At 41.6% G+C, this 57,671-nt stretch carries 55 protein-coding genes and 2 pseudogenes (2 of these 57 cut by a window edge); 29 read left to right on the top strand and 28 right to left on the bottom strand.

What is annotated here, in order from left to right; translation table 11 throughout:
• Window positions 1-1,189, top strand: partial view of an aminopeptidase P family protein gene (locus H5164_RS00550; protein ID WP_182754209.1) — the 3' portion only. It extends 599 nt beyond the left edge of the window; the window shows 1,189 of its 1,788 coding nt (coding positions 600-1,788); its start codon lies beyond the left edge, outside the window; the stop codon is at window positions 1,187-1,189.
• Between the two features lie 184 nt (window positions 1,190-1,373).
• Here the strand turns inward: H5164_RS00550 and H5164_RS19975 are convergent, their stop codons facing one another.
• Window positions 1,374-1,502 carry a hypothetical protein gene (locus tag H5164_RS19975; RefSeq protein WP_259396705.1) on the bottom strand — a complete coding sequence of 43 codons (129 nt, stop codon included), beginning with the start codon at window positions 1,500-1,502 and terminating at the stop codon, window positions 1,374-1,376.
• 434 nt (window positions 1,503-1,936) lie between these two features.
• Here H5164_RS19975 and H5164_RS00545 point away from each other — a divergent pair, with 434 nt between their 5' ends.
• On the top strand, window positions 1,937-3,295 hold the full coding sequence (locus H5164_RS00545; RefSeq protein ID WP_182754205.1) for an NCS2 family permease: 1,359 nt from the start codon (window positions 1,937-1,939) through the stop codon (window positions 3,293-3,295).
• 72 nt (window positions 3,296-3,367) lie between these two features.
• On the opposite strand, the pseudogene H5164_RS19970 reads toward H5164_RS00545, so the two are convergent.
• Window positions 3,368-4,010, bottom strand: a pseudogene (locus H5164_RS19970) (IS4 family transposase); the annotation flags it as partial.
• 616 nt (window positions 4,011-4,626) lie between these two features.
• On the opposite strand from H5164_RS19970, the gene H5164_RS19920 reads away from it, so the two are divergent.
• The 5 genes and pseudogenes from H5164_RS19920 to purT all read left to right on the top strand — a co-directional run bounded on the left by H5164_RS19920 (window position 4,627) and on the right by purT (window position 8,829).
• Window positions 4,627-4,914, top strand: coding sequence for a type VI secretion system amidase effector protein Tae4 (locus H5164_RS19920; RefSeq protein WP_220492624.1), 288 nt, complete (start codon window positions 4,627-4,629; stop codon window positions 4,912-4,914).
• 47 nt (window positions 4,915-4,961) lie between these two features.
• Window positions 4,962-5,120, top strand: a pseudogene (locus H5164_RS20180) (T6SS effector amidase Tae4 family protein); the annotation flags it as partial.
• Window positions 5,044-5,475, top strand: coding sequence for a hypothetical protein (locus H5164_RS00535; RefSeq protein WP_182754796.1), 432 nt, complete (start codon window positions 5,044-5,046; stop codon window positions 5,473-5,475). The pseudogene H5164_RS20180 and the gene H5164_RS00535, both read left to right, overlap by 77 nt.
• 477 nt (window positions 5,476-5,952) lie before the next feature.
• Window positions 5,953-7,254, top strand: a complete 1,302-nt coding sequence (locus tag H5164_RS00530) for a DEAD/DEAH box helicase (RefSeq protein ID WP_124017872.1) — start codon at window positions 5,953-5,955, stop codon at window positions 7,252-7,254.
• Between the two features lie 384 nt (window positions 7,255-7,638).
• On the top strand, window positions 7,639-8,829 hold the full coding sequence (purT, locus tag H5164_RS00525) for a formate-dependent phosphoribosylglycinamide formyltransferase (RefSeq protein WP_182754202.1): 1,191 nt from the start codon (window positions 7,639-7,641) through the stop codon (window positions 8,827-8,829).
• A gap of 163 nt (window positions 8,830-8,992) precedes the next feature.
• Here the strand turns inward: purT and H5164_RS00520 are convergent, their stop codons facing one another.
• The 5 genes from H5164_RS00520 to H5164_RS00500 form a co-directional block, all read right to left on the bottom strand.
• Window positions 8,993-9,439 carry a hypothetical protein gene (locus H5164_RS00520; protein ID WP_124017870.1) on the bottom strand — a complete coding sequence of 149 codons (447 nt, stop codon included), beginning with the start codon at window positions 9,437-9,439 and terminating at the stop codon, window positions 8,993-8,995.
• Window positions 9,440-9,478: 39 nt separating this feature from the next.
• Complete coding sequence (locus H5164_RS00515) at window positions 9,479-10,432, bottom strand: D-2-hydroxyacid dehydrogenase (RefSeq protein WP_182754199.1); 954 nt, start codon at window positions 10,430-10,432, stop codon at window positions 9,479-9,481.
• A 49-nt stretch (window positions 10,433-10,481) separates the two neighbouring features.
• On the bottom strand, window positions 10,482-11,255 hold the full coding sequence (gene djlA / locus H5164_RS00510) for a co-chaperone DjlA (protein ID WP_182754196.1): 774 nt from the start codon (window positions 11,253-11,255) through the stop codon (window positions 10,482-10,484).
• Window positions 11,256-11,320: 65 nt separating this feature from the next.
• Entirely contained in the window at window positions 11,321-12,004 is a 684-nt protein-coding gene (murU, locus tag H5164_RS00505; protein WP_182722473.1) for an N-acetylmuramate alpha-1-phosphate uridylyltransferase MurU, read from the bottom strand.
• Entirely contained in the window at window positions 12,001-13,029 is a 1,029-nt protein-coding gene (locus H5164_RS00500; protein ID WP_182754193.1) for an aminoglycoside phosphotransferase family protein, read from the bottom strand. Before H5164_RS00500 ends, murU begins: the two co-directional genes overlap by 4 nt.
• Window positions 13,030-13,172: 143 nt before the next feature.
• Here H5164_RS00500 and lptD point away from each other — a divergent pair, with 143 nt between their 5' ends.
• The 7 genes from lptD to H5164_RS00465 all read left to right on the top strand — a co-directional run bounded on the left by lptD (window position 13,173) and on the right by H5164_RS00465 (window position 22,156).
• Window positions 13,173-15,473: an LPS assembly protein LptD gene (gene lptD, locus H5164_RS00495; RefSeq protein WP_182754190.1), complete on the top strand. Its 2,301-nt coding sequence runs from the start codon at window positions 13,173-13,175 to the stop codon at window positions 15,471-15,473.
• A gap of 144 nt (window positions 15,474-15,617) precedes the next feature.
• Complete coding sequence (gene surA / locus H5164_RS00490; protein WP_124017864.1) at window positions 15,618-16,922, top strand: peptidylprolyl isomerase SurA; 1,305 nt, start codon at window positions 15,618-15,620, stop codon at window positions 16,920-16,922.
• A 9-nt stretch (window positions 16,923-16,931) separates the two neighbouring features.
• The gene (pdxA, locus tag H5164_RS00485) at window positions 16,932-17,915 is read left to right on the top strand and encodes a 4-hydroxythreonine-4-phosphate dehydrogenase PdxA (protein ID WP_124017863.1); all 984 of its coding nucleotides are present in this window, start codon (window positions 16,932-16,934) and stop codon (window positions 17,913-17,915) included.
• Window positions 17,916-17,924: 9 nt separating this feature from the next.
• The gene (gene rsmA, locus H5164_RS00480) at window positions 17,925-18,731 is read left to right on the top strand and encodes a 16S rRNA (adenine(1518)-N(6)/adenine(1519)-N(6))-dimethyltransferase RsmA (protein WP_124017862.1); all 807 of its coding nucleotides are present in this window, start codon (window positions 17,925-17,927) and stop codon (window positions 18,729-18,731) included.
• Window positions 18,732-18,779: 48 nt separating this feature from the next.
• Complete coding sequence (gene apaG / locus H5164_RS00475; protein WP_124017861.1) at window positions 18,780-19,160, top strand: Co2+/Mg2+ efflux protein ApaG; 381 nt, start codon at window positions 18,780-18,782, stop codon at window positions 19,158-19,160.
• 3 nt (window positions 19,161-19,163) lie between these two features.
• Entirely contained in the window at window positions 19,164-19,982 is an 819-nt protein-coding gene (locus H5164_RS00470) for a symmetrical bis(5'-nucleosyl)-tetraphosphatase (protein ID WP_182698689.1), read from the top strand.
• Window positions 19,983-20,134: 152 nt separating this feature from the next.
• A complete protein-coding gene (locus H5164_RS00465; protein WP_124017859.1) occupies window positions 20,135-22,156 on the top strand; it encodes a methyl-accepting chemotaxis protein in 2,022 nt (673 codons plus the stop codon).
• A 449-nt stretch (window positions 22,157-22,605) separates the two neighbouring features.
• Here the strand turns inward: H5164_RS00465 and H5164_RS00460 are convergent, their stop codons facing one another.
• The 7 genes from H5164_RS00460 to rplU form a co-directional block, all read right to left on the bottom strand.
• Complete coding sequence (locus H5164_RS00460; protein WP_124017858.1) at window positions 22,606-23,010, bottom strand: DUF3718 domain-containing protein; 405 nt, start codon at window positions 23,008-23,010, stop codon at window positions 22,606-22,608.
• A 95-nt stretch (window positions 23,011-23,105) separates the two neighbouring features.
• Window positions 23,106-23,588 (bottom strand): type 3 dihydrofolate reductase, encoded by a 483-nt coding sequence (folA, locus tag H5164_RS00455; RefSeq protein ID WP_124017857.1) that lies wholly within the window; start codon window positions 23,586-23,588, stop codon window positions 23,106-23,108.
• Between the two features lie 19 nt (window positions 23,589-23,607).
• Window positions 23,608-24,078: a threonine/serine exporter family protein gene (locus H5164_RS00450; protein WP_124017856.1), complete on the bottom strand. Its 471-nt coding sequence runs from the start codon at window positions 24,076-24,078 to the stop codon at window positions 23,608-23,610.
• Complete coding sequence (locus tag H5164_RS00445; RefSeq protein ID WP_124017855.1) at window positions 24,078-24,836, bottom strand: threonine/serine exporter family protein; 759 nt, start codon at window positions 24,834-24,836, stop codon at window positions 24,078-24,080. Before H5164_RS00445 ends, H5164_RS00450 begins: the two co-directional genes overlap by 1 nt.
• Before the next feature lie 20 nt (window positions 24,837-24,856).
• On the bottom strand, window positions 24,857-26,023 hold the full coding sequence (cgtA, locus tag H5164_RS00440; protein WP_124017854.1) for an Obg family GTPase CgtA: 1,167 nt from the start codon (window positions 26,021-26,023) through the stop codon (window positions 24,857-24,859).
• 201 nt (window positions 26,024-26,224) lie between these two features.
• Window positions 26,225-26,479: a 50S ribosomal protein L27 gene (gene rpmA / locus H5164_RS00435; protein WP_011638531.1), complete on the bottom strand. Its 255-nt coding sequence runs from the start codon at window positions 26,477-26,479 to the stop codon at window positions 26,225-26,227.
• A gap of 16 nt (window positions 26,480-26,495) precedes the next feature.
• Entirely contained in the window at window positions 26,496-26,807 is a 312-nt protein-coding gene (rplU, locus tag H5164_RS00430; RefSeq protein ID WP_124017917.1) for a 50S ribosomal protein L21, read from the bottom strand.
• A gap of 404 nt (window positions 26,808-27,211) precedes the next feature.
• On the opposite strand from rplU, the gene ispB reads away from it, so the two are divergent.
• On the top strand, window positions 27,212-28,183 hold the full coding sequence (gene ispB, locus H5164_RS00425) for an octaprenyl diphosphate synthase (protein WP_124017853.1): 972 nt from the start codon (window positions 27,212-27,214) through the stop codon (window positions 28,181-28,183).
• A gap of 110 nt (window positions 28,184-28,293) precedes the next feature.
• Here the strand turns inward: ispB and ung are convergent, their stop codons facing one another.
• Window positions 28,294-28,956 carry a uracil-DNA glycosylase gene (ung, locus tag H5164_RS00420; protein WP_182754187.1) on the bottom strand — a complete coding sequence of 221 codons (663 nt, stop codon included), beginning with the start codon at window positions 28,954-28,956 and terminating at the stop codon, window positions 28,294-28,296.
• A gap of 91 nt (window positions 28,957-29,047) precedes the next feature.
• On the opposite strand from ung, the gene H5164_RS00415 reads away from it, so the two are divergent.
• Together H5164_RS00415 and H5164_RS00410 are read left to right on the top strand one after the other, a co-directional pair.
• On the top strand, window positions 29,048-29,599 hold the full coding sequence (locus H5164_RS00415; protein WP_207891330.1) for a prepilin-type N-terminal cleavage/methylation domain-containing protein: 552 nt from the start codon (window positions 29,048-29,050) through the stop codon (window positions 29,597-29,599).
• A 72-nt stretch (window positions 29,600-29,671) separates the two neighbouring features.
• The gene (locus H5164_RS00410) at window positions 29,672-29,998 is read left to right on the top strand and encodes a DUF3144 domain-containing protein (RefSeq protein ID WP_124017850.1); all 327 of its coding nucleotides are present in this window, start codon (window positions 29,672-29,674) and stop codon (window positions 29,996-29,998) included.
• Between the two features lie 145 nt (window positions 29,999-30,143).
• Here H5164_RS00410 and H5164_RS00405 read toward each other — a convergent pair whose 3' ends face one another.
• Window positions 30,144-30,761 (bottom strand): LysE family translocator, encoded by a 618-nt coding sequence (locus tag H5164_RS00405; protein ID WP_182754183.1) that lies wholly within the window; start codon window positions 30,759-30,761, stop codon window positions 30,144-30,146.
• Window positions 30,762-30,859: 98 nt separating this feature from the next.
• Here H5164_RS00405 and H5164_RS00400 point away from each other — a divergent pair, with 98 nt between their 5' ends.
• Window positions 30,860-31,420, top strand: a complete 561-nt coding sequence (locus H5164_RS00400; RefSeq protein WP_404717002.1) for a thioredoxin family protein — start codon at window positions 30,860-30,862, stop codon at window positions 31,418-31,420.
• Between the two features lie 92 nt (window positions 31,421-31,512).
• On the opposite strand, the gene H5164_RS00395 is transcribed toward H5164_RS00400, so the two are convergent.
• Window positions 31,513-34,068, bottom strand: a complete 2,556-nt coding sequence (locus tag H5164_RS00395; protein ID WP_124017915.1) for a TonB-dependent siderophore receptor — start codon at window positions 34,066-34,068, stop codon at window positions 31,513-31,515.
• 476 nt (window positions 34,069-34,544) lie between these two features.
• On the opposite strand from H5164_RS00395, the gene H5164_RS00390 reads away from it, so the two are divergent.
• Window positions 34,545-36,149, top strand: a complete 1,605-nt coding sequence (locus H5164_RS00390; RefSeq protein WP_182754181.1) for an AMP-binding protein — start codon at window positions 34,545-34,547, stop codon at window positions 36,147-36,149.
• Window positions 36,150-36,296: 147 nt separating this feature from the next.
• Here the strand turns inward: H5164_RS00390 and H5164_RS00385 are convergent, their stop codons facing one another.
• Window positions 36,297-38,123 (bottom strand): ABC transporter transmembrane domain-containing protein, encoded by a 1,827-nt coding sequence (locus H5164_RS00385; RefSeq protein WP_182754178.1) that lies wholly within the window; start codon window positions 38,121-38,123, stop codon window positions 36,297-36,299.
• Window positions 38,124-38,504: 381 nt separating this feature from the next.
• Between H5164_RS00385 and H5164_RS00380 the strand changes: the two genes are divergently transcribed.
• Window positions 38,505-38,984 (top strand): type II secretion system protein, encoded by a 480-nt coding sequence (locus tag H5164_RS00380; RefSeq protein WP_182754175.1) that lies wholly within the window; start codon window positions 38,505-38,507, stop codon window positions 38,982-38,984.
• A gap of 49 nt (window positions 38,985-39,033) precedes the next feature.
• Here the strand turns inward: H5164_RS00380 and H5164_RS00375 are convergent, their stop codons facing one another.
• A complete protein-coding gene (locus tag H5164_RS00375) occupies window positions 39,034-39,444 on the bottom strand; it encodes a hypothetical protein (RefSeq protein ID WP_124017846.1) in 411 nt (136 codons plus the stop codon).
• A gap of 333 nt (window positions 39,445-39,777) precedes the next feature.
• On the opposite strand from H5164_RS00375, the gene H5164_RS00370 reads away from it, so the two are divergent.
• Both H5164_RS00370 and H5164_RS00365 read left to right on the top strand, forming a co-directional pair.
• The gene (locus H5164_RS00370) at window positions 39,778-40,941 is read left to right on the top strand and encodes a methyltransferase (RefSeq protein ID WP_182754172.1); all 1,164 of its coding nucleotides are present in this window, start codon (window positions 39,778-39,780) and stop codon (window positions 40,939-40,941) included.
• A gap of 56 nt (window positions 40,942-40,997) precedes the next feature.
• Window positions 40,998-41,786: a bifunctional 2-polyprenyl-6-hydroxyphenol methylase/3-demethylubiquinol 3-O-methyltransferase UbiG gene (locus H5164_RS00365; protein WP_182754169.1), complete on the top strand. Its 789-nt coding sequence runs from the start codon at window positions 40,998-41,000 to the stop codon at window positions 41,784-41,786.
• 27 nt (window positions 41,787-41,813) lie between these two features.
• Here the strand turns inward: H5164_RS00365 and H5164_RS00360 are convergent, their stop codons facing one another.
• Together H5164_RS00360 and H5164_RS00355 are read right to left on the bottom strand one after the other, a co-directional pair.
• Window positions 41,814-42,692 carry a sterol desaturase family protein gene (locus tag H5164_RS00360; protein WP_182698681.1) on the bottom strand — a complete coding sequence of 293 codons (879 nt, stop codon included), beginning with the start codon at window positions 42,690-42,692 and terminating at the stop codon, window positions 41,814-41,816.
• A gap of 216 nt (window positions 42,693-42,908) precedes the next feature.
• Window positions 42,909-43,976, bottom strand: coding sequence for a DUF2804 domain-containing protein (locus H5164_RS00355; protein ID WP_259396702.1), 1,068 nt, complete (start codon window positions 43,974-43,976; stop codon window positions 42,909-42,911).
• Between the two features lie 224 nt (window positions 43,977-44,200).
• Here H5164_RS00355 and H5164_RS00350 point away from each other — a divergent pair, with 224 nt between their 5' ends.
• From H5164_RS00350 to H5164_RS00335, 4 genes are all read left to right on the top strand, one after another.
• On the top strand, window positions 44,201-44,767 hold the full coding sequence (locus H5164_RS00350) for a YajG family lipoprotein (RefSeq protein ID WP_182754166.1): 567 nt from the start codon (window positions 44,201-44,203) through the stop codon (window positions 44,765-44,767).
• A gap of 58 nt (window positions 44,768-44,825) precedes the next feature.
• The gene (locus H5164_RS00345; RefSeq protein ID WP_124017840.1) at window positions 44,826-45,410 is read left to right on the top strand and encodes a peptidylprolyl isomerase; all 585 of its coding nucleotides are present in this window, start codon (window positions 44,826-44,828) and stop codon (window positions 45,408-45,410) included.
• A 368-nt stretch (window positions 45,411-45,778) separates the two neighbouring features.
• A complete protein-coding gene (locus tag H5164_RS00340) occupies window positions 45,779-46,111 on the top strand; it encodes a hypothetical protein (protein ID WP_124017839.1) in 333 nt (110 codons plus the stop codon).
• A 128-nt stretch (window positions 46,112-46,239) separates the two neighbouring features.
• A complete protein-coding gene (locus tag H5164_RS00335; RefSeq protein WP_182754163.1) occupies window positions 46,240-47,664 on the top strand; it encodes an AmpG family muropeptide MFS transporter in 1,425 nt (474 codons plus the stop codon).
• 584 nt (window positions 47,665-48,248) lie between these two features.
• Here the strand turns inward: H5164_RS00335 and H5164_RS00330 are convergent.
• Complete coding sequence (locus H5164_RS00330; RefSeq protein ID WP_182754160.1) at window positions 48,249-49,766, bottom strand: carotenoid oxygenase family protein; 1,518 nt, start codon at window positions 49,764-49,766, stop codon at window positions 48,249-48,251.
• Between the two features lie 18 nt (window positions 49,767-49,784).
• Window positions 49,785-50,255: a DUF2141 domain-containing protein gene (locus H5164_RS00325; RefSeq protein ID WP_182754157.1), complete on the bottom strand. Its 471-nt coding sequence runs from the start codon at window positions 50,253-50,255 to the stop codon at window positions 49,785-49,787.
• Between the two features lie 188 nt (window positions 50,256-50,443).
• Between H5164_RS00325 and H5164_RS00320 the strand changes: the two genes are divergently transcribed.
• A complete protein-coding gene (locus H5164_RS00320) occupies window positions 50,444-51,274 on the top strand; it encodes a LytTR family DNA-binding domain-containing protein (protein ID WP_182754154.1) in 831 nt (276 codons plus the stop codon).
• 336 nt (window positions 51,275-51,610) lie between these two features.
• Here H5164_RS00320 and H5164_RS00315 read toward each other — a convergent pair whose 3' ends face one another.
• The gene (locus H5164_RS00315; protein WP_182698676.1) at window positions 51,611-52,096 is read right to left on the bottom strand and encodes a YajQ family cyclic di-GMP-binding protein; all 486 of its coding nucleotides are present in this window, start codon (window positions 52,094-52,096) and stop codon (window positions 51,611-51,613) included.
• A gap of 338 nt (window positions 52,097-52,434) precedes the next feature.
• On the opposite strand from H5164_RS00315, the gene H5164_RS00310 reads away from it, so the two are divergent.
• Together H5164_RS00310 and H5164_RS00305 are read left to right on the top strand one after the other, a co-directional pair.
• On the top strand, window positions 52,435-52,791 hold the full coding sequence (locus tag H5164_RS00310) for a VanZ family protein (protein WP_124017833.1): 357 nt from the start codon (window positions 52,435-52,437) through the stop codon (window positions 52,789-52,791).
• Between the two features lie 5 nt (window positions 52,792-52,796).
• Window positions 52,797-53,795: a ketopantoate reductase family protein gene (locus H5164_RS00305; protein ID WP_182754151.1), complete on the top strand. Its 999-nt coding sequence runs from the start codon at window positions 52,797-52,799 to the stop codon at window positions 53,793-53,795.
• Here H5164_RS00305 and H5164_RS00300 read toward each other — a convergent pair.
• From H5164_RS00300 to H5164_RS00285, 4 genes are all read right to left on the bottom strand, one after another.
• A complete protein-coding gene (locus H5164_RS00300) occupies window positions 53,773-54,645 on the bottom strand; it encodes a DMT family transporter (protein ID WP_124017831.1) in 873 nt (290 codons plus the stop codon). The two genes, H5164_RS00305 and H5164_RS00300, sit on opposite strands and share 23 nt — an antisense overlap.
• 162 nt (window positions 54,646-54,807) lie before the next feature.
• Window positions 54,808-55,659, bottom strand: a complete 852-nt coding sequence (gene kdsA / locus H5164_RS00295; RefSeq protein ID WP_124017830.1) for a 3-deoxy-8-phosphooctulonate synthase — start codon at window positions 55,657-55,659, stop codon at window positions 54,808-54,810.
• Between the two features lie 17 nt (window positions 55,660-55,676).
• The gene (locus H5164_RS00290; protein WP_124017829.1) at window positions 55,677-56,924 is read right to left on the bottom strand and encodes a DUF819 domain-containing protein; all 1,248 of its coding nucleotides are present in this window, start codon (window positions 56,922-56,924) and stop codon (window positions 55,677-55,679) included.
• A gap of 189 nt (window positions 56,925-57,113) precedes the next feature.
• Window positions 57,114-57,671 carry the 3' portion of a tetratricopeptide repeat protein gene (locus tag H5164_RS00285; protein ID WP_124017828.1) on the bottom strand. Its footprint extends 231 nt past the window's final position, so 558 of the gene's 789 nt are visible here — the last part of the coding sequence; its start codon lies beyond the right edge, outside the window; the stop codon is at window positions 57,114-57,116.

Raw genomic sequence — 57,671 nt, 5'->3', positions numbered from 1 at the left:
ACTCAATATCCGTGGTAATGATGTACCACGCTTCCCCGTCATTCTTGGTTGTGGATTATTATCAACCAATGGCGACATGACCTTTTTTACCGATTTAGCCAAAGTGCCGCAAAATATTGCCGCGCACGTTGGTACTGGCGTGAGTTTTAAAGATGAAGCAGAGCTGGCTTCTGTGTTGGCACAAATGAAGGGGGTTAAGTTATTAGCTGACCCACATTCTGCTAACGCATACTCGCAACTACTCGCACAAAAAGCTGGCGCAAAGCTGATTGTAGGTAGTGACCCTGTTGCATTACCTAAAGCTCAAAAAAATAGCGCCGAATTAGCCGGTATGCGTGCATGTCATATCCGTGATGGCGCAGCAGTGAGCCGCTTTTTAGCCTGGTTAGACAACCAAGTTGAGCAACACATCATGCATGATGAAGCCCAACTGGCTGACAAATTAGAAAGCTTTAGATTACAAGACCCGCTGTATCGCGAACCAAGCTTTGACACCATTTCAGCTACCGGCGCCAATGCCGCTATGTGCCATTACAACCACAATAATGGCACGCCAAGCACCATGACCATGGACAGCATTTATTTGGTCGATTCTGGCGCGCAATATTTAGATGGCACCACAGACGTCACTCGCACCATCGCCATTGGCAAGGTGACCGATGAGCAGAAGAAAATGGTCACGCTGGTATTAAAAGGCCATATTGCCCTTGATACTGCCCGTTTCCCTAAAGGCACTTCTGGTCAACAACTCGATGCGTTTGCTCGTCAGTATTTATGGCAGCATGGTTTTGATTATGACCATGGTACTGGCCATGGTGTCGGTCACTTTTTAAGTGTTCATGAAGGCCCGCAGCGTATTGGCAAAAACGTCAATGGCGTGGCATTACTACCAGGAATGGTATTGTCGAATGAGCCTGGTTATTACCGCGCCGATGGTTTTGGTATTCGCATCGAAAACCTAGTCACAGTGCAACATTGCCAAGCATTGGCAGGTGCAGAGCGTGAAATGTATGAGTTTGATGTATTAACCCATATTCCAATGGATGCACGCTTAATTGATAAGTCATTGTTAACTGATGTTGAAGTCAATTGGTTTAATCAATATCAGCAAAAAGTTCGTCAAACCTTAGCGCCATTAATGCAAGGTGATGAATTAACTTGGCTCAATAAAGTAACTGCTGCGATTTAAGCGTTAACCAATACAACCTAACGCGCGAGCACTGAATATAGGGCTTTAGACGAATAACTCGTCTAAAGCCCTTTTAGTGAAATACCATTAAGTTCAAACTAGGTCATAGCACGCTAAGGCATGACATCAGCGGCAATGTTTCCCCCATCATCACAAGCATATTTATCGTCAGATTTACCATGAGTTAACCTGTATACATGTCCATTAACCCGTTTGGATCGTAAGACGTCACTGTCATCTCTACACCGATAATGCACAATAACTGCTTAATGTTGCCAACGTCGACCTTGAACTCACGTCGGTTAATTTGCATTTTTTTGGCAAACGCCACTATTACTAAATAATGGTATTAAATTGCCATACCAAGGGCGGCGATCCGTTATTAGTGATAAATGCTCAAAGGGTTATAACTGCAGCGAGTTAATTTTATTGTGAAGTATACAAAACAATCTGTTTTTAGTGCGTTTTTACCTATATAACAAAAAATGTTAGCCGCTTCCTATTTCCGCATTGTCGATTGTTGTAAACTCCGCGCCAACAAAGGCTATGTTGGTAAGAGTAAATTTTACCAGACATGTGTTTAACAAAGTTGTTTAGCACAATACTCGCAGGTCACTAACGCTATATGCGCCAAGTGGATCTCTCACCTAAGTGTTTCTTGTTTAGGGCTCTACCTGCCATAGCCGTGTCGCCAATGAATGACCATTGGTTAACTCATAATTTAAGAGATCAAAAGGTATAATCACTATGAAGTCTGAACAGACTCTCTCTAGCTCGACCGCCGCTTCTGATTCATTTTTGGATCGTTATTTCAATATATCTGCCCGAGGTAGTACCTTAAAACGTGAAGTCATTGCTGGCTTAACGACGTTTTTAGCGATGGTTTATTCGGTGATTGTGGTGCCAAACATGCTCGGCGCGGCAGGGTTTGATCCTGCTGCGGTATTTATCGCCACTTGTTTAATTGCCGCGTTTGGTTCATTACTCATGGGACTATGGGCTAATTTACCTATGGCCATAGGGTGTGCAATATCACTCACCGCATTTACTGCATTTAGCATGGTGCTGGGACAGGGAATATCGATTCCAGTGACTCTTGGCGCTATTTTCCTGATGGGTATCGTATTTACACTTGTGAGTGTCACAGGGATCCGTCAATGGGTGCTCACTAACCTGCCAACCGGTATCGCTCACGGTACGGGAATTGGTATTGGTCTGTTTTTACTCCTTATCGCAACCAATAGCGTTAAATTGATTGTATCAAACGATGCCGGTTTACCCGTAAAGCTTGGTGATATTAATAGTTTACCGGTTATCGCAACGATTATTGGTCTTGCTATGACCATAGGGCTTGAGCGCCGGGGCACACCAGGTGGCATATTATTGGTAATAGTCGGACTATCGATTTTTGGGTTAATATTTGATCCAAGCGTGACTTATCAAGGGCTATTTGCTTTGCCGGACTTAATGTCTGATACATCGCTGATTGGTCAACTCGATATTATGGGCGCATTGAATCCAGTAGTACTGCCGATTGTATTGGCATTGGTGATGACCGCCATTTTCGATGCCACAGGCACGATTCGAGCAGTTGCCGGACAAGCGGAACTTCTCGATGATAACGACAATATTATCGGCGGTGGTAAAGCACTGACATCAGACTCAGTCAGCAGTATTTTTGCTGGCGTGGTAGGCGGCGCTCCTGCAGCAGTTTATATTGAATCCGCAGCTGGAACCGCAGCAGGTGGCAAAACCGGCCTAACGGCAACCATCGTTGGCTTGTTATTTTTGATGATGATATTCTTAGCGCCGTTAAGCTTTTTGGTACCTGCTTATGCGACAGCTCCTGCGCTTATGTATGTTGGCTTACTGATGCTAAGCAACGTCACCAAGCTTGATTTTGACGATAAAGTCGATGCAATGGCGGGCCTAACCTGCGCGGTATTTATCATTTTAAGCTGTAATATCGTTACTGGGATTATGCTTGGCTTTGTTACCTTGGTTATTGGCCGCATATGTAGCGGCGAGTGGCGTAAACTGCGACTTGGGGTCATCTTAATCACCCTAGGTTTAGTCGCTTTCTACATGGGTGGCTGGGCGATTTAACCCAATTGTAAACTCAATTATAAATTCAATATTAAGGCCAGCCATAGAGGCTTAATGCTATTCGGATAAGCATTACTGTTTATATCTAAGTGGATAGCGGCTGGGTACAGAGCACCGAACGTGGATACGTTCGGTGCTTTCTTTTATCAGGAAGGATAAAGTATTTTATATCGGCTCGCATTTGTTTCAGTTTAGCCGGCGATTTTCCATCTGGTGATAAAGCAAGGCACCTAAATTGTGTGTCTATTAAGCTTGTTGCAGCGGTAAAACTGATACGGGTAGGCGCAACTTTTGCTTCTTTTGCTATCGCTGTCATTTCTAAACGAACCAAATTATAAGCACGCCCCACAATTCTTGTTTAACCCCTTCAACAAATTTACTTCGTAATGTCACCTTACTTTGCAGTTGGGTTTGCTGAAGTTCGCCGTATCCTTCTTCTATTTCCCAGCGCTGGTAGCTTGCCCAGCGGATACTTTACGGGGTCGACGAATGAGATAACGAAGCCTTTTATTTCACCTTTAGGCTCTTGATAAGCGATAAAGCGGGCAAGTCATGTGTCAGGAAGCGCGGGATTTTTCTTTCTCGCTTGCGGGGAGACGGGCATATCAATGAGCAAGTCATTATTCGCAAATTCTTCGACGACATCAAAGCGCATCGTTGACTTTATGGGTGTCAGTCAATGTCGCTGTACTCCAGAGCGTTGCCAGTTTACTAACTAGTCAGCAAATAAATAGATGTATTAATGCCCTTGAACGTGACGGTAAAGCTGGACTATTTAGCGGCGCTGATGAAGTCTAGATTGCTATTGATGAAAGAGTTTTTTGTTAAAAGTACGTTGATGTATTGATGTAGGTAATAACGCGATTGGCATTAATCGACTTACATCAAGCCATTAAACAATAATTCATACCTCGATAAACAACAACAGCGTTAGGCGCCAGTCAAAATAAAAAATAAACTGCATTGGATCTTAGATGTAGCATTTAAGAAAGATATTTGCCGTATTAGGGACAGAAAAATGCGAAAAAACAGTTCTAATTATAACGTATGACATTGAACCGATTAGAACAACATCCTCCCAAGTTGGTAAGCAGATAAAAGCTATAAAATAATGATTTTAGTGCTTAATTACTTATTACTCCCAAATTTAATAAATTGAAGTTTCCTCCCAGAATACACCCCAATGGATAATTTATTTAAATACATTCATCTGATATTCTTCAGAAATTATATAGTGAAAATAATATATTAAGTATTTTTACTAATATCTAAATAATTTCACACCAAAATAAATACGTATATTTAGACGACTCACTGTTAAAGGAAAGTTTATGAGAAAAATGCCAAACTGGGATATATTGAAAAAAAACTACCCAGCATTTCCTGCCCCAGCGGTTTTTAAACAGATTGGAGGTAAAGTTGAACTGAATTTTGATATTGGTGTGTTTGGAAATGCATGTGCAACGAGAGTATCTAAAGCTCTTAACGGTTCAGGTGGTTTACATAAGATCCCTTTTTACAAAGCCGTTGGCCCAAACGGAAAACTTGAGGGACAAGTGTCCTCTGGCAGAAATAAAGACTGGTACATTTTTAGAGTAAAAATACTAAAAAATATTTAGCTGAAAACTATGGTGATCCAGAAGCATTCACACCAGAGGAATATGAAAATAAAATTAGAAACCGTAAGGGTATCATTATATATGAAGTAAATGGGTGGTCTGATGCGACCGGGCATGCGGATCTTTGGGATGGCTCAAACTGCGTTTACCAAGGTTATGGGGATGTATCACACAAAATTTATTTTTGGGAAGCATCTAATGATTAAATATAAACTAGCATCACTCCTAATTTGTAGTGCATTAATTTTATTTGGATGTTCTGAAGTAATAAAAAATAAATATCATGCTGATGACTTACTCGATTTCGCTGAGTCTAATTGTATATTTTGGTATTTTAAATCAAAAGATTATGATTTATCTGACATCAAAAAAATAACTTCAGGCATTGTAGAGTTGAGTAACTATTCGGCTGATAAATTTCAACAAACAGCGATATTAGTCAAAGAATACGATCCTGAAGTATCGAGCAAAGAAAATATAGATATTGAGCTTTTGAAGTGTTTTATTCTTAAAAAAGATCAACAGTTCCTGAATAAGCTCGATGATATAAGAAAATTATAGTCAATTGAAATGGCCGACAGCGATGGCACTTTGATATCAGAGGCCATCGCTGTTTAAATTCACTATACTCTCCCAGTTATAACGCTAAAGAACATTCCTTATTACCACAGTGATCCCGGTGATTCTTTGAGGAGATTAGCTTCAAGCAAACTATTATTCCTTAGCCCGGACACAAACTCTAACAATCTCAATAAAATAAATTTAAATGCAAAATCTTCTCTTTTGACACAGATAAAGTTCAGGATTTAAACAAAAGTTTGTTATACTCCGCGGCCGCTTATCGATGGCACTCAATTGGGTGTATCATTCAAGCTTAATGTTTTTCAGCTATCCGAAGACGTTAATCAACCCAGTTAAGCATGAGTTCAGCCATAAATAAGGCTATCGGCCCCAATATTCCAGATTGATGTTGTGCAGATAATATTAACTTATCGCAACTAAATCGCTTTGTTTTGATGTACATACAGGAACCGCACCATGAAATTCGAATCTTTTAGCTTCGCCCCAGAAATATTACGCGCGATCGCTGAGTGCGGTTATCAATCTATGACGCCAATTCAACAACAAGCGATCCCGGCAATCCGCCGTGGTGAAGACGTGTTGGCCAGCGCACAAACAGGAACAGGTAAAACGGCGGCTTTCGCACTGCCTATTCTGCAAAGAATGTGTGATAACCCAAAAGAAACGATGCCGTCTAACACTCGCGCCTTAATTCTTACACCAACTCGTGAGCTTGCCGCACAGGTTGCAGATAATATTACCGCTTACAGTAAACACCTAAACTTAACTGTATTAACCATTTATGGTGGCGTTAAGATAGATACTCAGTCACAAAAACTGAAACGCGGCGCCGACGTGATTGTAGCAACGCCAGGTCGTTTACTTGAACACATAGTAGCGTGTAACTTAAGTTTATCTAATGTTGAGTTTTTAGTACTTGATGAAGCCGACCGTATGCTTGATATGGGCTTTAGTGCCGATATTAAAAAGATCCTCCAAGCAGTAAATAAAAATCGCCAAAACATGTTGTTCTCTGCCACCTTCTCTACTGAAGTGAAAAAGCTAGCGAATGAAATGCTTGAAAAACCGAAAGTAATTACTGTGGATAAACAAAACACCACAGCAGCTACCGTAAGCCAAGTTATCTACCCTGTTGAACAACGTCGCAAGCGTGAATTATTATCTGAACTTATCGGTACTAAAAACTGGCGCCAAGTGTTGGTATTTACCGCGACCCGTGATGCGGCAGACAAGTTAGTTAAAGAGTTAAATCTAGATGGTATTCCATCTGGCGTGGTTCATGGCGAAAAAGCCCAGGGTAGTCGTCGTCGCGCACTACGTGAATTTGTTGAAGGCAAAATTCGTGTATTAGTGGCCACCGAAGTTGCTGCCCGTGGTCTTGATATTCAAAACCTTGAATACGTTGTTAACTACGATTTACCGTTTTTAGCCGAAGATTATGTCCACCGTATTGGCCGTACTGGCCGTGCAGGTAAAACTGGTGTGGCAATTTCGTTTGTAAGCCGTGAAGAAGAACGCACATTAGCTGACATTGAAAAATTAATTGGCCAACAAATTCGCCGTGTTACGGTACCAGGTTATGAAGTGGGTAGCCGTGAAATGCTGCTTAAGCAAATTGAAAAACGTCGTAGTTTTGCCAAAAAGCAACAACGCGGTGATAACGCTGGCGCACAGATGATTGCCGAGAAAAACATGGATGGCCGTCGTGTTAAAGTCGGTAAAGTGAGCAGTACCGTGAAGTACAAAAAAATTAAGTAATCTTTTTGATGCAAACAAAAAGGCGCCTCGGCGCCTTTTTTGCGTATTCATTAAAGTTATTAGCGTGTTATCTGGCACACTGCTACCAGCAATATCCTTTGTTATCACTAAAGAGCATTATCAGTGATATGACGTCACAACTCGCCTAAGCATCAAGCCGAGCAATAATCGCAAATAATGTAAATCCTGTCGTGCCATGACTCATAGCTACAACGCATGTAAAATCTAGACTTGTCGTCAAAAAACACAATCTTTCATCACAAAAAACGGTCATATTTGTACTATTTTCGCCATAAAGTGACTTTTATATTGGCTTTTTAATAGCGCATCTCGTTACACTGTTCGGCATATAAAAATATCCCTACACAGAGGCTGTACATCATCATGGCGATTCCTACTACATTTGGCACAGCAAATGCTCCAGGCACGATTAAGGCGATGCTATTAGGCTGCGGCGAACTCGGCAAAGAGGTGGCTATTGAGCTACAACGTTATGGTATTGAGGTGATTGGGGTTGATCGCTACCCTAATGCGCCTGCTATGCAAATTGCTCATCGTTTTCATGTAATTAACATGTTGGATGCTGAGGCATTAAAAGCGGTTATTGAGCTTGAAAAGCCTGATTTAGTCATTCCAGAAATTGAAGCCATTGCCACTCAAACCTTAGTGGAACTAGAGCAACAAGGTCTGCATGTCGTGCCGACAGCCAATGCGGCCAAACTGACTATGGATCGTGAAGGAATTCGCCGTCTCGCGGCAGAAACCTTAGCGATTCCAACTTCAAAGTATTTTTTCTGTGACACCCAAGCAGAATTTGAACAAGCCGTAGCCGATATTGGTATTCCTTGTGTGGTTAAGCCGGTGATGAGCTCATCTGGTAAAGGTCAGAGTGTGATTAAATCAGCAGACACAGTTCAGCACGCATGGGCTTACGCTCAAGAAGGCGGCCGCGCAGGCAAAGGCCGAGTGATTGTTGAAGCCTTTATACCATTTGATTACGAAATCACCTTGCTAACCATTAGCGCTGTTAATGGCATTCACTTTTGTGACCCAATTGGTCACAGACAAGAAGATGGTGATTATCGTGAATCATGGCAACCACAAGCCATGCCAGCTGATGTACTACAAAAAGCTCAAACTATGAGCCAACGTGTGGTTGAAGCTCTGGGTGGATATGGCTTATTTGGGGTTGAACTATTTATTCGCGGTGATGAAGTGTACTTTTCTGAAGTATCACCAAGGCCACACGACACAGGTTTAGTCACTTTAATCAGCCAAGATTTATCTGAATTTGCTTTGCATGTTCGAGCTATTTTGGGCTTACCAATCAGCAATATTGCCCAACATGGACCCAGCGCTTCTGCAGTGATTTTAGCAACAGGCACCTCGACCAATATTCGTTATCAAGGCATCGCGGCTGCGTTAGCCCCGGCTAACACTCAGTTACGTTTGTTTGGTAAACCAGATATAGATGGTCGTCGTCGTTTAGGCGTTGCATTAGCCCGTGATAGCTCGGTGGAAGCGGCGGTCGAAAAAGCTAAAATAGTGGCGAGTAATATCAAGGTCCTATTTTAAATAACGCTTATCTTAGTTAAGCAACAACAGCTCAACAAAATGACTTGATAGACAAAATTAAGCCGCCGAATCTGTTACACGTTTCAGCGGCTTATTTTTTGCTTTTGCTTTTTGTGTTTAAGTATTTAAGTGTTTAAGTGAATGTATACCTTAGCCTGATAACTTAGTTTTTTGCTTTTGGCAGTGACTTACTGGCTAAATGAAAGTGGACTAACATCATTAGACGAAATAGCGCTTTGAGTTTACGTTCCTGATCAAACTTACCCACATTGATCAATTTTCGTAATACGGTGATTTTCATATACAGGTTTTTCACCAACACATCACTTGGCTCATCTAGATATTTATCAAACTCTTTATAACCCTCAATGGTTTTAGCGCTCAGTCTAGCTTGTCGAATACGTAAACCTGAGCTCATGGCATGTTCAAACGCTTTGGTTTCTAACCCTTTAATAATATCAGCAGCGCTGATTTCCTGCGCTAAGCCATCAACGATAAAATGAATATTTGATTCAATCTCAAATTGCAGCGCATGGGTATCATGACGCACGTTATCAAACTTTGTCCGTTCTTTATCAACAAAATCAAACAAGATTTTCCATAGTGACATAAGCGAATATCCGTATTACTGGTGGTAATTAAAAAGCCATTAGCCATTAACCTGATTCAACATTTTACCCTGTTGAAACTGGTGTACATTTTCAACCGCGATGTTGAGTAGATTTTGTCTAGCCTGCAATGTTGCCCAGGCAATATGCGGCGTAATGGTAATATTGGCAGCACTAAGGAGCGGGTTATCATGACTTGGCGGCTCAGTTGATAGCACGTCAACGCCAGCAAATCCATGAGCATGGTTAAGCCATTGGGCTAAATCAATTTCATTAATCAAGTCGCCGCGAGCAGTATTAACCAATAAACAACCCGGTTTAAGTAAGCGTAAACTGTCACTGTTTATCATATATTTGGTTGCCGCATTAAGCGGACAATGTAGCGATATAATATCGGCTTGCTTAAGTAAATGGTCGCGTTGACACCATTGAATGGCTGCTGGTAAATTCGTTTTTGGTTGCGTGGTGGTGATCAAGACATTCATACCGAATGCCACACCTAAATTGGCAACTTGCTGACCAATATCGCCATACCCCACCACCCCTAAGGTCAATCCTTTTAACGAGGTTAATGGACTCAAACTAAAACAAAAATCCCGATTAGCAGCCCATTGTCCAGATTTAACAGCGTGATCGTGTAAAGCCACCTGCTGATGGTGATGCAAAATATGGGCAAACACCATTTGCGCCACGGCATCTGGGCCATAAGCAGGAATATTGGTGACCACAATCCCCTGCGCGGTTGCGGCATCCATGTCTACAACATTGGTGCCTGTGGCAAGAACCCCAATATAAATTAATCCGCGCAGTTGCTTTAAGGTTGCGGCACTCAACTGGGTTTTATTCGTCAGCACAATTTGCGCACCTTGGCAGCGACTGACGATTTGATCGAGTGGTGTATGGTCGTAAATATCGCACTCGCCTAATGCCTCAAGCGCCTGCCAATTCAAATCACCAGGATTCAGAGTGTAACCATCTAATACCACTATTTTCATCGATTTTTGGCCCTATTAATAACAGCGTGCACAGGCATTGAGCCTATTACTAACGCATTCCACGTGAAGTTTTAATTCGCTCGTAAGCAGCTTGAATATCTTGCGCTTTAGTGTTGGCAAGCTCCATCATTTCTTCTGGTAAGCCTTTTGCAACAAGCTTATCAGGATGATGTTCGTTCATCAGTTTACGGTAAGTGCGCTTAACGTCTTGATCGCTTGCAGACTCTGATACGCCGAGGAGTACATAAGCATCAGTCAGCGGCATTTTATTACCTTGCGGCGACTGATGATGACTGAATTCAGCTTGCCAACGAGCCAGTAACACATCAAGTTGTGCAGCAAGACCAAGCTTATTGGCAATAGCGGATAAAATTTGCTTCTCATTGGCATGTAACTCACCATCAGATAATGCAGTTTGAATTTGGATCTCTAAAAACATCTGCGCTAACTCAGCTCGGCCTTGAGTGGCTTGTCGAAACAACTCAAGCTGCTGTAACAGATCAAAATCAGCTTGGCGCCCTTGGCGAAAAGCTGTTTGCGCATCAATACGCGATTGTCCCGATAACTTCATTTGATCCATTAACATGGCCGCAATACGGATGTCGGTTTCAGTCACTCGCCCAGAGGCTTTAGCTACATGGCCCATGACGGCAAATGTAGAGTTGAAAAACATCGCCTGACGCTCACCGCCTTTACGCATTAACGCGCTTAAGCCTTGGCGTCTGTCATAAGCATGGCCTAACCATAAGCCTAAAATAGCCCCAAAGAAACGCCCAAACATAAACCCAATGATAAACCCAAAAACTTTACCCCAAATTCGCATGTTGTTTTCCACTACGGTTAAATAATTAATATGTCGCGCTTTGCATTTAGGCGCGCTCGCATGCCTTAATCTTGAGCCAGTAATCGACTCTGCAGTTGTTCTAGTCGCTCAATCGTCCCGACATCGCACCAATAAGCCTTAAAATGCACACCTTGTATCCGCTGCTGGCTCATTGATTGCTTCAGCACAGGTCCCAAGGCTTGTTTACCTTCGGGTAAATTTATAAATAATCGAGGATGGTAAATGCCCAAGCCAGCAAAGGTTAACTTTGGCTCATCATCAACCGTTAATTGGCCATTCACATCAATAGCAAAATCCCCCTGCGGATGATGCGCTGGATTATCAACTAACCATAAAAACGCGTCCGCTTCAGCTTGGATAACCTTTCGATAAGCTAACGAGACATCGGGCAAGTAATCGATAAAGATATCACCGTTGATGACTAAAAAGGGCTCATCACCTAATAATGGTAATGCGTGCTTGATACCGCCAGCCGTTTCTAACGCAGTGGTTTCATCGCTATAACGGATCTGTACTCCCCAACGACTTCCATCGCCTAATATTTCAGGTAATTTATGCCCTAACCACGCCTGATTGATCACGATGTCACTCACCCCCAGCAAAGCAAGTTTCTCTATGTGATATTCTATTAATGGTTTACCGGCAACGCTCACTAACGGTTTAGGTAAGGTGTCGGTTAAAGGTCGTAAACGCTCTCCACGCCCCGCAGCCAAAATCATTGCTTTCATGCTTCGCTTACCGCCTCATCAATACTTTTACGGTTTACTCGCGGTAAAATCACCTTATTAACCCATTGACTAAATTCAGCAATTTGTGAGTACTGCATACCAATATCAGCAACGTATTGTAAGGTTAATGGAATATCAGCCAAATAACCGCGCTTGGCATCACGATGGTATAAACGAGCAAAAATACCTGCGGCTTTAATGTGGCGTTGTATGCCCATTAAATCAAACCATTGTTGATAAGTTGAAAACGTTACATCGTCACTCATCAATTGATGATCAATTGCCAGTTGATAATGATATCTCATCAACGGATTAACGATATCGTCAGGCCAGCGCACGTAACAGTCACGTAGCAGAGAGACAGCATCATAAGTGACTGCGCCATAGACGGCATCTTGAAAGTCGATCACCGCTAACGCTTGATTATTTATCAGTAAATTACGGCTATGATAATCACGATGCATACCGACTTGAGGCTGTGCAAGGACATTTTCGGTTAACGCATTAAAGGTCGACTCAATCATTGCCTGTTCATTGTCCGTCAACGAGTAATCTAAATGCTCTTTCAGAAGCCAATCGACAAAAATCGCTAACTCTCGCATCACAAAAGCAGCGTCATAATCGGCCAGCGGACCATCTTGGGTCTCGGTCACGGATGCAATAATGGGTAATAAGTTTAATGCGCGCTGATAATAGTCACTCACATTAGCTTTATTCAGCACGGACAAGAGTTGTAATTCGCCCACATCAGTTTGCAAAACAAAGCCATAGTCATCGCAGGTGGCAAGTACTTCGGGTACTAATAACCCAGCATGATGGTAAGCTTTTGCAATCGCCACAAAAGGCGCGATAGGCACTAAATCAATGGGCGAATCAGAGACAATATAATGCTTACCTTGATACTGAATACGAAAATAACGTCGAAAACTGGCATCACCACAGATCAAACTAATGGCAACGTTATCGCCGAAATATTGGTTTAACCAGTTACTTAACGCAACAAATCTTGGGTCAGATAAAATCATCTCAATGGCTCTTAACTAAAAATTGCTTTATTATAGCCAGCATAACATTTGGAAACAGCTAAAGAATGGAATGTTTCATCTAGCTGAGTATCTTTTTCTCTCCAAAACTTTCCGGAATCAGAATTCATAAATTATTGACAACAATGCAGATCCGTTATTTTCTGGCACTAAGCCTACTCCCAAATATCGTGTTGGCTGATGAGCCAACAACGACCGAAGCGCCTGCGCTACAATGCGTTGTTGCGCCACCTGTTTCTCGTTCATTCGAAGATCGTGCAGCATTAACCGGTATTTCTGACGATCAGATTGTTATCATTAGTGATCACTCTGCTGTTTCTTATAACGAGCAAGCCGAATTTTCAGGCGATGTTAGTTTCAGCCAAGGGTTTCGTCATATTGCGGCTGACAATGCCGTATTAGATCAAAAGCAACAACGCTTAAATGCTAACGGCAACCTAATATTTAAAGATGAGTTATTTACCGTTACTGCCGATACACTAGAAGCTCAAATGAGTACCAATAACGCCACCTTAAAAGGCGCACAGTATTGGTTGCATGGCCAACAAGTTCATGGCGATGCTGAAAAGTTACAGATTACGTCAGACAATAATTTATTACTGACCAAAACTAACTTTTCAACCTGTCCTCCGGGTGATGAATCATGGCTGCTTGAAGCGGACATGATCAAAATTGACAGTAAAGAAGAATGGGGTGAGATTTGGAATGCCAAGCTGCGTATTGCTGACATTCCAGTGCTATATATTCCATATATGACAGTACCGGTATCTGATAAACGTAAAACAGGCTTTTTATTCCCAAGCTTTAGTACCAGTACCACGAATGGTGTGGAAGTCAGTACCCCTTATTATTGGAATATTGCGCCAGAGTTTGATCTTACTTTCACTCCGGATTTCATGTCCTCACGTGGGCTGTATACCAAAACTCAATTTCGCTATCTTGCCGGTGAGCAACAAAACGGCCAGTTCAATGTCGAATACTTAAGTAATGATAGTAAGCTAACCTCAAACGCTGACCGATATTTGTATCATTGGAGTCATCAAGGGGCCATCAATAAAAACTGGCGTGTCAGATCAGACTATACCGATGTGTCTGATAACAATTATTTCAACGATTTAAATTCCGACGTTAACCGTTCAACCGACAACCAGTTATCACGCATTGGTGAAGCCAGTTATTTTGAACGTAACTGGGATTTCAATATGCGCGTACAAGACATTAAAGTACTTGGTGAAGACGAAAAACCCTATCAAGTGATGCCACAGTTAAACTTTAACTATCGTGCTGCCGATATTTTTAACTCTATCGACTTTAAGTTTAACTCTGAACTGACCAACTTTCGTCATCAAGATAATGACTACAATACCGCGACTCGCTTACACTTAGTGCCTAGCTTAATCTGGCCAATTCAAGGGCCTGCGGGCTCGTTTACCAGTGAAGTTAAATTACTACAAACCCAGTATTGGCAGCAAAATATCGATCCCAATTCAACCTTAGATAACAGCGTAAGCCGCACTATTCCGCAAGCGCGTTTACATGGTCAGGTTAATTTCGAGCGAGCTACCCAAATGTTTGACGAACAATACCGTCAAACCCTAGAACCGCAAATTCAATACCTTTATGTCGGCTATGAAGACCAATCCAATATTGGTATTTATGACACCGCGCAACTACAAGAAGACTATTATGGCTTGTTCCGCGATCGCCAATATTCAGGCTTAGATCGTGTAGCAGATGCTAACCAGTTTACCTTGGGCTTCACCACCCGTTTATTTGACCAAGCTAACCGCGAAAAAATGAAGTTTAGCGTAGGTCAAATCATGTATCTACAAGACTCAAAAGTCAGCATTGATGATACCTATGAAGAAACAACGCAGTCGACGTCGGTATTAGCAGCAGAACTCGATGCTCAGTTATATAATGACTGGTTTATCAGTGGTTCGGTTCAGCACGACACTCAAACAGGTGAGAATAAAAAGAATGAAGTCACCTTGGATTATCGTCCAAGTAATGACAAATTATTACAGCTAAGCTATCGCTTTGTTCCAGACTTACTCAATACCAATACCAATGATAAAGTTGATATTTCTCAAGCAGGCGTAAGAACATCTTGGCCTCTTAGTGACAACTTATATTTTGTTGGTAACTACTATTATGACCTTAATGAATCTCGTAGTATTGAAACCTATACAGGCGTGCAGTATGAGTCATGTTGCTGGGCATTGCGTCTGAGTTATCATTACCGAATTAAAACAAACTACGATGATGACTTGTCAGCCGCCATTGACGGACGTGAAGAGTTTGAGAGCGGTGTTTATCTAAACTTTGTCATTAAAGGCTTAGGGGGATCGGGTCCATTAGGAGTCGACGACATGTTAAATGAAGGCTTATTTAACTACCGTAAACCACTTTACTTGAGGAATTAACAATCTTTTGTGATAGATTGCTGAACCTAGCGATAAACTCATAGTCCAATAACAACAAACATGCTGTTGAGTATGATGTAGTAACCTTATTTTGGCGATCTATTGCCAGTTTATATTGAATCGAATGTGCCAAGGATTTTGTGGATGAAACACAGTAAAAAAATAATTTTTGCATTACTAGCACTGGCTATAAGCAACACCAGTATTGCTGCGCCAATACCATTAGATCGCGTAGCGGTACAAGTTAATGACGGTATCATTCTTGAAAGTGAAATCAGCAACATGATTACCACAGTCAAAGCCAATGCCAAATCGGCTAATCAAACGTTGCCTTCTGATGACGCCTTGCGTACTCAGGTTATAGAACGCCTCATTTTAACCCATTTGCAAATGCAAACAGCTCAACGTATCGGTTTGCAAATTGGCGATTTACAATTAGACCAAACAATTGAAAATATTGCTAAAGAGCAGAAAATATCGGTTGCACAGATGCGCCAATCGATTGAGAGCGAAGGCACTAGCTTTAGTCAATATCGGGAACAGCTACGTCAAGAAGTCACCTTAGGTGAAATTCAGCGTATTCAAGTACAACGCCGAATTCAGGTGTCGCCGCAAGAAATTACTGGCTTAGTGAAACTGATTCAGGAACAAGGCTTAAAAGATGTTGAGTTTCAAATTGGTCACATCCTGATTGAAGTACCAAGTAACCCAACCAGTGAACAACTTGAAAGTGCTAGTCGCCGTGCAGATATCGTGCTTAAACGCTTAAATGACGGTGATGATTTCCGTAGCACAGCTATTGCATCGTCTTCGGGTCCAAAAGCGCTAGAAGGCGGGATCTGGGATTTTATGAACATTAATGAAATGCCAACCTTATTTGCTGAAGTGGTTAGTACAGCTAAAAAAGGTGACATTATTGGTCCGATTAAATCAGGGTCAGGTTTTCATATTATCAAAGTAGTCGATACTCGTGGCTTACAAACTCAAGAAGTTGAAGAAGTAAAATCACGCCATATCCTATTAAAGCCCTCACCGATTTTATCGGAAGAGCGTGCTAAAGCGATGTTAGCCAACTTTTTAATTCAAGTGCGTGCCGGTGATGCTGATTTCGCTAAATTAGCCAGTCAGTACTCTGAAGATCCAGGTTCTGCAGCTAAAGGTGGTGAATTAGGCTGGGCAGACCCAAGCATGTATGTGCCAGAGTTTTCACAAACTCTAGCAAGCCTTGAAGAAGGTCAGTACAGTGAACCGTTCCGTTCAACGCATGGCTGGCATATAGTCCAACTTGAAGCTCGCCGTAAAACAGACGCAACAGAACAATTTAATAGCAACCGTGCTCATCAATTAATCTTCCGTCGTAAGTTTAATGAAGAGCTACAAACCTGGTTAGACGAAATGCGTTCAGAAGCGTATATCGAAATCGTTGAGCCAGAAAGCAAACGAGGCTAAGCATAATTAATGACTAAACGTATTGCCATAACACCAGGCGAACCAGCAAGTATTGGTCCAGACTTAGTCATCAAACTCGCTCAACAGGCTTGGCCTGTTGAGTTAGTTGTTTGCGCCGATCCTGATTTGCTCATGACGCGAGCAAAAATGCTTGGATTACCCTTGCAACTTATGCCTTACCAATCATCACAACCACCAAAACCTCAAGCTGCAGGGACATTAACTATTGCGCCTTTTGCATTAGCTGAAGAAGCTAAATGTGGTGTGTTGAATGAAGCAAACAGTGCATATGTAGTAGAAACCTTGCGTTACGCCGGTGAGAGAAATATGTCGAATGAATTCGACGCCGTCGTCACTGGGCCAGTGCATAAAGGCATTATTAACCAAGCGGGTATTCCGTTTAGTGGTCATACCGAATTTTTTGCACTGCAAGCTAACTGTGCTGATGTTGTCATGATGCTTGCCGCTCCAGGCTTGCAAGTGGCATTGATGACGACTCACATTCCTTTAGCGTATGTCGCTAAAGCGATTACCCGTGATAGACTGCATCATATTATTACCATTTTACATCGCGAGTTAGTCAGTAAGTTTGGTTTAGGCTCACCTAAAATTTATGTGTGCGGACTCAATCCACATGCAGGAGAAGATGGCCATTTAGGCCGTGAAGAAATTGATACCATCATACCTGCGCTCAACGAGCTACGGGAACAAGGTATGGATATTGTTGGCCCCTTACCGGCCGATACGCTATTCCAACCTAAGTATCTCGAACAAGCTGACGTGGTATTAGCCATGTATCATGACCAAGGATTACCTGTGCTTAAATCATTAGGATTTGGCAAGTCGGTCAATATCACCTTAGGTTTACCTTATATCCGTACTTCAGTCGATCACGGCACCGCGCTAGAATTAGCCGGCAGTGGCCAAGCGGATAGCGGCAGTTTTACCTGTGCATTAAACAAAGCCATCGAATTGGCCTCAAAAAGTAAGTAACCCATTTTAATGAGTAATAAAGTACATTTAGGCCATACGGCCAGAAAGCGTTTTGGACAAAACTTCTTAACTGATCAAGGCGTGATTAGTAGCATAGTAGGTGCTATTGCACCTGATAATAATCATGTGATGGTCGAAATTGGACCTGGCCTAGGTGCCTTAACTGAACCTGTTGCAGACATGATTGATAACCTCACGGTTGTTGAATTAGATCGCGACTTAGTTAAGCGCCTACAATATCATCCAACACTAAAAGACAAACTGACCATTCACCAAGGTGATGCATTGCAGTTTGATTTTAACCAATTGCAACAAGCTGGCAAAAAAATGAAAGTGTTTGGGAATCTTCCTTACAACATTTCAACGCCCTTGATGTTTCATTTGTTTGAGTTTGCTGAACAAATAGAAACAATGCATTTTATGTTGCAAAAAGAAGTCGTATTACGTTTATCGGCTAGCCCTGGTAACAAGGCATATGGCCGCTTAACGGTAATGGCACAATATTATTGCCAAGTGGTTCCTGTACTAGAAGTGCCGCCAACCAGCTTCACTCCTGCCCCTAAAGTGGATTCTGCAGTCGTCCGATTATTGCCTTATGCAGTCAAGCCTTGGCCATGCCAAAATGTTGATGTATTAAGGCACTTAGTGACAACCGCATTTAATATGCGCCGTAAGACATTACGTAATAATTTAAAAACATTATTGTCAGACGACGATTTTGCTACGTTACAAGTTGATGCAAGTTTGCGGCCCGAACAAATTAGCGTCGAGCAATACGTCACAATGGCTAATTTTCTGTGTGACAAAAAAGATTAAATATAAGGGCATGCGTATTGAGCATGCCCTTTTGCTTTAGGATCTAATATGAGCCAAGTTGAATCACCGATAAAAATTAAAGTCGACACCCAATATTTAGAACAACAATCTGATGTTGCCGATAATAAATACCTCTTTAGCTACACGATAACCATTATCAATCTGAGTGATAACAAAGTAACTCTAAAAGACCGTCATTGGATTATCACCGACGCTGACGGCGATAAAAATGAAGTCAAAGGCCCTGGTGTTGTGGGCGAAACGCCGACCATTGCTCCGAATACCGCATATCAATATACCAGTGGTACTGTAATGGAAACGCCAGTCGGTTTTATGCAAGGTTTTTATGGTATGGAAGATCATAAAGGAGAGCGCTTTTTAGTCGCAATCCCACCTTTTCGTCTAGCGGTTCCTGGGATATTTCAATAACTTATGGCTAACTATTTTGTTGGCGATATTCAAGGTTGTTATTCAGAATTACAACTACTGCTGCAAAAAGTGGCTTTTAATCCGTCTAAAGACCAACTCTGGGCCGTAGGTGATCTTATTGCCAGAGGAACTGAGTCACTTGCAACCCTGCGTTTCTTCCAGTCTTTACAAGATTCTGCAAAAGTGGTGCTCGGTAATCACGATTTACATCTGCTGGCTTTGCACGGAAAATTAAAGCGACCTAATCCCAACGATCATCTTGACGAACTCCTCGATGCACCTGATATTGATAATTTGGTCACTTGGGTTCGTCAACAACCCTTGATTCGAACCCTACCCGAACACAATATCATCATGACGCATGCCGGTGTTCCCCCTCAATGGGACTTGACCATAGCTGAGCATGAAGCAAAACAAGTGAGCATAGCTTTACAGCAAGATGATTATTTAAGCGAATTAATTGGCAAAATGTATAGCGACGATACCGAACAATGGTCGCCAGCACTGGCTGGTATAGCTAGGCTACGTTACTGTATCAATGCCTTAACTCGAATGAGATTCTTGCACTTAGATGGAAGTCTTGATTTTAAGTGTAAATTACCGCCCAGCAAACAACACTCATCAGATTTACGCCCATGGTTTGAATTCCCATCGAAAATAGTGCCACAAAACACCTTAGTTTTCGGACATTGGGCAGCATTAATGGGGCAAACAAATAACCAGAAAATTCTGGCATTAGATACTGGTTGTTGCTGGGGAGAGCACCTCACATTATGGCATCTTGAAAAGAATGAAAATATTACCCAAAAAAGGTTAGTTTAACGTTAAACTAAAGTAGCATTTAGCCGATAACTAAATGTAGAATTTGTTACGCTTGCCTGAGAAACAATCACCCTCTAATAAATTCGATATGATGACATGCAACAGCACACACCAGAAAAATCAGGATCAAATAATAATAGCCGGAGTACTGTATGAAAATTAATGTAGCGACCAGAGTCATTGGCGGTTTTACCGTGGTGACGCTGTTATTGATAGTACTCGGTGGTGTAACCATGCTGAGTAATGACAGAATTAAAGATGGAGCGACAATTCTTAACACTATCAGTTTACCTGCGCTTGAAAGAACGAGCATTTTAAGTGAAAACTTAAGCTCGCAACAAATTGAAGCACTACTGGCTTATTACAGTACTCGTTCATCCCAAATTCCTGCCATAAAAAAACAGTTATCAGATTTAGATAACACCTTTAAACAAGACCTCAGTAGCTTAAACAACTTAGTCAGTAAACAGACGCAGCTTTCAGCCCCCTTAGCGGCATTAAATAAAAGCTATACTTTGTATGGTTCCAATGCCACAAAGATGCTTCTTGAACGTCTAAGTGCGCTTACCTTACAAGAACAGTTACTTAAGATGCGCAGTAATCTTGAAAACGCAGCGGATGACTCCTCATCGATTCTGTTAGATATTATCGATCTAGAAACTAGCGAGGACGAAACTGAACGTAGTTTAGCCGCAACCGCCAGTGTAATCGATAGTACATTCATCAATATCATTACCACAATTTATGATTTAGTGGCGACAACTGAACAAAGCAAATATGACTTAATCATTAAAGAACTCGATTACATGGTCAGCGAAGCATCGACCAAATTAGACTTTATCAACACTAAAGGTAACGGTGTTGTAAACAGTTCAACTTTAGAAGATTTAACTGCTGAAAGCGCAAAAGTATTTACTTTGCTAAAGGGTAATGACTCAATTATCGCTCTTAAACAGCAGCAATTAAGTCATGAGTTTGCCGCGGCTAAACAGCTTGTAGAAACTCAAAGTTCCGCCAAAGACGTCAACAAGAAGATGACTGTTTTGGCAAAATCAATCGATACTTTCGCAAGTGACATCAGTAATTCGGCGTTAGATATTATTGATTCCGCAGCAATTAAAACCCTAATAGTGGTATTAATGGCAATTGTCGTCGCTATTATCGTTAGTATTGCGGTTGTTAAACCACTGACTAATTCGTTAGAAAAAGTCAATAAAGCCCTTAATGTATTGGCATCAGGTGACTTAACTCATAAATTAGATGACACAGGTCACGATGAGTTTGCCGAATTGGCTAAAAACTGTAATCGCTTAGTCGACAGCCTACGCAGTCTTATTATTGGTATTGTCGATCGCTCGAACCAATTAGCGGCTGCAGCTGAAGAGACCTCTGCCATTACCTCGCAAACAACTATAGGTATTCAAGAACAAAAGAGCCAAGTCGATCAAGTTGCTGCTGCGACGACTGAGTTGAGCTCAAGTGCACAGCAAGTTTCAATGAGCGCAGATCAAGCACTCAATGAGATTAAGCAAGCTGACAATGAAACCCAGCACATGCGTACCCTTGCAGAAGAAAGCAAAAATACCATTATTGCCCTTGCAGAAGAAGTCGCAAGAGCCGGAGTTGTTATTAATAAGGTTCATTCAGACAGTGCATCGATTGGTTCTATCTTAGACGTAATCCGTGGGATTGCCGATCAAACCAACTTACTGGCGCTAAATGCCGCGATTGAAGCAGCAAGAGCGGGTGAACAAGGTCGAGGTTTTGCGGTTGTTGCTGATGAGGTTCGTAACTTAGCATCACGTACGCAACATTCAACCAGTGAAATTCAGCAAATGATTGAAGTTTTACAAGTCGGCACTCAGGAAGCGGTTGCCGTAATGGAGCAAAGTCGAGGTCAAGCCAACAGTTGCGTTGAAAAGAACGAGCAATCTAATATTGCCCTCGAAACTATCAGCAAGTCGGTTCACCGAGCCTATGATTCGGGTAATCATATTGCCCATGCTGCGCAAGAGCAAAATATCGTTAGCCAACAAGTTTCCGAAAAACTTGAACATATCGCATCGATTTCAGAAGAAACCTCAATCGGAGCAGATCAAACTGCACAATCAAGTCATCAAGTTGCAATGCTTGCTGAAGAGCTACAAGCCTCTGTACGCGAGTTTAAGGTCTAATTGATAACCATTATGCTCAAATAAATAAAAGGTCCCTCTGGGGCCTTTTTTATTGCTATCAATATCAAATGCAAGGTTAACCCTAATCGATGGAATAGCTGGTTTATTAATGTATCACATTGATTAACTCACTATAGTCGGACATATAACAGCTAAAAATAACCGCAACTGAAGTTTAGGGATCGAATCAGTAAAGCTTAATAGCAACATTTGGCCTAGCTCTTATCAAACTAATACTCAATGTAGCCTATTGCAAATCAATGCAGCTGGCGAGACTGAGAAGAGTTAGATATATGTTTATATTCCCAACCAAGGTTAAATAGCACACTAAAATCAGCTTTAATCGAAATAACACTCTTAAGCTTGCTCATAAATTACCGACATAAAAAATGCCGATAATTACTTATCGGCATTTCTGATTCGCTTTATGTTACTGCATATTCAGATGATTAATCATCTGACTCAGCACCACCACCAAGACGGTCTTTGATCGCTGTTGTTATTTCGCTTGCATCGTAACCATTGGCAGAAGCCCAATCTAAAATAGCTTTACCGTCAGCTTCTGGAGCAGCAAGATCTGATGATGGCATACGTTTAGCAATAAATTCACCCACATTACCCGCGTTCGACTTGTAGGCAGTACGCAATAAACTGCTGCCATCACAAGAAATACTGGAGTATACGTTACGTAATTTAACACGGCTCTCTTTCATTTTTTTACGTAAGCGGTTTTTATCATCTGATTTCACATAATCACAAATATTTGCAACTAATTGATCTGTATCGGCAATAGCAGGTACTGATACAAAAGATGATCCAATCAGGGCTGCGATAGCTACAGGCAATAGACGCATCTGACACTCCTTTATTTTTTTATAGTTATATAGCTATGTATAGAGATCATATTTTAGATCGCTGTCAAACTAATTCAGGGTTAAACACGCCTAATTTAACACTTTTTATGTAAAGTGTTAAAGCTATATTGCAATCCTTTGTCGTTTGTTGCATTTACTGAATTCTGTAATTGCCAAGATCCATCATCCCAATCAGGAAACAAGGTGTCACCATCAACATCAAGATCGATTAACGTAAGGTATAAAATATCAGCTTTGGGTAATAATTGTTGGTAAAGCTGACCACCACCAATGACGACTATTTCGTCACAATCGCCAGCAGCAGCAACAGCATCATCAAAGCTTTGAACACAGGTCACGCCATCAATACTCAGCTGGCTGTTACGACTTATGACGATATTATGTCGACCGGGTAATGGCCGCCCAATTGATTCAAATGTTTTACGACCCATTACCACAGGTTTAGACAAGGTCATCGCCTTAAAATGACGTAAATCTTCCGGTAAATGCCATGGCATTTTATTGTCTTTGCCGATAACTCTGTTGTTGGCCATTGCGGCAATCATTGCAATACGCATTGAGGCAGAATCCTTGTGGTTAGATAATCGATCTGGTGCGATAGTAGAGTAAGCTTGGTAACGCGAGCCCAACGGCAAGCGCACCTAAAATAAATACCGTTTTTAAGCCGTTTAAAATGACTTGTGCAGTGAGTTCAGGGCTGACTTGACTTTGGGCGGTCAGTTGAATCAGAGCAATCACGGTATTAAATGCATAAGTACCTGGCACCATAGGGATAATAGCGGCGACAGCATACATTAATGGTGGGGCTAAATGTTGCTTTGCAAACCGAATCGTCACGACGCCCACAATTGCAGCGGCTGCAAATGTCGCCCATTCTATCGGCATTGAAAATTGCATTAGTAAGGTTCGAGAACTGTGACCTATCGCACCAGCAAGGGCGCAATAGAGTAAATATCGTTTAGGAACGTTAAACACCATGGCAAAACCAATTGCGGGTATCGCGGAAAAAAAAGCGTCATGCAATAACAAACTAATCAGCTCAAGCATTAGAAAATCCCCCCCAATTGCATGGCGATGGTGATACCGATAACAGAAGCTAATGTTAATAACGTTGCATGACCCCAGCGAGAAATGCCTACGTTCATATGACCTTTAACCATATCTGAAATAGCATTAATCAACGGAAATCCAGGCACCAGCATTAATACGCTTGCGGCCATTGCCACTTGGGGAGTATGGGTAATTGGCCACATATAACCGGCTTGGGCAACAACAGTAATAATGAATGCTGTAATCGAAAAGTTAACCAATAAATTGAAATGGCGCGATGCTAGAAAAAGCCGCACCATCATGCCAATCGACGAGGCAAAAAATGTGATTAAACATGCCATCATGTCGCCATCGAATAAATGACAGAAACTGGCACATGACAAACCAATCATAGGGACTACGGCGATTGCAGGATAAGTTTTAGGGGTAATATGAGCGAGGCGGCGGCGAACTTCATTGGCACCATAAATGCCTTTTTCTGCCAATATACAAATTCGCTGTAATTCACAAATCACCGTCATATTAATGCCATGAGCACGAATACGACGAGTGGTCGTGACACAGCGACCGTGTACTAAGCTGGTCAGTACTAATGCATTAGATGAAATTGATATCTCAATGCTAGCAAGACCGAGTGCTTTACCTAGGCGCTGGCTAATCTCTTCAACAAGATCAGACTCAGCACCATAAGCCAACAGTAGTTGCGCACAACGCACTACAAGGCGGGTAATTTCATTTTGGCTATCTTCGTACACGATATCCTCAAATGAGTCTATTAACGTTGATAGATCACTTCTACATCATAATCGTCATCATCAAAATCATCGTCAAAATCATCATTATAATCTTCATTAACGACTTCATCTTCTGCGCTATGGTAATTATCCCATTTAAATTCAACATCAGCATCTGGCGTTATTTCTTCGACAATAGCCGGTAAACTTCTGATGTAGTCGAGCATCTTAATGCTTAACTCTTCAGTACCGGTTCGATTGTAAGCAGACATAGTATAAACATCTCCTTGCCAATCTAGCTCTTTAACGATGCGATCGATTTTACCCTGTAACTCTTCGTCGAGCAGCAAATCGGTTTTATTGAAGACTAACCAACGCGGTTTTGCCGCAAGCTTTGGAGAGTACTTCTCAAGTTCACCAACAATAGCGCGAGCTGAATAGACAGGGTCAACACCATCGATAGGTTCGATATCAATAATGTGTAATAACATGCGACAACGTTCAAGATGCTTTAAGAAACGAATACCTAAACCAGCACCTTCTGCAGCGCCTTCAATCAAACCAGGAATATCGGCAATAACAAAGCTTTGACCTGGACGCGGATTCACCACACCAAGGTTTGGAACTAAAGTTGTGAACGGATAATCAGCCACTTTAGGCGTTGCACGTGAAACCGAGCGTATGAAAGTCGATTTACCAGCATTTGGCATACCGAGCAAACCTACATCAGCAAGCAATAAAAGTTCAAGCTTGATTGAACGAACTTCACCTGGAGTACCTAAGGTCTTTTGACGCGGAGCACGGTTAGTACTGCTCTTAAAACGAGTGTTACCTAGACCGTGGAAACCACCTTTAGCAACGAGAAGCTTTTGTCCATGCGAGGTAAGATCGCCAAGTGACTCTTCTGTTTCTTGGTCAATAGCACGAGTACCTACAGGTACTTGAAGAACTAAATCACTGCCGCCATGACCGGTACAATCACGACCACGACCATTGGTTCCGCGCTCAGCCATATGGAAACGAGTAAAACGGTAATCAATTAGCGTATTAAGGTTTTCATTAGCTTGTAGGTATACACTACCGCCATCACCACCGTCACCGCCGTCAGGGCCACCATCTGGGACATACTTTTCGCGTCTAAAACTCACGCAACCGCTTCCGCCGTCACCTGCTTCTACGCGAATATTCGCTTCATCAACAAACTTCATACTGACTCCTGACGCCACTTAATCTGTAATTATAAACCCAAATAACTGAGTTTTGCAGGAAAGCGCTGAAGATAGCATTCATCACGATATCGCCTACTGCATATAAACAAAATCATCAAACTATCCTATAACAGTTTAATGATATAAAAAACACAAAAGCCCCACCATAGGCAGGGCTTTCGAGATCTAGCTTAGAAAGAATTAAGCTTCGATGCTAATAAACTTACGATTATTAGGACCTTTAACTTGAAACTTTACTTTACCGTCTGTTAATGCAAACAAAGTATGGTCACGACCAATACCTACGTTTACACCAGCGTGGAACTTAGTACCACGTTGACGAACGATAATGTTACCAGCTAGAACTGATTCACCGCCAAAGCGTTTAACACCAAGACGTTTACTTTCTGAATCGCGGCCGTTACGAGTAGAACCGCCAGCTTTTTTATGTGCCATGAGTTAGACTCCTAAATTATGCGCTGATCGCAGTGATTTTAACTTCGGTGAACCATTGACGATGGCCCATCTTCTTGTCGTGATGCTTACGACGACGGAACTTGATAATAGTTACCTTGTCGCCGCGACCGTGGCCAACTACTTCAGCTACGACTTTACCGCCAGCAACTAAAGGAGCACCAACATGCACTGTTTCACCATCAGCGATCAATAAAACTTGATCGAATTCTATGGTTTCACCAGTAGCAACTTCTAATTTTTCTAAACGAACTGTATGACCTTCAGCAACACGGTGTTGCTTTCCGCCACTTTGAAAAACAGCATACATGGCTATTTTACTCCAAATGACTAACACACTAACTCATATTATTGACGAGACTAGGTGCTAAAAAACTTTTAATGACAATGGGCGCGGATTCTACGCGAAGAATTATCATCCGGCAAGTGCTAATTCACTATCAAATAAAAAAGACCCTATTACTGCACACTATTCATTAATAGCTAATGTGCCTTCTTTAAAATTTAGTTAACATGTTTGAGTTAATCTATGCCTAAATTTTATAGGTAAATTGGCAATAATCCAGCAAACTATCGCGAAATCAGGATAATGTAAGCGCAATTGTGTAAATACATACTTTGAAAAATAGCACTAATATCCTGTAAGATATGCGCTCTAATTCGATATGACTAATTAAGGGTGCAAAGCCTGTCGCCCAACAACCAGAGACTATTATGGATTTAAACGCCATTCGTCAACTGGCTGACACTGATATGCAAGCAGTCAATCAGCTGATATATAAACAACTTGAATCTGATGTAGCCCTAATTAATCAATTAGGCTTTTACATAATCAATGGCGGTGGTAAACGTTTACGTCCGTTATTATCTGTATTGGCCGCCCGAGCTGTTGGCTATCAAGGCGAACATCACTTAAAACTCGCTGCGATTATCGAATTTATTCATACCGCGTCTTTATTGCATGACGATGTTGTTGATGAGTCAACACTGCGTCGCGGCCGTGAAACTGCCAATGCGTTATTCGGTAATAGTGCAAGCGTGCTGGTTGGCGACTTTTTATATACTCGCTCATTTCAAATGATGACCGAGCTTGACAGCATGAAAGTGCTTAAAGTCTTAGCCCATACGACTAATGTACTTGCTGAAGGCGAAGTATTACAGTTAATGAACTGTAATGATCCCGATACGACCGAAGCAAACTATATGCGGGTTATCTACTGTAAAACCGCTAAATTATTTGAAGCGGCAACTCAATTAGCCGGCGTATTAGCAAATGTCAGCCCGGAACAAGAACAGGCATTAGCCAATTACGGCAAATACCTAGGTACGGCGTTTCAGTTAACCGATGATTTACTTGATTACACGGCTAACTCCGACGAACTCGGCAAAAACATCGGTGATGACCTCGCCGAAGGTAAACCGACGTTACCGCTGATATACGCTATGGAAAATGGGTCTGATACTGCTAAAAAGCTGATTAGAGACGCGATTGAACAAAGCGACGGTACTAAAGCTATTGATGAGATATTAGTGGCATTGGGCGAGTCTGGTGCATTAGTTTACACCCAAGAAAAGGCGCAAGCTGAAGCACAAAAAGCCATTGATGCACTCGGGGTTTTTCCTGATAATGACTACAAACAGGCATTAATTTCATTGGCTCACTTATCGGTTAATCGCAGTAGTTAGCAATCATCAAGAGCTCAACAATTACCATAAACAGTGGTTTTCTGATGACAAGATTTTATGACTAACGGTATTGAGAAAGGTGTGAATATCAATTCACACCTTTTTTGTTATCACACTTGCCAATTTATCGGTTTATTACCCTGGTTAATTAATAATTGATTGATACTTGAAAAATGATGACAACCAAAAAAGCCCCGGTAAGCAGATAAGGGCGATGGATGTGGGCCGTTCATTACATGATGATAAGGTGCGGTAATCAATCGACCTTTTTTAATCGCGTGATTGCCCCAACACACAAATATGATTGGTGATGCTTGTTGATCTAAGCACTTCAGCACACTATCGGTAAATGTCTCCCAGCCCGCTTTAGCATGTGAATGAGCTAACCCCTGCTCTACTGTCAACACAGTATTGAGTAACAACACCCCTTGCTTAGCCCAAGCGCTTAAATCACCATGTTCTGGGATCACAAAGCCGTCAATGTCATTGGTTAACTCTTTATAGATATTAGCCAATGAAGGCGGTGGTTTTATGCCCTTCTTAACCGAAAAAGACAGCCCGTGAGCTTGATTTGGGCCATGATAAGGGTCTTGCCCTAGTATCACGACTTTAACCGCTGACAAGGGCGTTAAATTAAAAGCAGCAAACACTTCATCATCCGGTGGATAAACAACCTTATTAGCGGCCCTTTGTGAGGCAATAAAGTGCATCAAATCTTGATAATATGGCTGTGATTGTTGTTGTTCAAACAAGGTTTGCCAATGGGAAGTCATCTAATGTATTCCTTCAAAAAATTAGCGATAAATTAGCGAACAGCTCAGGCTTTAGTTTACTATCAACAGATTAATCACTTTTATGCCTAATATGATGCCATTACATAATAACAAAAACACCCCTAAAAATGGTTTTACCCTTATTGAACTCGTCGTTGTTATCATCATACTTGGGATTATCGCAATGATTGCCTTACCAAAATTTGTTGATATCGGCAGAGATGCTAAAATCGCTACGGTAAAAGTCACTGGTGGGGCGTTTTCGTCAGCAATAACCCTAGCGCACATGAAATGGGCAGCCATGGGGTATTCTGGCCCGGCAGATAATTTAGCGATTTTCAGTCAAGCTGGAACCGATGGCCAACTTGATATCAACCAATGGGGTTATCCAGCACAGAATTACCCACCTTACGAGGCTTCGCCAAGACTGGATAATAATAACGACTGCCTCTCAGTCTGGCCTACGCTATTACAAGATGGCCCAAGTGTTTCAATTAGTGCAGATAAGGATATATCGGATTATAGAGCTGAATATATCAATCCAGATCAGTGCCGTTATTACTACAATTTACTACCACTGGTGTCCATATACTATGATTCGCGTAACGGCGAGGTCTTGATAGATTCAAATCCTGATAGCTAATTTTTTACCTGAAATTTTCAAATAAAGACGTTACACTCATTGGAAAATTAACTCACCAACAAAGTGGATATGATGTCTGAAGCCAAAACAGAATTAACAATGTATCAAATAGCTGACCAATTTATTGCCCTAGCCAATCAACTTAGCCAACAAGAAAATGATATTGGCAAAGTCGGTACCGCAATGAGATTTGCCTCTGCTCGTTTTAACGCGTTTGAAGCATCGATTAAATCAGCTAATCTTGCTGCGGAAAAAGATCATGCACTCGCTTGGTTTTCTGATGAATTTAAAGCAATGTTAAAAGAGAATTTAGAAGACCACATCGCTAATCCTCCTATTGCTGCAGAGCAACAAGAGCCAGAAAGCGATGACAGCGTGCAAATGTTTAAAGGCGTTTAACCAACATATGACGCGTTATAACAATAATGCCTAACAGATTATTGCTAGGCATTATTGTTCATAACTGACTCATTTTGCACCGTCAGCAATACGGTTCATCCTAGCCGATATCATGATGACTATTTATAGTCGCAAAATTCAAATATTACAGCAGAGTATAAATCACCCTCATTGCGAGTAAAATTAACACCACACCTGAAAGCCTATCAATTAATTTGGCCTGATTTCGTAACTTAGGCAACACGGCAGAATGAGACAACAAAAATGCAATAATGGTGTACCATAATCCATCAACGATTAATGGCGTAAACACAATTAAACCTTGGCCAATTGCAGTCTGAGCTGCTAACACAAATTGACTAAATAAAGCCAAAAAGAACAGGAGTATTTTGGGATTAAATAATGAAATAGCCATACCATCTCTTGCTGCAATCCACAGACTTGTGGGTTGACCCGCCGCCAATTTTTGCTGCATTCCGCCTTTAGACCTAAGTGCTTGAATCCCCATCCAAGCTAAGTAAATCGCTCCAGTTACCGCGATGGTATTAAAAATAACCGGCGATGCTTTTAATATTGCTGCCAAACCCAATAGAGTTACCAGAGCATAGACACCAATACCGATTGAATGTGCCCAAGCACAGACGATACCGTGTAATCGGCCACCACCAAGGGTATGCCGCACCACCATGGCTAAACTGGGGCCTGGGGACATCGCCCCCAAACAACATATCGCCAATAATCCCAGCCAAGTACTTAACGTCATAACACTCCTTTACTTGTAGTCACCTAATTTGTGCAAAATGCATTTTAACAACCAGTTAAGCATGCGCTGCTAGTGTAGCGCCGCTGATAAGGATGGGTATGATAACGTATTTACAGGGGAAACCTATGGCGACATTAATGATGATATTACTCTTGGTTATTTTTAGTGCCGTGGTGTTACTCATCAGGGCTAAAATTAAAGGTAAATCGATTCCGACCCTGATTATTGTCATGCTCATTTTTATGGGGATCTGTTTTGCTGGTGTGCTCGCTTTTATTAATAAAGGTGAAAACTATCAAGCTTACCAAATGCTTCGTTGGCAGCCGCTACAGCCCGAAAAAATTGCCTCTTATGTTGCACAGGGCAATATTGTGTTTGTTGATATTACAGCAGATTGGTGTGTGCCCTGCCAGACCAATAAAGCCAATGTGCTTCACCGTGAACAAGTCGTAAACCAATTAAACCAACAGCATATTATCCTCATGCAAGGTAACTGGACCCATGCCGATGCGGTCATAGAGCATTACATGGGGCAACAGGCTGTTGCTGGTACGCCGTTTAATAAAGTGTATGGCCCTAGCTACCCAAAAGGGATTGAGTTGCCTAAAGCGCTCATTATCGATGACCTTTATCAAGCGTTATCTCTAGTCGCCCAGTAAATTATCATCCTTGTGATACTTGAAATAAAAAAGACTGCCGAAGCAGTCTTTTTCGTTATTGTGCCATTAACAACAATGGCAGTTAACTTATATTAGAAGCGATAGTTAACACGGCCGTAATAAAAGCCACCGTTGTAATCGAATGGACCACTTTCGTAGTACACTCCACCTAACTCACCTAATGTGCCATCTTTTAACTTCTGCGCTTCTTGATCGAAGATGTTATTAGCACCAACAGATACCGTTAAGTTATCAAGTACCGCATAACTCACTTCAAGATCGATAGTCACTGCAGCATCAGCAACCTCAGAACCCCAATCAGAAGTATCATCAGCATGTGTTGCGTAATATTCACCAAAATAGTTAGCACGCACAGACATGCTTAAATCATCCCAGCTTTGGCCCCACGTTAGAGTGGCACGATGTGCTGGAATACCATCTTCTAAACGACGAACTTTACCTGCATCAGTTGTTTCTGGATCATACTTATCAACACTAGTATCAGTCCAACCATAGGCTAAGCTAAACTTGGCATCGCCAGAAAGCATTTCAGTAGTATACGAACCGACAATATCAACACCTTGAGTGGTGGTATCAAAGTCATTGGTATAGAAGGTTACCGCTGAAATCAGTTCAGGAAATTCAACACCAGCAGCTCTTAATGCATCATAATCACTTGCTTTAACCGAAATTTGGCTTGACTGAGCAATACGACCGGTGACTTCAATGTTGTAGTAATCAACTGTTAAGAACAAGTTTTCATATTGATACACCAAACCAGCTGCATAGCTAACAGACTCTTCAGGCTCAAGCACTTCACCGCCATAGAAAGCCGCTAATGGATTTGTTGGTGGCGCAATAAAGGTCTGAATCAAATCACCATTCACAATCGATGTTTGCGTATTAACTACGTTTTCTTGACCGACTGTAGGTGCACGGAAACCGGTACTGTGTGAAGCACGGAACGATAATTCATCCGTTGCAACATACTGCGCGGTTAACTTGTAGTTTAATGTGTCACCAAAAGTAGAGAAATCTTCGTAACGAAGTGCGACACCTAGTAAGAAGTCTTCGGTTAAATACGCTTCAACGTCAGTATAAATACCAATGTTGCTACGGTCGTTTTTACCAGCTGATTCTGGACCAAAACCTTTAAATCCATGTGAGCCGATGTTGAAACCCTGGTCTGCGTAAGGGCCAGCAATCCAAGAGGCTTCATCACCTTGACCAATTTCAAATGACTCTTTACGCCATTCAGCACCCGCAGCAAAACTAATGTCTTCAATGCCACCTAAAGTCACAAAACGCGAGAAATCAAGGTTTACCGTTGTTTCAACTTGCTCGTAAGAGCCGGTGTCAAAGTCTGTTGGCGTATCTAAGCCCAACGATGGGTTAAGAGAGTTTTTTAAACCAAAGCTGGCTTTGTTACTACCTGTACCTGCACTGGCATCGTACATCCATTCACCTAACTCGCCTTTAACACCGGCAAAGAAAGACATGTCTTCAATTTTACCGGTAAATTGTGGCGTATACCCACCAGGGCGAATTTGGTTCATCGCAAAACAATTTGGATCGGCGACCATAGCTTGATACTCAGGGGTATCAAGCACGTTAGGAACATTAGCTGGCACAACCGCACAAGTTGATTGATCGCCATTAACAGCACCTACGAGTAATGTTTCACCACCATCGTTGGAATACACGTTACCGCGGTTATGTGGGTTACGATAGTAGAAACCACCTGTTGCTTCACGTGAAGAGACGTTACCAAAAGCATACAAATGAGTGTCATCATTAATATCAAAACCTGAGTTTATGAAAACAGTATAGTCATCATTAATCTCTGGATTACCCCATGTTTGTGCAGGGTCTTGAATTGAAGTGTTGCCAGCGGCGGCAATCGCAGCGGCATCTGGACGCTGTACACTGCGACTAGTCGCATCAGCGGTTTTATATTGCGCACTGATGTTAACAAAGCCATCATCAGTTAACGGTAAACCGATGTTACCATCGATAGTAGTTGCTGCGCCGTCACCTTCGTAGTATTCACCTTGACTGACGGTGATAGAGCCACCTTCAGAGGCGTCTTTTAATACAAAGTTCATAACGCCCGCAATCGCATCAGAACCATACTGAGCTGCAGCACCATCGCGTAATACTTCAACTTGCTTTAATGCTACACCTGGAATAACTGAAATATCTGGACCTTGAGCACCATCGTTAATGCCACCACCTTGGAAAGCAATAACTGACGCACGGTGACGGCGTTTGCCGTTAACCAAAATAAGCGTACTGTCAGACGGTAAACCACGTAAGTTAACCGGACGAACTAGCGTTGCTGCGTCACTAATAGGTTGCGCACGAGAGTTAAAAGAAGGCACAGATGTCACTAACATGTCGATCATGTCAGTTGAACCATTTTTCTTTAAATCATCACTGCTGATGATGTCAATTGGAACCGGTGAATCACCAATTGAACGCGGTGCAGCACGTGAACCAACTACTGCGATTTTTTCAACATTTTCTTTGTTTACAGCTTCTTCATCTTCAGCAAAAGCTTGAGAGCTAATTACCGTTCCGGCAAGTGCAAATGAAATGGCTAAGCTTAAAGAGCTAATACCAAATTTAGATTTTTTTGATTGCATCATCATTATTATGTTCTCAACTGCTTATTATTGTTGTTTGTCGACTATGTCTTTTACAAAAATTGCTAAAAAACACGTCACACTATCGAAATAATCCCTATCCCGACTACATTTCTATAACAATTGAATTACAATTGCTAACACTTTTTGGGATAAATAAGCACTTGCTAAAGATTGAACAACACAATAACGATCTAAGCTTTTGATTTTTAGTGACATACATCACAAAACGAATTATTTTCAATAAGTAAATATTTTAAACATAATCACTACAAACCTTAAGTGTAATTATAATTTTACACTTTAAGCTGCATTTTTATCCTAGAAGTTTTTAGAGGATTAACCGAAATAAACAAGCTAATTTCAAATCAATATCAGTGAGGCTTTGCCAATTGATATTGACCCGTGTAGGTTAGTCAACATAATCTAAACGGACGTTTGATTTCTATAATAATAACTCAAACATAAAAGGAGATAGCATGCCTTATGATGCTGATTCAACACTCGACCTAGATCAATACTCATCCATTGTTGATTTAATCGAAACAGCGTGTGAAAAGTTCGCTGGCAATACTGCGTATGCTTGTCTTGGTAAAAGCACCACTTTTAGTGAAATAGAACGTGATTCACGCTATTTTGCCAGCTACTTACAGCATTGCACCTCATTGCAAGCGGGTGACAGAGTCGCAATCCAACTGCCTAATATTACTCAGTTTGTCATTGCGGCGTATGGGGTTATTCGCGCGGGGATGGTGCTCGTGAATACAAATCCTATGTACACAGAACGTGAACTAATTCATCAATTTAATGACTCAGGGGCTAAAGCCTTAATTGTATTATCTGATCTATTACCAACATTAACTAAGGTTATCGATAACACCGCTATCGAGTTAGTTATTTCAACGCATGCAATGGACCTTATTCAGCCACAAGGCCAGCAAGAAACACCATTTAGTAAAGTAGAATTTATGGCCGTGCTTGCTGAAGGTGCCAAACATCCATATAACCCAATAAAACCCAACCATGATGACTTAATTGCACTGCAATACACTGGCGGCACAACCGGTTTGTCCAAAGGTGCTATGCTCAATCATGGCAACCTTTTAGCCAACTCAGGCCAAGTGAAATCGCGAATTGCCAGCACCATGAACGAAGGGCATGATGTATTTGTCGCGCCATTACCGATTTATCATATCTATGCTTTTATGGTTAACTTAGTCCTGTATTTTGAATCAGGTGGTTGCTCAGTATTAATCCCTAATCCTCGCGACATTGCAGGGTTGATCAATACTATGAAAGCTTATCCCTTTACTGGGTTTGCAGGCTTAAACACATTATTTGTCGGTTTATGTCATCAACCCGAATTTAAAGCCTTAGATTTCAGCAGAATGAAAATAACCATTTCAGGTGGTACCGCCTTAACCAGCGCCGCGGCTAATTTGTGGCAACAAACCACTGGTTGTATGATTTCAGAAGGCTATGGTTTGTCTGAAACATCACCTGTCGTCAGCCTTAATGCACCTGGTCATCAGCGTCTTGGTACTATTGGCAAACCCGTTTTGGGCACTGAAGTGCGAGTGCTTGATATGGATGACAATGAAGTGGCTATCGGTCAAGCAGGAGAACTTGCTGTTCGCGGACCTCAGGTGATGCAAGGGTATTGGCATAAAGCCGAAGAAACCGCTAACGTCATGACTAAAGACGGCTTTTTCAAAACCGGCGATATTGGTATTGCCAGTGTTGATGGTTATCACACCATTGTTGATCGTAAAAAAGACATGATTATTGTCTCGGGCTTTAACGTCTATCCTAATGAAGTTGAAGACGTACTTGCAAGCCATGAGCTAGTGCTAGAGTGTGCGGTCGTCGGGGTGGAAGATGAACGTTCTGGCGAAGCGGTAAAAGCAGTGATTGTATTAAAACAGCCGCCAACGGATATTGAGGCAGTAAAACAGACAATTAATGATTATTGTCGAAGCCAACTCACGGCTTATAAAGTCCCACGTATTATTGAATTTACCGAACAACTGCCAAAAAGCACAGTAGGTAAAGTTTTACGTCGTGAATTACGCAAGTCAGCTTGATTAGCAATCGATGGTTTGGAACATTCTCCCTAAGGTGAATGCTTGTCGATAATACCGCGTCCCGTTCATCAATAAACAAGATGCTGAGGCATATTGTTTATTGATGAACGATTAACATACCGAATTAGCCAATCAATTCTGAGCTGATTAAATTGCGGGCTCATCGTTATCCATTAATAACTGTAAGCTAGCAAACTCACGATATAATTCGTTACTGGTCATCAATTCGCTATGGGTTCCGCTGGCAACTAATTGCCCCTTATCGATGACAAAAATCCGATCGGCATTAATCACTGTCGCTAAACGATGGGCAATAATCACTGTGGTACGTTGAGCCATTAGAGAATCAAGCGCCTGCTTAACTTTTATCTCGCTCACAGCATCTAACGCACTAGTGGCCTCATCAAGTAACAGTAATGGCCTATCGGCTAAAATCGCTCTAGCAATCGCTATCCGCTGCTTTTGACCACCAGATAAGCGCACGCCACGTTCACCTAAATAAGTTGCATAGCCTTGGGTAAACTCGCTAATAAACTCGTCGGCTTTAGCCGCAATACAAGCCAGCTTAACTTCTTCATCACTGGCATCTAAGCGACCATATCGCACGTTATCAAGTACGTTCATAGCAAAAATCACCGACTCTTGCGGTACCAGTGCATATTGTTGGCGTAAATCAGCCAATGATAGCGTCGAAATATCAATACCATCTAATAAAATTCGCCCTTGTTTGGGCTGATAAAAGCGCATCATCAATTCGAATAAGGTGCTTTTCCCTGCACCACTTGGACCCACTAAGGCCACACGCTCACCAGGAGCAATCGTCAACGACAGCTGGCGGATCACGTCTTGCCCATGATCCGATGGATAAGCAAAGCTCACATTATCAAAACTGAGCAAACCATTAACAGGCAGCACCAATTGCGCTGGTACAGCTTGCTGAGGTATGTCTATTGGGGTGTTAACTAATTCTACTAACCGTTCAGCCGCCCCAGAAGCCCGCTGAATTTCACTGAAGACTTCACTAATAGTCGCTACAGCACCTGCGACCATCACAGCGTAAAACATAAACGCAGACAACTCCCCGCCAGTGATGCTGCCAGACATAACGTCTTTGGCGCCAATCCAAGTCACAAAGGCAATGGCGGCAATACTTAAGAACATCACGGTTGATATAAGTAGTGCACGATACTTGATACGGCCTTTCGCCACATCCATTACCGCCTCAACACGGTCGGAAAAAAGTTGACGGTCTTTAGCTTCATGGGTATACGCTTGAACGGTATGAATCTCATGTAACGTTTCATCGATATAAGCACCTAGATCGCCTACTCTATCTTGGCTTTTACGCGACAAAGCCCTTACTTTTCGTCCAAAAAAGCTCACAGGACCTAGTACCAAGGGAACCGCTAATAAGACTAATGCAGTCAATTTAACACTGGTAAACGCCATCATAACAATGCCACCAATCACAGTGACACTTGAACGTAATGCCATTGATAAACTCGACCCAACAACGCTTTGTAATAAAGTACTGTCTGCGGTAAATCGTGAAATCACCTCACCAGTTCGCTGGGTGGCAAAAAAAGCTGGCGATAACGCGATTAAATGACTGTAAACCTGTAATCGAATATCAGCACTAACCCGCTCGCCGAGCCATGTCATAAGATAGAATCGGCAAAAAACCGCTGTGCCGCTGACCGCTGTTATCGCAATAATAAACAACATAATCTCATTTAAACGCCCTGCGTTATCGGCAACAAAGCCCTCATCCACCATCAGTCGCACACCTTGCCCAAGCGACAGCCATGCTAGCGATCCAATAAACAAAAAGATTATTGCTGCCACTACCTTCAAACGATAAGGCGATAGAAACTGTAAAATCCAAGGCAGAACAGGATGCGGTGGAGAAGATTTAGTAGGAGAAATTGCCGCGGTTGCAGTAGTCGTTGAATTCGTCACAGTATTAACCAGCATAAATAACTAAGATATTCTGATAGTACCAACAAAACATTGTAGATGCTTTAACTACAAGCACCCAAAACACCTGATTATTGTTCAGCAAAAATAATGCTAAGCGGGTACTGAACCTTGTTGGTTGAAATTTGTTAGTTAACATTCGTTCGGCACGAACAACTTAATGGTTTATTTAGGGATACGACATAAGCCATTACCCTAAAACAAACTAATTTGATGAAAATGCAAGCCGTGTAGCCGCCCACTTGGGCTGCGTTTGTGGCTTCTTGCTGCAGTATTAAAAGCCTTATGCATATAAAATATTGCCACATACTGCGCCAATATTGTTATTGCAAGCTCCCCGACCTGCTTTTGACTAACAATAATATGAGGAAAAATATAATGAAGAATAGCTTAAGCGCGTCAAGCGGTTTTACATTAATAGAATTGGTTGTCGTGATCATAATTTTGGCCATATTAGCTGTTGTGGCTACAAGTAAATTTATTGATTTACGTACTGATGCAATCGTGTCGACTATGGATGGTATGGAAACAGCAATGCAGTCAGCGGCAACGTTAACCTATTCCAAAGCCGCTATTGCCGGCGTAGAAAGACTTGCGTCAACGACACTTAATGTTGATGGTGTTGATATTAAGCTGGCGTATGGTTACCCAGATGGAAGTGCTGAGGGGATTGATCTATTAATAAACCCGCCACAAGGTGATTGGAACAAACGCCCCAGCGTATTTGCTGGAGCCTGGATATATTGGCATGGTGTTATTGTTGAAGATGCTGGCACCGCAGCATGTTATTTACGTTACCGTCAGACAACTTCAACCGGTGTTCGTCCCATTATAAATGTTCAAACTAGCGGCTGTTAATCGTCAAATATCATTTAACACACGCATTTATTGCAATCCACAAACATGATTAAGACTCAGGGTAGCGTTTTTCAATCGCTTTCAAAGAGCGTAAAAATAAGCCTAAACCACCCACACTAAGTACCAAAATAACAATTAAATCAAATGCACTCATGTAAGAGAATCGAAAATTAATCGAGCTTATTACGCCAAAAATTAATGCCACTAATGAGCCAAATGTCAGTAACCAGCCAAGTATGTTTCTGCCATTATAAAACATAATGCCCACGCCAAACATAAACGGGATCATCACCATACCACTGGTAAGCCCAAAACCACCCAGCTGATATAAATGGCTACTAAAGCCAAATGAACTGGTCACTTTAATGGCATTTAATAACATATAAAAGCCACCACACATCATCACTAATCCAATAAAGAACTGACCTATTCCGCCAGACGTTCCACCAGCACCTTTCATCATTATCCCTTGAAAACCATTATTTTAAGTCAATAGATTGATGTTACTTAACCGTACAATTAATAGCAATCATCGGTATAACATGAACATTGTTACCCAATAATGCTTGATTGCCCTAGCGAGGTACTCTTAGCATCTTGTTTTATAAAAAATCTCCCTTGGCATTTAAATATCAATATCGCCTTAGCGAAAATAGCTGACGGATAAAATAGTAAAACTGAACTCATATTTTTCTTATCAACTTGTTTAAGCCTAAGCCTCGCGCTACTAGGTGTTATCTGAGATAATATTAGGCTATTTTATTGATATTCTTTTTTATTAGGTAACACAGTCATGACAACCCAATTTGCTTGTTCAGGTATAGAGCTTGAGCTTTTTCGTTATCCAAGCCAACAAGCATCCAACTTACAAGCATGGGACGCGGCTGATGAATACCTAATCAAATACCTCATTGATGCAGAAATAACCCCAGACACAACTGCAATTCTTAATGATAATTTTGGTGCGCTGACATGTGCATTAGCAGCACAAGCTCCAAACAGTGAGTTAATAGTTGAAACCGACGCAAAAACCAGTTTACTAGGATGTCAGCAAAATTTATTAGGCAACAAACTGGCGCCGACTAATATTCAATGGTTTAACAGTCGCGATACTCTGCCAGACAATATTCAATTAGTGTTGATGAAATTACCGAAGAATCTTCATTACTTTGGCCAGCAACTTGCGCGTTTATCAACTGTGCTTCCAGCGGGAACCCAAATACTGATCGGTGCTAAAGCCAAGTCAATCAACCCCGCATTGCTCGCCAGTATTGAAAAGAATCTAGGTCCTGCATCAGCCAGTTTAGCGTGGAAAAAAACACGGGTAATCAGCTGTATTAGCGATGGTAAACCACGCTCATTAGTGCAAGCGGTGAGTTGGAACGTCGATGAACTGAAACTGACGATGAGCAATCTTGCCAATGTATTTGCTGCCAATAAGCTCGATATTGGCGCAAGGATTATGCTCGATAACATGCCCAAAGGTGAATTCAACCACATCATAGACTTAGGCTGTGGTAACGGTATTTTAGGCTTACATGCAAAGCAATGTTATCCACATGCGCAGATCCACTTTGTCGATGATTCTGATATGGCTATCGCCTCGGCAAAGCATAATTGGCATGCTAACGCCCTAGACGCTCAGTCCCAAGAACCACAAACAGAACAAACGCCACAAGCTTTTTTCCATTGGGACGATTGCCTGAGTAACTTACCCGCAGATGTTGAACCAGACTTAGTGCTATGTAACCCTCCGTTTCATCAAGGGGAAGCTATTACCGACCACATCGCTTGGCAAATGTTTGTCGACGCACATAAACGCTTAAAGAAAGGCGGTTTATTGCATATTGTCGGTAATCGACATTTAGCCTACCACGTTAAAATAAAGCGCATTTTTAAAAACTGCACTACTGTGGCATCCAATGGTAAATTTGTCATTTTACAAGCGATAAAATAAGTTGATTGGTCGCTATATAAAAATTTGACAATAATCATAATGGACGACTTTATTTAATGGACAATCAAGCAAAAGACTATTTAGCGATCAATAAACACGCATGGAACCAGCGAACTCAAATCCATCTTGACTCAACATTTTACGCCTTAGATGCATTTATCCAAGGCAAGTCATCATTAAACCCCATTGAACTTGAACAAGTCGGCGATGTACACAATAAAAGTCTGTTGCATCTACAATGTCACTTTGGGCAAGACAGTTTATCGTGGGCAAGACTTGGCGCTAATGTCACTGGCGTAGACTTATCTAGCGAGTCGATTACGACAGCCAAAAAGCTGGCCGCTCAACTACACTTACCAGCAACATTTATCAATAATGACATCTATCAGTTTGGTGACCACAATACCGAGCAATATGACATCGTATTCAGCTCTTATGGGGTGTTAGCTTGGTTACCCGATTTAACTCGCTGGGCCCAAACCATTGCGGGCGCATTACGTCCTGGCGGTGAGTTTCATTTAGTTGAGTTCCACCCGTTTAATGATGTGTTGTCTGGTTATGGCTATTTTGCGCAGTTACAAGCGGATATTGAAGCTGAAGTCACCTACACCGAAAACCATAACGACCAAATCGAAACCGTAGTCACTTGGCCACATCCGATAAGTGAAGTGATTAGCGCACTCATTGCGGCGGGCCTCAGCATCGAAGCGTTTAACGAGCACCCTTACAGTCCTTATAACTGTATCGAGGGTTTGGAGTTTGTGGCAGGCAAAGGATATCAGCTAAAGCATCAAGGCCATCTCATCCCACTTATCTACTCTATTAAAGCTAGCAAAGTGGGATAAATGAGCCTAAAGCCTATTTAACTAAGCTTAAGCATCCGTTTTAGTTGATGACTGTTGATGTGTTGCAGGCGGTGCAAACAATATCCGCCAACGTTGTTTTAGAGATAATTGGGCTTGGGTAACATCACCCCACATCTCACGCCATTCACTAAAGGTCACCACTAACGGATTAAAGCTGTTTACCGGTTTAGTAATACCGTAAACCACAGTTTCATTTTCAGGCTCGAATGTACCAAAGAGTTTGTCCCATATAATCAGTACCCCAGCATAATTTTTGTCTATGTATTGTGGGTTACGCCCATGATGAACTCGGTGATGGGACGGTGTATTAAAAATCCATTCCAATGGCCCTAACGACTTAATCGCTTGGGTGTGAACAAAGAACTGCAGCCCTAGATTGAGCAACACCGCAAACACCACCCAGTTAGGATCAAAGCCAATCACCACCAGCGGTAACCAAAACAGCCACATTCCTGCCAATGGGTACATTAAGCTTTGTCTAAAAGCTGTGCTGAAATTCATGTTCTCTGAACTGTGGTGCACCACATGTGCCGCCCACATCCAACGAATACGATGACTAGCGCGATGAAACCAGTAATAACAAAAGTCTTGAGCTATGAGCAATAAACCAAAAGTGAATAAGCTCATTTCCATATCAAATAAACGCCAACCGAAAAAGTGTAAATAGATTTTCGCAATAAATAAGCCTGCAATGATATCCGCCACTTGATGCATGCCAGCTAATACAAAATTACACAGCACTTCGGCAGGGCGATATTGAGCATTACTCGGTAATCGCTGGGCGCGAACGCCAAACCACCACTCCAATAAAATACAGCCGAAAAAGATCGGTGCTAACACCAATAATAACCACTCAGGGTGAGCAATCAGTAAATCCATGTCCATATTGTTATCCATTTCTATTTATTATTATTTTAACAAGGTTTGTACTAGCGCTTCGCTGCGCCTAATGCCTAATCAACGCTTTGTTGCGCCAAAGCCATTTTAGTCAACCGCTTCCAATAAGCGCTTTTTAGTTATCCTTTGTTAGTAAACAGTTTTTAGTCATCCGTAAGCCTTAGGTTAAAAAAGCACTCACCTCTTAGATACCATTAGTGTTTATCACCATTTGGCAAAATGGTCTTCAGTTAAGCCAAGCTGATTAGTTAACTTATATTGGTTACCATTGTTATCGCAAATCACGCCACTAAAATAGCCAATATATTGTCTAAAGTTGTTTTTTAACCAAATTAAATTGAGCTTTTCGCTGCGCTGATTTAATGGTCTAAAATGCAAGTCGACATTGCCATCATTAGTCGTGATATGCCATCCATCTTGTTGTGAGTGACGATTAAAATCAAACTGTGCACCACCCAATAAATGACGTTGACCATTAATCCACATTACATTTTCAGTCTGACCAGTTTCGTTAACCCCGGCGGCCAAATTAAGCCCAATAACACCATCGTCGGTTTGAGCATTGATTGAAGCCCAACGCCAACTGGTTTCGCGGCGCATAAATCCAGCTGAAAAGTCATAACCCGCCAATGCATATTGCAAAGGCTGTGGTTCATGATGAATGGTTAATTGCCCTGTGACGGCTAAGCCATTGTGCTTTTGAGTATAGGTCCAACCGTTATAACCCGTTGGGGTACACAAGCAGATGGGTAAGCTCAATGGTGCAGGCTGAATACGCAGATTGGCTTGTATGTCTGCAAGATTAATCTCGACTTGCCATTGGCCGTCGACAATATTAATAACAATTCCTTTGCTTTTCCGGCCAATCTCAGCGCGCCCATGCTTAGGTGAGTCACTTAATTTACAGCCAAGCCCTAATGGGGTTAACCATTGTGTTTGCGTTAGCTTATTAGCTTTGATGTCATAAAGGTAACAAAAGCCATTAGCAACATAACGAATATCCGCAATCGCAAGTGCAATGATATAATGAGGGGTGATAATACTCACAAATTGGAACTGCTTAAAATCAAAATGCTTAGCCACTGCTGATGCAGGTTTGTCCATTACCGTAGAGTAAGCAAACTGATCAACGTTGAGTGAATCAACAAGCCCATCAAACATGCCAAATACAGGCTGGCCATTGGCATTAATCAATTTATCTGGCGCCAATTGTGGCTGTTTATGTTGCATTGCATTACCTACATAATGTTGTTTATCAAACTTAAGTTGCATAATACTAACCTGAATTGATCAGTGATTAATGTCAACAACCCCGTAAGATTGTTGTCGGCATCTAAATTGAACCTCTGAAACAAGTTATTGATTATTGACTTAGCTATATACCTCGAGGCGTTCATTAGCGAATTTATCTTTATAACAACATAACCTTAGCGATGCTGGAAACCCAGACAAATTCTGGTATCATTTATCTACCTTTTGCTTGTTATTGTTGCCTCATGAAGTTATTGATCCCTATTTTACTGTCTACATTATTGCTATCAGCTTGTGCGAGTTATGAGCCAACTCATGTTGGTCTCAATCCCACATTGGGGCCCGTCAAGTTACAAACTGAAGCTGATTATCCGCTAATGGTTGACACCATAGACACCCGCGAAGCCAGTTTTGTGGTACGTTTCAACGAAAAAGGCAAAACGCCGAGATTAGTGAGTGCCAGTGAACCTATCCGCCAACAACTGGACAAATTATTTCGTAATGGGATGATCAAAGCTGGTTATGTCATAGACCCCGCCGCACGAAATTCAGTGCAATTTCAGTTGAATTATTTATTAGCAGATGTCACTGATACCACCTTCAGTTTTGAATCTAAAACACGTTTAGTGATTAATGTACTAGCTAAAAATTCACAGCAAGAATTTACTAAAACATATAATGCTAACGGCTACTTAAAGGGTCCATTGAGCCCTGATTTTGCCACGCTTGAATTAGATATCACCAAGCTAGTGGATAAACTCACGACAGAAATTCTTAACGATGAAGAGTTACACCAATTTATTCAACGTTAATTGACCACGGCTTAGCAGCGATGAGTCACGAAAGATGCCAATAAAAGGATTGCATATTATGTTTAAATGGCTTGCCACTTGTTTATTGTTATTGGCCAGCATAAGCGCCAATGCTGAAGTCGATATTCAAAAAGACACCCTATATCCACAAGTAGAGTTAGACACGTCTATGGGGAAAATTGTGGTTGAGTTAGATCGAACCCGTGCACCACTTACAGTCGATAACTTTTTAACTTATGTGGTTAAGGGTGAATACGACAATACAATTTTTCATCGGGTAATCGCCGAATTTGTGGTTCAAGGTGGTGGCTTAACTCCTAAATTAGAAGAACGTCCTTCGCTAAAGCCTGTGGTAAATGAGTCGGGCAATGGTTTATCGAACGCTCTTGGCACAATAGCCATGGCTCGAGATAATGACCCCCATTCAGCCACACGACAGTTTTACTTCAACATGGGTGACAATAAGAAATTAGATCCGTCTAAACGCCGCTGGGGCTACACCGTTTTTGGTGAAGTCACCAAAGGGATGGATGTGCTAGAAGCCATTTCATTGATGCCGACTGAACATAATAGCACCCTAAACTGGCCCGATTTTCCGGTAAAAACCGTAATACTAAAAAAAGCCACTTTACTGCCTCGCTAATTTCCCACGACTGATCTATACCTATCGATGGTAATAAGCGCATTACCATCGATATTGTCTTAATGCTTAGTCTCAAAAACTCTTAGTTTAAAAAATATCTAGACCAGCACAAATACCAATACCAGTGCATGATTGACGTTAATCAGCACCAAGGGATGTTTAACATAATCATCCGACTACCTAGCCCCCTACATTTTTACTAGCTTATAAATCAATGAAATAGCACTATAGAATGACAAATATGACTCTTTTTTTAATGCTTATCACGTTAATCGCCAGATTAACGTCTATAATCTAGTTTACTCTTTCAGACAATTAGCTGCGCAACTCTTGGCACCGTACTTCTAATATTCAAGGACGTAAATATTATGACGGCTAATGATTTCATTGAAACCAAAGCCCCACAACTTGCCTATTACGGCAAAGCTTTTTTAGACAATCAATTAGATTACAAAGAAATACAACTGTACATGTGGGATGTATTAGAAGAGTGGCAATTTATATCAAACAATCCCAAGCAATTAACTGAGCAACCCAGTGATACTGAAAAAGTGTTTTGGCACTTATTGTATTGTTTTGATCATTGGTCTGGTTGGGCCATTAAAGGCAATCAATATTTACGCCAACAAGTGCATGACTGTTGCGACTACATCAATATTGGTGGCAATGTGCCACAAAGCTGTATAGGTATCAGACCTTAAGTCAATTATCTGAATTATGGTCTGCATTCTAGTTTAACCTCAAACTGGCTGAATAATCTTTTAGAATGGCTTGAACCTAAACCTCTTGCAACATAAGCTAGAGCCATTCTCCATTATCCAGTTGTCTTATGTCGGTTTTTTTGGCTCGTACCCGTGAAGCATTATCGGTTTATTACCACAAACGAGTATTAATCTTACTCTTGCTGGGATTTTCTGCCGGCTTACCATTAATGCTGGTCTTTTCGACGCTGAGCTTTTGGTTACGTGAGGCCGGCGTTGACCGAGCCGCCATTGGTTACTTTAGCTGGATAGCACTCACCTATGCTTTTAAATGGGCATGGTCACCATTAGTCGACCGTATGTCTCTGCCCTTATTTACGCGTGTTTTAGGCAGAAGACGAGGTTGGATGCTGTTTGCACAATTGTGCTTAGTTGGCGCCATACTTGGTATGTCGATCAGCGATCCTGTGGTTAATCTTGAACGTTTGGCTTTGTGCGCGCTACTACTCGCCTTCGCATCAGCGACTCAAGATATTGTCATTGATGCTTTTCGAATTGAATCTGCTCCAGAAAAAATGCAAGCAGCACTCGCAGCAGCCTATCAGGTCGGTTATCGAGGGGCGATGATCATTGCCACCGCAGGTGCCTTAACCATAGCAGCTTGGGTATCACCAGGTGATGATGCTTACAATCTACAAGCTTGGCAAACAGCGTACTTTGCCATGGCAATGTTAATGGGCATTGGCATTATTACCACCCTATGCAGCAAAGAACCTCAGGTTGATACTAAATACGCTGACGATAAAGAACGGCAACTAAGAGCCGATTTTGCAGCCAAGTATCCAGCCAAAATCGCCGGAACGTTAGCCTGGTTATACAGTGCTAGCGTATTGCCTTTTATTGACTTTTTTAAACGTCACGGCAAAAGTGCCATTCTGATTTTGTTGCTCATTTCATGCTATCGCATCTCCGATATTGTCATGGGCATCATGGCAAATGTGTTTTATGTCGATATCGGTTTCAGCAAAGAGGAAATCGCTTTTATCAGTAAAGTCTATGGTTTAATCATGACCTTAGTCGGCGCCGCTTTTGGCGGAGTATTGCTGATGCGTTATGGCACCATGAAAATTCTATTCTTGGGCGCATTATTAGTGGCGGTAACTAACTTGTTGTTTGCTTGGCAGGCCTATATTGGCTATAACGTGCCATTTTTAACCTTGGCTATCTCGGTGGATAATTTTAGTGCTGGTATCGCGACTGCGGCATTTATTGCCTACTTATCGAGTTTAACCAGTACGGGTTATAGCGCAACACAATATGCCTTGTTATCCTCAATCATGTTGTTGTTTCCAAAATTTATCGCCGGATTTTCAGGCTTATATGTCAATGCTTTTGGTTATATCAACTTTTTCATTGCTGCGAGTTTGATTGGTTTTCCTGTGCTGTTATTAGTGGTGTTGGTTAATCGATCGCAGCTACAAGTGATGGCACAGGCTCAATCATTAGATGGTTCAATTGATGTATCAACAGATGTGGCTAAACCACCTCTTTAGTAACGCTATGTTCAATTTTACCTCAACTCGGTAATACTTAGTTGAGGTCATTCTGGTAGCGCTTCTGAGTCAGAATCTGCCTTTATCTTTTTTGGGCTGTTAGGTGTTAGGTGTTAGCAAACTTCAGTTGGATTTTGGTGACAAGGTTCTGCACTGGCTAAAGAGAATGACAAGTCTGATTAATCTCGCCTAATTAACATTGCTTAAGTACACCATGACGTCATTGAAACTAACTGCCTGGTGCAGGCCTAGTGCAGATGATTAAGCGAGATGCCAGCGATTAATTTTTACGGTAAGCATCCATGTGGGCGGCGCCAAAATGTCACTATTTGGGATACTCGCCGATTCATCTACACGGGAAATTTCTCTCTTCAATTTAACGTCATGCTTGTCTGCCGGTAAGAGCTTAATAGAAAATTTAATCAAATCTAAGCAACGGGCTTACTTTTGGACGAAATGTGTTGTGGTTAACGCCGCAGCTCCTTTAGCTCACCGCTGTGATATTCAAATTGAATAAGCCACTAGGTGGTGGATGGACCACGACGGCATAGCGTTATTGAGGCGTTTGGTCTTGTTGAAGGTATTCAACTCGGCATAAAATTACCATGAAATCCCAAGGGCAGATGGTAAGGTAGCCATGCTCTTGCAATGGGGCCTGAAGATAAATCATTCACTGCAAAGATATTCAAACAAGTACGCTTTGTCGGTACATGTAGTGCGGTACCGATTAAGTAGCCGGTATTTTCGATCGCTTTTGGGCAAACACTAATGTGCTCTTCAACCAAGTAATCTTCCCCAAAATGGTAATGCTGTTCTGCGCCAGTGTCGGTGTTGAGAGATGATAATGTATCACTCCATAGGCTATTGGTTTTAGCTGACAGATGGTATAAATAGTGGTTTTTTAAACCGACCACATGATCACACACGCGTGGGAACTCGCTCGTACCTGGCATTATTTGCATACTGTAATGACCCTCTGTGTGCAGAGTAATCAGCGCTGTTTTTGCTTTTGTACTGGCCTGTTCAATCTTGCCTTGCATAACATTAGACAGCTTATGCAATACATTCACGTCGGGATACAAGCTCGCATCAAAATGAATAGTGCCATTTATTTCTTCCCATGCATTTCCATAATGAAATACAAACCCCGCTGGAAGTTCGTAGTGCTTGATAACAGTTAATGACTGCTTACTAATCACTAACACCCTCATTGGAATGTCAGTATTGTATTTAATTTGTTCAAAATGTCCTTCAATAGATTTATCAGTAAACAGTGATGGCAGAATGATCAACAGGTGCTTGTCTGTGATGAGGAAATCATGCAGCATTGCGCCACGATATTGAGTGTTAATTACCCCTGCATTTTTGACGTTACCGTTCGCGGCCAGATGATAGAGCACAATATTACCTGATGGATGCAAACCAAAATTCCAAATATCACCACTAGGATCCACTTTTGGATGAGCAGAAAAAGGCAGCCCTTGTAAAGCATTGGCGTATTTTGACTCTGCGCCTAAATGAACTTGCTGTTGAAATTGCATTGAATCACGATCTATTTTTGTCGGAGACCCAGCCTCCCAAAGGGCCCAAAGATCATCACCAACAGCAATGATATTGGTATTGGCGGTATTGACTGTGTCAGGAGTCACCACCGGTAGCGCATGGGCAATTTTGGTCTCAGGGCCAGAATAAACAAATTGCTGGGCTTGTTGCTCTTGGCTAAATTTTGGTGTGTTAATGAACTGGCCGCGATGGACGATATTCTGATTTTTTATTTCAAAACGTTGCAACATGCCATCACCTTCAAAGGCATGTTGATATCGGATGGCTCCACGTTCATGTTTTGCTGGGCCATTGCGATAAAATACCCCATGTAAATCTGCTGGAATACGCCCTTCAAGTGAAAGTGTTTGTGGCTCAAAGTTACGTTCTACATTGGCAAAACCAATCAATTCAGGATGAACAGCTAAGGCATCGTTAAATAGCCGTTTAACATTGACCATAGCCGGAGCTACGGGTGCGGTAAGTAAGGTTGCAGATGCGGGCAATACACTTGATGCACCGACTATAGCCATGCTTTTTAAAAACTGTCTACGTTGCATAATTAGCACCTCCCTATGTTAGTAGATAATTTGGGTTTGATTAATCACGGGATCTTGCTGTTCGGTTACGGTAAATGCCGCATCTTGATAACCAACTGGACCATAATTAGGTTTGGCGTTGTTTGAAAATCCATAACCTTCTGATGGCATTCCAAATAGGTTGGTGTCTAATGTGCCGTTATTATTTTCGTCTTGAAAGAAGCGAATAGCGTATTGACCGACAGGAATATTAGTAAAAATGACCTTATTGATACCTTGCTTAGCTTGAAGATAAGTAGCACTAAGTGCCTCTCCTTTTGAATAGCTGTCTTGACTATTAAACAGCTGTGCGTAAATCTTACTGGGTTGAGCGTTAACGCCCTCTATTTCAAAAGAGATATCTGCTGCAAAAATCGATGAAGTAAACAATGAACTGCAGAGTATTGAGGTCAGTATGACTTGGGTTAATTTATTGCTGTTAACATTTATTTTCTGGCTGTTGATGCTCATTTTTATATCCTTAGCAAATGGTGTCATTGTGCAGGCACGTTGACTTGTTAAATTGGAATATGCTGGTGAAGTATCACCGTTGCGTCTTGTTAAATAGACGATAGAATGGGCATCAGAAAAGCAACAGCCGCTTTACGTAAAATGGGTTAAAAACTTCGTAAGATGTCACTAAAAAGGAATGTGTACCATTGGCGATTCGTGAAATATCTACTAAAAATCAATCGGTAAACTTTACTTTTAATAAAAGTAAATTACTGCGAGAACTACTTGTTGTAATATCTATAGGACTTTTTATTGGTTTTTTAGCACCGTTTGGCATGCATGAGCTGCCGGTCTTTATGTCGATTAGCTATTGGGTTTTTACCTGTGTTTGTGGTTATTTTATTTATTCACCGTTAATCAATCTAGGGCATAAATATTTATCTGAGAAGTTAAGTACTCCTTGGCTACGTGTTGCAATATCATCTTTAATAGCAAGTATATTAATGAGCTTAGTTGTGCCATTAATCACCATGATATTTTTTAATTCCCCTATTAATCTCATCAATGACTTTCTTCATTTCCTGCCTAAGACATTAGTGATTGGCGGTGTTATTACCTTTTTTAGTGTGTGGCAGAATCATGTTAAACAACAGCAACAGCAGTTGGAATTATCAACAAAAGTGATTGAAGAGCATGCCTCAACGACTGATACCAAGAGTATTCAAATTGAGCAATTTATGTCGTTATTACCCATCAACAAACGCGGCCAGTTGTTGTGTTTAGAAATGGACGATCACTATTTGAAAGTGCATACCGATAAAGGTAGTCACATGCTGTTGATGCGTCTGAAAGATGCTTTACTACAGCTTGAGGGGTTTCCTGGCTTACAAACTCATAGGTCATGGTGGGTGGCAAGTGATGCGGTCGTATCAGTAAATAAACAAAATAGGAAAATGACATTGTTGCTAAGCAATCACCTTGAGGTCCCCGTTTCAAGAACGTTTGTTGATGCGGTTAAAGCAGCAAATATTATTTAGGTATTTTGTTCAGAGAAAACAGTATGCTGTCGCCAAACAATGCTGGTTTCACGTCGATACACCTCAGAACGAGTATATGATTAGTCATCCATGAGGATTGTTGCAATGGATGTCTACCCTCTTGGCGTTTTAAAACAATTTTTCAATATTGGTCATTGGAAGAAATAGATTGCTGTCACCATTTTTACAGCCATTGTTGCGGGAAAAATGCCATGACGTACGACAGCCTCGGTCATATTCCTAACAAACTAAAAAAATAATTCGCTTAATTTAATAAAAAAGCCGATAGGGTTACCCGTATCGGCTTTTTTCTGTTCAGAATGGCTGTCTTCAGGATTAATCTCTGAAGTTATTGAACTGGAATGGTTGGCCAAGATCAGACTCTTTCGCTAGGCGCATAACAGCTTGCAAGTCATCACGTTTTTTACCAGTGATACGAACTGAATCACCTTGGATAGCAGCTTGTACTTTAAGCTTACTGTCTTTGATAGCTTTGACTAGCTTTTTAGCAATCAGTGAGTCGATACCTTGTTTAAAATTTACTTTTAAGCTGAAGGTTTTTCCACTATGAACCGCTTTGTCGTCAACTTCCATTGATGATGGATCGACGTTACGTTTACTCAGCTGAATGCGCAAAATGTCGACTAATTGCTTACAAATAAAATCATCTTCTGATTTTAAGGTAACCACATTGTCTTTCAAATCAATGTCAATTTCTTTACCACGTAAATCAAATCGGCCAGCAACGTCACGGCGGGAGTTTTCTACCGCATTGCGTAATTCTTCTTCGTCAACTTCTGACACAATATCCATAGATGGCATCTTGCTTTCCTCTTTGGTTCATCACATATATATTTTGCTATTTTACACTAGGAGTCATTATCGGGATAGTGGAGTGCGACCACAGATGTCATCACGAGGTTATTAATGACTAACTGGTGATTGATTAACAAAAAATCATCAAGCAGCTATTTTTATTGATAATATCACTATAGGGCTTATTTAGACTGAGTTTAACGATGATTAACTTACGATTATCAGCAGTATAAATGGCTCGACTATAACAATTATGACTTTCCAGAGAGGTTAATGAGTGACAATTTTCAGTAGGTTTCTTATTATTAGCCATCTTCTCGCTTCACTAGGCCAATATTACGCTCGTGATCACTTATAAAAATATTTTCAAGCTTGCCTTAGTTGTCGCCATCATTGTGACAAGCTATCTTGTTTTTTCAAAACCAAGTTATCCGCAGACTTTTGCTCATATGGACAAAGTAGGCCATTTAGGTAGCTTTTTCGCGCTTGCTTACCTAGCTCATTACGCTTTTAAACCACGCTGGTATTTTTTGTGTAGCGCTTTGGCGACCTATGCCGTGTTGATTGAGCTGATCCAATCACGTCTTCCCTATCGTAGCGCATCAGCTGCCGATGTTATCGCTGATCTTACGGGTATTGCCCTGTTTTATTTAGTGCATTTTTCGATGATTAAATACCGTAAATTAAAAGCGAATCGCTAAAAAATATGGTAAAAACATCACTATTGCCACCATCATCCACGCACGATAGTCATCGACTGATTGCCATATTAGGCGCGGGTGCAATTGGGCAATTGATGTATCACAAACTGACTGTCTGCTCGCCAACGCCAGAAGTAGACGATGTGATGTTTATTGGCCGAGATAAACAAACTCGGCAACAAAAACTGGATTTTATTGATGATGAGCAGCAATGCCATAAAGCATTAGCGACCATATTGGGCACCGAAGATAACCGCTTAGCCCAGGTTGAATTACTGCTTGTGTGTGTCAAAGCCTATCAAGTTGAACTAGCACTTATCCCATTGTTAACCAAACTGTCTCCTCAGTGCCATATTATATTACTTCACAATGGTTTAGGTCCCCACTTTTCGGTGGCTGCTGCATTAGCAAAACATCAAGGATTGACCTTAGGCACAACATCGCAGGCGGCATTGAAACAAAATCAGTGGCAAGTAAAACACAGCGGCTTTGGCGTAACCCAACTGGGGCATTTTAGCGGCCCTCTTATGCCGACAGCATTAAAGATGCGCCTAAATAATCTGCACAGTGACCATCAACCCATTGAATGGCATCAGCCTGTTTTACCCGTGTTATGGCAAAAGCTGGCGATTAATGCTGTCATAAACCCATTAACTGCACTAAATCAGTGTGCTAATGGTCAATTAGCCGCGACTCAATACCAAGCACAGATCGCGGCAATTATTGATGAATTAGTCCAAGTGGCTCAATCTGATGGCATCAACTTAGATAAAGCAGCACTGAGTGCGCGGGTATACCAAGTGATTGCGTTAACCTCAGCTAACTTTTCATCTATGTATCAAGATGTCGCTCACGGTAGACCCACTGAAATTCATGAGATTAATGGCTATATTTGCCAGCAAGCTAAGGCGCATCAGCTTGATGTTCCCCAAAATCAAGCTCTCCTCGAGAGAGTTTTACGACTCAGTAAGCCTAATAATATTAACTCCACATCACTAAAATAGCCGCAATAGCGATTAGCAGTAATCCGGCAACATCATTAATTTTCACTTTCTGTTTCAGCCAAAAGGTCGCAATAATCAGGGTGAAAAACACCTCAACCTGACCTAAGGTTTTCACATACGGTACAGCCTGCAACGACATTGCGCTAAACCAGCCAATCGAACCAATACAACTGGAAACGCTAATGGCTAAGGTTAATTTAGGTCGCTGCCACAAGGCTGCTAAAGTCGATTTATCTTTTGCCAGTAAATAACCAATTAGCACTATGGTTTGTAACCCAATAACCCACAGCAATACCCATGCTGCACGATGCGTAAATGGCCCTTGTAGGGTTAAACTGGCTTCTCTTACCCATAAGGATGTCAACGCAAAAGCACTGCCGCATGCAAGCCCTAATAATACCGTTTTCAGTGATAACTGTTTAAAACCCTGCTTGCTACTGAGCAACATGACTGCCAAACCGCCGATGACAACGCCTATCCAACCTAGTATTGATAATTGAGTACCAAAAAAGATAACCCCAAGGATAGCGGCTACTAAGGCTTCGCTTTTGGCTAGCCCAGCACCTATGGCATAGTTCTGCATTTTAAACAGCTTCACCATAAGCCCTGTGGCTAAAATTTGCATTGATGAAGCACCAATAACAAAGCCCCAGAAGCTGGCATTAAAAGTGGGTATTGCAGTAGGGGAATATTGATGCAAACTAAATAGATAGACAGCTGCGATGGGACCAGCCCAAATAAAGCGCGCCAAGGTTACGCCTGCCACACTGACGTCTTTACTCAGCTTGCTTTGAAATGCATTGCGCCACGCCTGCATGAATGCGGCGAGAAAGGTAAACATGATCCACATATTGGTTACTGCTCTAAAAAAGCCCTGAAACTTGGTAAAAAGTCAGGGCTTATACAAGGGCAATTAGATTACTGTTTACGACGATTAAAAGACACTTATAAAGTGCTAAAGTGATTAATAATCAACTTATCGAGTTATTAGTCATCCAATGCTATTAATAATTTACTTGCTGGTATCAATGAACTCGAATGATTTTACTAAGTCATCAACCGCTTTCATCTGGGTTAGGTATTTCTCTAATAAATGCAATGGGAGTGCACATGGGCCATCGCATTTTGCATTATCAGGATCAGGATGTGCTTCGATAAATAAGCCTGCTAACCCTAATGCCATACCGCTGCGCGCAAGTTCAGTTGCTTGTGCACGACGTCCACCAGCAGAGTCTGCACGTCCGCCTGGGCGTTGCAGTGCGTGGGTAGCATCAAAGATCACTGGATAACCCGTTTGCTTCATTTCATCCATGCCCAGCATGTCGACAACCAAGTTGTTATAACCAAAGCTACTGCCACGTTCACATAAAATAATATTGTCATTACCCGCTTCATTAAACTTAGTAATGATATGACGCATTTCATGCGGCGCTAAAAACTGCGGTTTTTTAACGTTAATAACGGCACCGGTTTTCGCCATCGCCACAACCAGGTCTGTTTGACGCGCAAGAAAAGCCGGTAACTGAATAATATCAACAACGTCGGCGACTGGTGCACACTGATAGATTTCGTGTACATCGGTGATAATTGGCACATTGAAGGTTGATTTTATTTCTTCAAAAATACGAAGACCTTCTTCCATACCTGGACCACGGTATGAGTTAACAGATGAACGATTAGCTTTATCAAACGAAGCTTTAAACACGTATGGAATACCAAGCTTTTGGGTCACTTCCACATAATGTTCTGCAATCGACATGGCTAAATCACGTGACTCGAGTACATTCATGCCCCCAAATAACACAAACGGTTTATCGTTGGCGACTTCAACATGATTAGTTAACTGAATAATTTTTTGATCCATTTGATCCTCTTAGCGCATTACGCTGCAACAATTTGTAATAACTGACCACATAGCCAAGCCATGTAAGTACCTAATGCATAACCGAATACTGCCAGCAACACCCCTACAGGTGCTAAGGCTGGGTGAAATGCTGCTGCCACTACGGGAGCTGATGCCGCTCCACCAACGTTGGCTTGGCTACCCACTGCCATATAAAATAATGGGGCTTTAATGAGTTTAGCCACTAATAACATTAACCCTGCGTGCACTAACATCCACACAATACCTACTAAGAAATAAATCGGCGTATCCATTATTTTAGACACATCCATATGCAAACCTATGGTCGCAACCAGAATGTATAAAAATGCCGAAGCTATTTTAGAGGCACCAGACGCTTCAAGATGACGCACTGGAGTAAATGAAAGTCCTAAACCAACGGTAGTCACAATAACCACTAGCCAGAAGAATTTAGAGGTTAAACTATAATCTTCGGTCCATGGATAATGAGCTTCGAAAAACGGTCCCAAGAAATCAGCTGCAAAATGGGCAAAACCAGTGACACCAAAACCAACTGCCACAATCAACATAATATCGCGCAGCGAAGGAATGCGCGAATTTTCCGCGTGATACTTTTCGACTTTCTGTTTCAGCGCTTCAATGGCTGTGGTGTCAGCGCCAGTTCTGGCATCAATCTCTTTGGCTTTAGACGCCATAAAGAGCAACACGGCCATCCAGATATTGGCAACGATGACATCAACCGTCACCATAACGGAGAATATCTCGCCACCAACCTCATAAATTTCTTTCATTGCAGCTTGGTTAGCACCACCACCAATCCAGCTACCCGCTAAGGTTGTCATGCCACGCCAAACCGCATCAGGACCATTGCCACCTAAAAGTGATGGATCGATGATCGACACTGTCATTAATGCAATCGGCCCACCAATAACAATCCCAAGCGTACCGGTTAAAAACATAATAACCGCTTTAGGGCCCAAGCTAAGAATAGCTTTTAAATCAACACTTAAAATCAATAATACCAAACATGCAGGCAGTAAATACCGTGATGCAACAAAATACAATTGTGATGAATGGCCATCAATCACACCAAAGGTATTTAATAATGAAGGTAAGAAATAACACAGTAGTAAAGCTGGAATGTACTTATAAAACTTTTGCCAAAAAGGATGAGTGGACGAGCTTGTGTAAAAAACAAAACCTAAAATAACGGCGAGTATACCCAGGGCGGTGGCATCATTGCTCACCATTGCTGACGTTGACATGTAGAGTTCTCCCTTACAAATACATTATATTTTTAGTTGTTATTGTTATTATTGTTATTTTTGCTGTTATGAAAATCGATGATGATAACTTCTCTGCTGCGCGCTGGTAATCAACTTGCAAGAAGTTCACTGCGGATAAAGCAGCTTTGAGTTAACTCAAAGCTGCCTAGGTTGCAGGTTATCAAATCATTAATGATAAACCTGCATATGTTGACTGAGTTCCTTTAATTGAATCTTAACCAGTTCAATCACAGGATCATGCGGACTCAAATCGATGAAGTGTTGTAAATCCGACATGGCCACTTTAATGCAACCTAACTGTTGGGCAATAAAAGCACGTTCACGATTAAGATGCACATCGTCTGGATGCCATTGTAATAATAAATTACAACATTCCATTGCCTGTTCAAATTTATGACTGACGATACAACCCGCTTTTAGCTCATGTAACATACGGCTAATTAACCGTTTGAGCGTAGCCGTTTTAAGGTGGCTTGGTTTTAATTTAGCCGCATTACCCAGTTCACCACGTACTAACGCATGTAATTGATGACGGCTAAGTTCTTTACCGGTTAGCGGATCATGGTATTTAACCACATCATTCACTTGGCTTTTTAATACCGTATTACCGGGTAATAAAACCGCCTCGAGTGTTAAGTCGAGTTGTTTAGCCAATAAAATTAACAATATTGATAGTGTAGTGCTATTGCCTTGACGCTTTAACACGCAATAGCTTAAATCTGCAGC

This window comes from Shewanella sp. SG41-3, assembly GCF_014164545.1.
In the GTDB taxonomy this organism is placed as follows: domain Bacteria; phylum Pseudomonadota; class Gammaproteobacteria; order Enterobacterales; family Shewanellaceae; genus Shewanella; species Shewanella vesiculosa.
The sequence above is the reverse complement of the archived record's forward strand: the minus strand, read 5'-3'. Positions and strand labels throughout refer to the sequence as shown.

Bases quoted from the DNA above. Each gene is read 5' to 3' on its own strand.
- H5164_RS19975 (WP_259396705.1), bottom strand. From the start codon at position 1,502: ATGCAAATTAACCGACGTGAGTTCAAGGTCGACGTTGGCAACATTAAG.
- H5164_RS00545 (WP_182754205.1), top strand. From the start codon at position 1,937: ATGAAGTCTGAACAGACTCTCTCTAGCTCGACCGCCGCTTCTGATTCA.
- H5164_RS19920 (WP_220492624.1), top strand. From the start codon at position 4,627: ATGAGAAAAATGCCAAACTGGGATATATTGAAAAAAAACTACCCAGCA.
- H5164_RS00535 (WP_182754796.1), top strand. From the start codon at position 5,044: ATGGCTCAAACTGCGTTTACCAAGGTTATGGGGATGTATCACACAAAA.
- H5164_RS00530 (WP_124017872.1), top strand. From the start codon at position 5,953: ATGAAATTCGAATCTTTTAGCTTCGCCCCAGAAATATTACGCGCGATC.
- purT (WP_182754202.1), top strand. From the start codon at position 7,639: ATGGCGATTCCTACTACATTTGGCACAGCAAATGCTCCAGGCACGATT.
- H5164_RS00520 (WP_124017870.1), bottom strand. From the start codon at position 9,439: ATGTCACTATGGAAAATCTTGTTTGATTTTGTTGATAAAGAACGGACA.
- H5164_RS00515 (WP_182754199.1), bottom strand. From the start codon at position 10,432: ATGAAAATAGTGGTATTAGATGGTTACACTCTGAATCCTGGTGATTTG.
- djlA (WP_182754196.1), bottom strand. From the start codon at position 11,255: ATGCGAATTTGGGGTAAAGTTTTTGGGTTTATCATTGGGTTTATGTTT.
- murU (WP_182722473.1), bottom strand. From the start codon at position 12,004: ATGAAAGCAATGATTTTGGCTGCGGGGCGTGGAGAGCGTTTACGACCT.
- H5164_RS00500 (WP_182754193.1), bottom strand. From the start codon at position 13,029: ATGATTTTATCTGACCCAAGATTTGTTGCGTTAAGTAACTGGTTAAAC.
- lptD (WP_182754190.1), top strand. From the start codon at position 13,173: ATGCAGATCCGTTATTTTCTGGCACTAAGCCTACTCCCAAATATCGTG.
- surA (WP_124017864.1), top strand. From the start codon at position 15,618: ATGAAACACAGTAAAAAAATAATTTTTGCATTACTAGCACTGGCTATA.
- pdxA (WP_124017863.1), top strand. From the start codon at position 16,932: ATGACTAAACGTATTGCCATAACACCAGGCGAACCAGCAAGTATTGGT.
- rsmA (WP_124017862.1), top strand. From the start codon at position 17,925: ATGAGTAATAAAGTACATTTAGGCCATACGGCCAGAAAGCGTTTTGGA.
- apaG (WP_124017861.1), top strand. From the start codon at position 18,780: ATGAGCCAAGTTGAATCACCGATAAAAATTAAAGTCGACACCCAATAT.
- H5164_RS00470 (WP_182698689.1), top strand. From the start codon at position 19,164: ATGGCTAACTATTTTGTTGGCGATATTCAAGGTTGTTATTCAGAATTA.
- H5164_RS00465 (WP_124017859.1), top strand. From the start codon at position 20,135: ATGAAAATTAATGTAGCGACCAGAGTCATTGGCGGTTTTACCGTGGTG.
- H5164_RS00460 (WP_124017858.1), bottom strand. From the start codon at position 23,010: ATGCGTCTATTGCCTGTAGCTATCGCAGCCCTGATTGGATCATCTTTT.
- folA (WP_124017857.1), bottom strand. From the start codon at position 23,588: ATGCGTATTGCAATGATTGCCGCAATGGCCAACAACAGAGTTATCGGC.
- H5164_RS00450 (WP_124017856.1), bottom strand. From the start codon at position 24,078: ATGCTTGAGCTGATTAGTTTGTTATTGCATGACGCTTTTTTTTCCGCG.
- cgtA (WP_124017854.1), bottom strand. From the start codon at position 26,023: ATGAAGTTTGTTGATGAAGCGAATATTCGCGTAGAAGCAGGTGACGGC.
- rpmA (WP_011638531.1), bottom strand. From the start codon at position 26,479: ATGGCACATAAAAAAGCTGGCGGTTCTACTCGTAACGGCCGCGATTCA.
- rplU (WP_124017917.1), bottom strand. From the start codon at position 26,807: ATGTATGCTGTTTTTCAAAGTGGCGGAAAGCAACACCGTGTTGCTGAA.
- ispB (WP_124017853.1), top strand. From the start codon at position 27,212: ATGGATTTAAACGCCATTCGTCAACTGGCTGACACTGATATGCAAGCA.
- ung (WP_182754187.1), bottom strand. From the start codon at position 28,956: ATGACTTCCCATTGGCAAACCTTGTTTGAACAACAACAATCACAGCCA.
- H5164_RS00415 (WP_207891330.1), top strand. From the start codon at position 29,048: ATGATGCCATTACATAATAACAAAAACACCCCTAAAAATGGTTTTACC.
- H5164_RS00410 (WP_124017850.1), top strand. From the start codon at position 29,672: ATGTCTGAAGCCAAAACAGAATTAACAATGTATCAAATAGCTGACCAA.
- H5164_RS00405 (WP_182754183.1), bottom strand. From the start codon at position 30,761: ATGACGTTAAGTACTTGGCTGGGATTATTGGCGATATGTTGTTTGGGG.
- H5164_RS00400 (WP_404717002.1), top strand. From the start codon at position 30,860: ATGATAACGTATTTACAGGGGAAACCTATGGCGACATTAATGATGATA.
- H5164_RS00395 (WP_124017915.1), bottom strand. From the start codon at position 34,068: ATGATGCAATCAAAAAAATCTAAATTTGGTATTAGCTCTTTAAGCTTA.
- H5164_RS00390 (WP_182754181.1), top strand. From the start codon at position 34,545: ATGCCTTATGATGCTGATTCAACACTCGACCTAGATCAATACTCATCC.
- H5164_RS00385 (WP_182754178.1), bottom strand. From the start codon at position 38,123: ATGCTGGTTAATACTGTGACGAATTCAACGACTACTGCAACCGCGGCA.
- H5164_RS00380 (WP_182754175.1), top strand. From the start codon at position 38,505: ATGAAGAATAGCTTAAGCGCGTCAAGCGGTTTTACATTAATAGAATTG.
- H5164_RS00375 (WP_124017846.1), bottom strand. From the start codon at position 39,444: ATGAAAGGTGCTGGTGGAACGTCTGGCGGAATAGGTCAGTTCTTTATT.
- H5164_RS00370 (WP_182754172.1), top strand. From the start codon at position 39,778: ATGACAACCCAATTTGCTTGTTCAGGTATAGAGCTTGAGCTTTTTCGT.
- H5164_RS00365 (WP_182754169.1), top strand. From the start codon at position 40,998: ATGGACAATCAAGCAAAAGACTATTTAGCGATCAATAAACACGCATGG.
- H5164_RS00360 (WP_182698681.1), bottom strand. From the start codon at position 42,692: ATGGACATGGATTTACTGATTGCTCACCCTGAGTGGTTATTATTGGTG.
- H5164_RS00355 (WP_259396702.1), bottom strand. From the start codon at position 43,976: ATGCAACTTAAGTTTGATAAACAACATTATGTAGGTAATGCAATGCAA.
- H5164_RS00350 (WP_182754166.1), top strand. From the start codon at position 44,201: ATGAAGTTATTGATCCCTATTTTACTGTCTACATTATTGCTATCAGCT.
- H5164_RS00345 (WP_124017840.1), top strand. From the start codon at position 44,826: ATGTTTAAATGGCTTGCCACTTGTTTATTGTTATTGGCCAGCATAAGC.
- H5164_RS00340 (WP_124017839.1), top strand. From the start codon at position 45,779: ATGACGGCTAATGATTTCATTGAAACCAAAGCCCCACAACTTGCCTAT.
- H5164_RS00335 (WP_182754163.1), top strand. From the start codon at position 46,240: ATGTCGGTTTTTTTGGCTCGTACCCGTGAAGCATTATCGGTTTATTAC.
- H5164_RS00330 (WP_182754160.1), bottom strand. From the start codon at position 49,766: ATGCAACGTAGACAGTTTTTAAAAAGCATGGCTATAGTCGGTGCATCA.
- H5164_RS00325 (WP_182754157.1), bottom strand. From the start codon at position 50,255: ATGAGCATCAACAGCCAGAAAATAAATGTTAACAGCAATAAATTAACC.
- H5164_RS00315 (WP_182698676.1), bottom strand. From the start codon at position 52,096: ATGCCATCTATGGATATTGTGTCAGAAGTTGACGAAGAAGAATTACGC.
- H5164_RS00305 (WP_182754151.1), top strand. From the start codon at position 52,797: ATGGTAAAAACATCACTATTGCCACCATCATCCACGCACGATAGTCAT.
- H5164_RS00300 (WP_124017831.1), bottom strand. From the start codon at position 54,645: ATGTGGATCATGTTTACCTTTCTCGCCGCATTCATGCAGGCGTGGCGC.
- kdsA (WP_124017830.1), bottom strand. From the start codon at position 55,659: ATGGATCAAAAAATTATTCAGTTAACTAATCATGTTGAAGTCGCCAAC.
- H5164_RS00290 (WP_124017829.1), bottom strand. From the start codon at position 56,924: ATGTCAACGTCAGCAATGGTGAGCAATGATGCCACCGCCCTGGGTATA.